The following is a 57671-nucleotide window of genomic DNA, read 5'->3' on the forward strand; positions in this document are numbered from 1 at the left end:
GCCGCGCAGGACGAGTTCGGCGTCGAGATTCCCGACGACCAGCTCAAGAACCTGAAGACGGTCAAGGACGTCCTCAACTTCATCCAGGCCTGAAAGTCCCTTCTGATCAGCAAGGAGCGTAACCACGTGAGTGCAAACCGGGCACGAGTCGTCGTCACCGGGTTCGGCGCGACGACGCCCCTCGGTGGAGACGTCACCTCGACCTGGTCGGCGCTCCTCGCCGGTCAGTCGGGTGTGCGAAGCATCACCGAGGACTGGGTCGACAGCGTCCCCGTGAAGTTCGCGGGCGTCGCGGCCGTCGACCCGTCCGAGGTGCTTCCGCGGCCCGAGGCGCGCCGCCTCGACCGCAGCGAGCAGTTCGCCCTCGTCGCCGCGCGGGAGGCCTGGCAGCACGCCGGCGCTCCGCAGGTGGCGCCCGAGCGGCTCGGCGTGGTCGTCTCCAGCGGCATCGGCGGCATCACCACGACGCTGTCGGCCTACGACACGTTCAAGGAGAAGGGCTGGAACAGGCTCTCGCCGTTCACCGTGCCCATGCTCATGCCCAACGGCCCCGCCGCCTGGATCGGTCTCGACCTGGGCGCCCAGGCGGGAGTCCACGCGACCGTCTCCGCCTGTGCCTCGGGCGCCGAGGCGATCGGCTACGCGATGGAGATGATCAGGTCGGGTCGCGCCGACGTGGTCGTCGCCGGTGGCACCGAGGCCGCCATCCACCCGCTCAACATCGCCGCCTTCGCGGCCGCGCGGGCCATGTCGACCCGCAACGACGACCCGCAGGGCGCCTCCCGTCCGTGGGACCGCGACCGCGACGGGTTCGTGCTCGGCGAGGGCGCGGGCATCGTCGTGCTGGAGTCCGAGGAGCACGCCAAGGCGCGTGGCGCGCGGGTCTACGCCTACGCCGCGGGTGTCGGCTACTCCGCCGACTCCCACCACATCACCCAGCCCGAGCCCGAGGGCCGGGGCATCATCATGGCGATGACCCAGGCGCTCACCGACGCCGGTGTCACAGGCCAGGACGTCAAGCACATCAACGCGCACGGCACCTCCACGCCGGCGGGCGACGTCATCGAGGTGCAGGCCGTGGCCAAGGCCATCGGCACCCACCCGCTGGTCACCTCGACCAAGTCGATGACGGGCCACCTGCTCGGCGGCGCCGGCGGCATCGAGTCCGTCTTCACGATCAAGGCTCTCGAGGACCGCGTCGTGCCCGCCACCATCAACCTGGCCAACCCTGACGACGGCATCGAGGTCGACCTGGTCCACGGTGGGTCCCGCAAGCTCCCCGATGGTGACATCGCCGCGGTCAACAACTCGTTCGGATTCGGCGGCCACAACGTCACCGTCGTCTTCACCACGCACTGAGGGAGCCACAGATGACCGTGCTCGACAACGGGGTGGTGACCGGCGCCTCCGACGAGTCGCCCGTCGATCCCCGCGATCCGATCGTCCGCCTGGCCGCGCTGCTCGACGAGGGCTCGCTGCGGTTGCTCACTCCCCAGGACAAGAGCGGCGTGCTCGCCGCCATGGGCCGCGTCGAGGGTGTTCCCGTCGTCGCGTTCTGCAGTGACGCCCGCTTCCAGGGCGGTGCGATGGGCAGCGAGGGCTGCGAGCACATCGTCCACGCCTACGACGTGGCCGTCCGTGAACGGGTGCCGGTCATCGGTGTCTGGCACTCCGGTGGTGCGCGACTCGCCGAAGGCGTCGAGTCGCTGCACGCCGTCGGGCGGGTCTTCTCCGCCATGACCAAGGCGTCGGGCATCGTGCCGCAGCTGTCGGTCGTCGTCGGCCCCGCCGCCGGTGGCGCCGCCTACGGTCCCGCGCTCACCGACATCGTCATCCTCGCCGACCAGGGCCGCATCTTCGTCACAGGGCCCGACGTCGTGCGCAGCGTCACGGGCGAGGACGTCACCAGCGCCGCGCTCGGCGGCCCCGAGCCGCACAGCAAGCGCAGCGGCGTGGTGCACATCGTCACCAAGACCGAGAGCGACGCGCTGCTCAGGGCGCGCCAGCTGGCCGTGCTGCTCGGCCACCAGGGCCGCGTGCGCAGCTCGTCGGTCGACGAGGTCGACTTCTCGGCCTTCCTGCCCGAGTCGGCCCGGCGCGCCTACGACGTCAAGCCGCTCGTCAACGGCCTGCTCGACGAGCCCGGCATCGAGCTGCACCCGAAGTGGGCGCCCAACATCGTCACGACGCTCGGCCGCCTCGGCGGCAGGACCGTCGGCGTCATCGCCAACAACCCGATGCGCCTCGGCGGCTGCCTCGACGCCACGTCCGCCGAGAAAGCCGCCCGCTTCGTTCGTATGTGTGACGCCTTCGGGGTGCCGTTGGTTGTCCTCGTGGACGTTCCCGGCTATCTCCCCGGCGTCGGACAGGAGCACGACGGCGTGGTCCGCCGCGGCGCCAAGCTGCTGCACGCCTTCGCCGAGGCCTCCGTGCCGCGCGTCACGCTGGTCACCAGGAAGGCGTACGGCGGCGCGTACATCGCGATGAACTCCCGCGCCCTCGGCGCCACGCGCGTCTTCGCCTGGCCGACGACCCAGGTCGCCGTCATGGGCGCGGTCGCGGCGGTGCGCATCCTCAAGCGCCGCGAGCTGGCGGCCGCCCCCGAGGAGGAGCGCGCGGAGCTGGAGCACCGCCTGGCCGAGGAGCACGAGAAGCTCGCCGGCGGGCTGGCGCGGGCGCAGGAGCTGGGCGTGATCGACGAGGTCATCGACCCGTCCCAGACCCGCGGCGCGATCGCCAGGGTCCTCGCCACGGCCACCCCCGCCCGCGGCGCCCACGGCAACATCCCGCTGTAGTGCCCGACCGCGTGTGCCCCCTCCACCTGCTGGAGGGGGCACACGCGCATGCCGTCTCGCTGACGACCGAGCCGGTGCGGCAGGCCATGGAGGCGCTCGGCCGCGCGCCGACCAGTCGGCGTGCCCAGCCGGTGACGGCCCGCCGGTCCGGTCAGCCGGCCCTCTACCGCGCCAAGGTTTGAAACACCGTCGCGTCCTCGCCCCCGCTCACCGCCAGGACACGATCGCCGATCACGGCCGTGTCCAGGGCGACGACGGCATCCTCGTGACCGGTGAGCGGGTCACAGATGAGATCGCCTCCGTGCTCGTCGGAGAGGCCCCACACATGGATCTCGTCCGCGTACTGCGTGGCGGTCACGAACAGTGGCGGTCCCTCTCCCCGCACTTCGGTGATCGCCGCGAGGTAGGGATCGTCGAAACCTGCTCCCCGGACCAGCTCGCCGCTCTCCAGATCCCAGAAGGCGAAGCCCTGTTCGTCGCCTCCCGCAGCCAGGATCACACGTCCGCCGGCCACGACTGCGGCCACCGAATCGACACCGTTCTCAGCATCGGGATACCGGGCGGCCAGCGGGTCCCCGGCTCGAAGGTCAGCGGCCGCTCCTGCTGCCACACGTCCCGCAGGGGATCCCAGGTCCACACTCCTCCATACCTGGAGTCGGCACAGACCACGAGCGGCCCTGCAGGGGCCCCGACCAACGTGAAGTCCATGATCCGGGACGAGGAGGGCACTTCACTGCTCAACATCGCCGGTCGCGCAAGCATGTCGCGAAGGTACAGCCAAAGATCCACACCCGCGAACGTTTCATTCGCCGGGCAGCCGTTTCGGCTTCGACCGCGTTGCCTCTGCGCGCACGGGTCGACGCCGGCACGGCAGCGTGCCGGCACGCAGCGGGCCCGCGCGGCGGTGTCCGGCCCGCCTGCGAGCCGGTCGGGGACCCGCGGCCGGTCACACCGCCGCGTGGAGCCAGCGGACCGGCGCGCCGTCGCCCGCGTAGCGGAACGGTTCGAGCTCTTCGTCCCAGGGCTTGCCGAGCATCTTGTCCAGCTCGTCCTCCAGCACGCACCGCCCCTGCGAGGCCATGAGCATCACCGCCCTCAGCCGGTCCTCGGGGATCATGATGTCCCCCGCGGCCCCGATGACCGCGTTGAAGGCGCCGAGCGTCGGCGTGTAGGCGTGCCTGGAGCCGTCCACCCCTTGCGAGGCGTCCTCGGTGATCTCGAATCGGATGCGCTGCCAGCCCATGAGCGAGGAGGTGATGGCCGCGGCGATGCCGGGGCGTCCTTCCCACTCGGCCTGCGCGCGCACCACGTTCGGCGCGGCAGGTTGGGGTGTCCACGTCAGGTCTACGGGCACGCCAAGGACACCCGCCACTGCCCATTCGATATGAGGGCATAGCGCGGGCTGAGCCGAGTGGACGTACAGCACGCCACGAGCAGACACCGGACCTCCCGTTTCGGTACGAGGTGCGCCTTCCCCAACGGCCTCGTCCTGGGATGATCACAAGTGACTAGGGAGAGACTACCGTCGGTCGCCGCCCGGTGCTAGTGGGGGGCTATACCAAGATGTTGCGGCTGGGGCATGTGACGTCTGCCCGGGGCAGGAAAGATACGGGTCCATGGACATCCAAGCTGTCGGCGCGGCGCTCATCCGCCCCGGCCAACTTCTCACCGACCGCGGGGCGCTGTCGGCGGCGGCGCGATGGACGCAGGCGGTGTCCGAGGCCGACGGAGTGTTCCGCATCAGGCTCACGCCCGGTGTGGACCCGTGCGAGATCGCCATGAGGTTGCGCGAGGAGGGCCACAGGGCGGGACCCAACCACGTGCTGACGGGTCAGCCGCTGTGGTTCGGCGGCCCGGCCTCCAGGCCGTTCCCCGCGGCCCCTCTGGCGGCCCCCTCCGGGCGCGACGGCCCGCAGGTGCGGGTGGCGGTGGTCGACACCGGCATCGCGGCGCATCCGTGGTGGGCCAAGAGCGACTGGTACGGCCGGCTGGGGCCCGAGGCGGCCGACCGTCCCGACGGCGACGGCGACGGCGCGCTCGAAGCGCAGGCGGGCCATGGCACCTTCATCGCGGGTCTGATCCAGCGGCGCGCGCCCTCGGCCGCCTTCCAGGTCGCCAGGGTGCTGGGCGCCGACGGCGTCGGCGACGAGGCGGGGCCTGCTGCGCGCGTTGCACCGGCTGCGCGCCGACCCGCCTCACGTGCTCAACCTCTCCCTGGGCTGCCATACCTTCGACGACCAGCCGTCCAGGCTGGTGGCCGACGCGGTGGGCTCGCTGGAGAGCACGGTGACGGTGGCGTGCGCGGGCAACACCGCCTCCGACCGCCCGTTCTGGCCCGCCGCGCTGCCCTCCGTGGTCGGGGTGGGCGCGCTGGACGCGGCGCAGGAGCACAGGGCGCCGTTCTCCGCCCATGGGCCATGGGTGGACGCCTGGGCCAGGGGCGAGTGGCTCACCAGCACCTTCCTGGAGTTCGGCGAGTTCGAGGGGTTCGCCAGCTGGAGCGGCACCTCTTTCGCCGCCGCCCTGGTCTCCGGAGCCTTCGCCGCCTCGCCCGCCGTGCGCGATGTCGCCGATCTGCCTGATTCACGGCAGATTCCGGGTCTGGGAGTTGTCGTTCACTCAACTTGAAAGCCCTTGGTCGCGATAAGGTTTACTCTCAGTCCTCGTCTCATTACGAGGAGGCAACGTGAGTGACCACCGTCTCCCGGAGGAGCTGCTGAAGGCGGCTGCCGACGGCGACCACTCCGCATGGACCGGCCTGGTCGGCCGGTTCGGGCAGCGGATGTGGTCGGTCGCTCACGCGTGCGGGCTGAACGAGGCCGACACCGCGGACGCCGTCCAGGGTGCGTGGTTGCGGCTTCTGGAGAATCTGCACTCGATCAGGGACCCAGCGAGCGTGGGCGCCTGGCTCGCCACGGCGGCCAGGCGTGAGGCTCTGCTGATTTCCCGGAGAGGCGCGGGGCTGCGCCCGCACCTCTGCCTTCCTGAAGGCGGTCCCTTCGATCCCGACCCTGCCTCGCTCATTCTCGAGGCCGACGAGGGACGTCTGCTCTGGCAGGCGGTGTCCGCACTACACGAACCATGCCGAACCCTGCTCCGCCTGGTGGCGACGGTTCCCGAGGCGGGAACGCACCAACTGGCGGTTCGGCTGGGCGTGCCGACCGGCAGCGTCGGGCCTACTCGACTTCGCTGTCTGAACAAGCTGCGCACCCTGATCTCTCAAGAGGAAACGGTGCCATGATCGACGACGAGTACCTTCTGGCCGCGCTCCGCATCGCCGCGGGACACGACCCCGTTCCCGCCCATGTCTCGGCCGCCGCGCGCGACACCTTCGCGCTGCGTCTCGCCCAGGCCGACACCGCCGCCCCGGCGGAGAGCGTCGCCACCCGCGACACTCGCGACGCGGACGGGCCACGCCTGGTCAGGTTCGCCACCCAGGACTTCTCCTTCGATCTGGAGGTGACCATCGGCGACGGCCTGATCGACCTGGCGGGGCGGGTCACACCGCATCCCGGCGACGGGGCCACGATAGACATCCGCACGCCGCATCTCACGGTGTCGCGCGACCTGCCGTCCACCGGCCAGTTCGCCGCCACCGGCCTGCCGCCCGGCTGGTTCAGCGTGGTGTGCCACCGGCCGGGGTTCACGCCCGTCGCCACCCGATGGGTGCGGATCCGTCCGTGACAGAAGGGCTGGTCGCGCGGGCGGAGGAGGCGATCCTCCAGTCCGGGATGGATCCCGCGCGGGCGCTGGACAGCGCCCGCGCGGTTTTCGCCGCCGCGCAGGAGGCAGGGGCCGTCGAAGCGGCGGTGATCGCCCTGCGCGCCATGGCGCTGGCCTGCAGGGAGCTGGGCGATCTCGAGACCGCCGAGAGCCATCTGCGCCGCGCGATCGCCACGAGCGGCGCCCCTGCCGAGCGGCTGGCCCAGGCGCGGTTGTCGCTGGTGAGCGTGCGCACCCAGCGCGGCCACCCGCTGCAGGCGCTGCGCGTGGCCGCCATGGCGTGGGCCTACCTGTCGCCGCTCGACCGCGCCAAGCTCGACACCCAGCGGGCCGTCGCGCTGGCGCACCTCGGCCGCCACCAGGAGGCCGTCGCCTCGTGCGACAGGGCGCTCGCGGTCCTGGCCGAGGCGCCGGGCACCATCGACGACCAGCGCTTTCGCGCGGGCGGGCTGCTCAACAGGGGGCTGGTGCACGCCTACCAGGGCCGCTGGACACAGGCCACCCGCGACATCGCCTCCTGTCTCGAACTGTCGCAGCGCGCGGGGCTGGCGCACCTGGCCAGGCTGGCCGCGGCCAACCTGCCCTTTCTCGCCGTACGGCAGGGCGACATCCCCGCGGCCTTCGCCCACTACCGGGCGTGCGAGGACACCCTGTTCGGCTACCCCGAGCGCCTGGCCACGATGCGGGCCGACTTCGCGGGCGCGCTGCTGGCGGCCCACCTACCTGGCGAGGCGAGGGCGATGCTCAGCCTGGCCGTACCTGAGCTGGAGGCCGCGGGCGCGCAGGTGGCGCTGGCCGAGGCGAGGCTGCGCCTGGCGCAGGTCGAGCTGGTCACCGGCGACGCGCGCCAGGCGCTCGCCGTGGCCCGCAGGGCCGAGGCGGAGCTGACCGCCCAGGGCTGCGACTCCTGGCGGCTGGCGGCCGAGGTGGTCCTGCGTGCCAGGCTCGCCCTGGAGCCGCCCTCTCGCGAGCTGCTCGAGCGGCTGCTGGCGTGCGCGCACGACCTCGCCTCCTCCTCCTTCGCCGCCGAGGCCGCCGCCGTACGGCTGGCGGCCGCCGAGCTGGCGCTCACGCTGGGCGACACCGAGACGGCCACGGCACAGCTGTCACTGCTCGACCCCGAGGCGGCGGCGCGGCGTCCCGCGCGCGAGGCGCGCCATCTGGCCCCGCTGCTCGACGCGCCCGCGCTGAGCCTGCGCCACCTCATCCCGCTGGCCTCGGCGCAGCAGGCCGCCTACCTGGGCGGCGAGCCCGACCCCTGCGACGGTGTGCCGTCCCCCGTGCGATGGCACGCGGCGGCGCTGCTGGCGGGGCTGCGCGGCGACAGCGCCGCGGCGTTCGCCGCGGTGCATCGAGGGCTGCGCGAGGTCGGCTCCGACGCGGGGCGCTTCGACGATCCCTCGCTCAGGGCGCACATGGCGCGCGCGGGGCATCGGCTGGCCTCCTTCGGCCTGGGGCTGGCGATCGACACGCGCGAGCCCGAGTCGGTGTTCGCCTGGGCCGAGCGGTGGCGGGCGGTGGCGGGCGGGCGCCCCGACGCGCCCGGCATGACCGCGGTCAGGTCCGCGCTGGCGGGGGCGGCCCTGGTGGAGTTCGTCTGCCACGACGACGCGCTGCTGGTCCTGGTCATCACCGCCACGGGCATCACCCTGCGCAGGGTCGCCGACACGACGACCGTGTCCGAGGCCGTCGTCAGGCTCAGGTACGGCCTGCGCCGCGCCAGCCTGGGCGACGCCGCCCCCGGAGCCAGGCACGGCGGCCCCGACCCCGTGCTCGCCGAGGCCACGATCCTCCAGCGGCTGCTGCTGGAGGAGGTGGCCGAGGAGATCGACGGCCGCGCTCTGGTGATCGTCCCCGCCGGCCCCCTGCACACGCTGCCCTGGTCGGTGCTGCCGTGCCTGCACGCCAGGCCGGTGAGCGTCGTGCCCAGCGCCGCGGCGTGGCTGGCGGCCCGTGAGCGGGCTCGCCGCGCGCAACCGCTGGTGATCGCCGCCGCGGGCCCCGGGCTGCGGCATGCGGCCACCGAGGTCGAGCGGGTGCTGGCCGCCCACCGGCGCACCGAGCTGGTGCGCGGACGCCTCGCCGACGTCGCCGACGCGCTCGGCAGGGCCGACGTGCTGCACCTGGCCGCGCACGGCACCTTCCACTCCCGCAGCCCGCTGCTGTCGAGCATCGAACTGGAGGACGGGCCGCTGATGGCCTACGACCTGCTCACCCACGACTGCCCGCCGCGCCTGGTCGTGCTGTCGGCGTGCGACTCGGGGATGGCCAGGGTGCCCGCGGAGGGCGCGCCGCTCGGGCTGGCGGGAACGTTCCTGGCCAGGGGCGCCGCCTGCGTGGTGGCGGGGCTCATCCCGGTGCCCGACGACGAGGCGCTGGCGCTGATGACGCTCTTCCACAACCTCATCGCCGCAGGCGAGCCGCCCGCCGCCGCACTGGCCACGGCCTCCAGCAAGACGAGGGTGCCCGGCTTCGCCTGTTTCGGCGCGGGCGAGCACCCCGTGGTCGTCAGCCGGTCGCGACGGGACGCGAGGGGTCGGTGATCCAGTGCGACCACGAGCCCACGTACAGCGCCGCTCGGACCCCCGCCACCTCCAGCGCCAGCACCTCGTGCGCGGCCGTCACGCCTGACCCGCAGTAGGCGCCCACCCGCACGTCCTCGACCGCGCCGAGCGCGGCGAAGCGGGAGCGCAGCGCGGCCGGATCGAGGAAGCGGCCGTCGGGGCCGACGTTCTCCGTGGTGGGGGCGCTGACGGCGCCCGGCACGTGCCCGGCCACCGGATCGATGGGCTCGACCTCGCCCCTGTACCGCTCACCCGCGCGGGCGTCCAGCAGCACGCCGGTGCTCGCCAGCGCGCCCGCCTCCTGCGCGGACAGCACCGGCATGCCGCCCGGCCTGGCGGTGAAGTCGCCCGTGACCTCCGGGACGTCCTTCGTAACCGGCAGGCCCGCCTCCTGCCACGCGCGAAAGCCGCCGTCGAGGACCCTGACGTCCTCGTGGCCGAAGTAGCGCAGGGCCCACCAGGCCCTGGCCGCGGCGGTGGCGTCGGCGTCGTCGTAGACGACGACGGGGCGCGAGCCGTCCACGCCGAGCCTGCGCATGGAGGCGGTGAACGCCTCCGCGGACGGCAGCGGGTGACGGCCGCCCTCGCCCGCGGGCGCGGCCAGGTCGGCGTTGAGGTCGCAGAAGGCGGCGCCCGGAATGTGGCCCTCGGCGTAGGCCTCACGCTGCGGCGGGCCGCCCAGACGCCAGCGCACGTCGAGCAGGGCGGCCCCTTCGAGCGCGGCGAGCTCGGATGGACCGATCAGAGGGCTGGTCATCGGGTGGACACCTCCAGAAGTGGGACAAGCTGCTCGGCGGCCGTCATCGAGCCGTGGTAGCCGACGAAGGCCGCCTCGATCGGGTGGGTCGCAGAGGCGAGGATGACACAGTCGGTGTACGGCACGGCGACGAGGTCGCCGATCCTGCCCATCCACTCCCTGCGCACGTCGGGGCCGAACCACCCCGAATCCACCGCCTCCTGTCTGGACACCACCCAGGCCTTGCCCGCCAGCACCTCACGCCATGCCTCGAGCACCGCGGGAGCGGCGCCCTGCTCGGTGTAGACGTGCCTGGCCCTGGCCTCTCCTCCGAACATCGCCACGCCCTCGCTCAAGGCGGGGGTGGCCTGCGCGTCGATCTTCTCCACGGCGTTGACCATGCCGTGGTCGGCCGTGACGTAGAGCGCCGAGCCGGGAGGGAGCGTCTCGGCCAGCCGCGCGGCCATGTCGTCGACCAACTCGAGCTGGTCGAGCCACTGGGGGCTGCCCCAGCCCACGAGGTGCCCTGTCGCGTCGAGGTCGCCGTGGTAGACGGTCACGTGGGCGCGCGGCCCTGCCAGCATCGCCTTCACCCCCGCCACGCGCTCCTCCACGGTGTCGGCGGGCACGTAGCGCACGCCCCTGTAGACGGCCTCGGTCAGGCCCGTGCCCTCGAAGGCGGCGGGCCCGACGTAGCTGGGCGTGATGCCCGCCCTGGCCGCGCGCTGGTAGACGGTCTCGGCGGGCTGCCACTCGGAGGGGTCCATCGGCGGCATGCCCTTGGGCAGGCTCCAGCGCAGGCAGTTGAACAGGTGCCGCTCCCCCGGCACGGCCAGCGTCATGCCCAGCATGCCGTGCTCACCGGGAGGCAGGCCGGTGCCGAGCGAGCACAGGCTGGTCACGGTGGTCGAGGGGAAGCCCGCGGTGAGACGCCTCGCGGTGGCCGAGGACAGGAAGGGGGCGCGGTCGGCGTGGGCCCGCAGGAGCTCGGCGCCCAGCCCGTCGACCAGGAAGAGGCAGACCCGGTCGGCGGGGGCGAGATCCAGGAGGTTGTCCGAATCCGCGGACCGGGCGCCCTGGTCGCGGCTCGGGACGCCGAGGGCGGCGAGGAGTGAGCTCGGCAGGTCGGCCAGGGAGTTGCCGCCGTAGGCGGGGACCATGGGCTGGGGGGGCTTGCCGTCCATCACGCTCCTGAGGTGTCGAACTCGGATGGGTGCGCGCTCGTACGGGCCTCCGCTCGAGCTCGCCGGGGCCCGGGCGGCCGGACGCGTCCGCCACCGCCGCTCAGGGGACGTGCGTCGGCGCGCCCTCGCGAGTCAGGTGCGCGGCGGGGCACGGGGAAGCGGGCCCCTGACCTCGCCCCGCGCACAGGGGGCGCACGCAGAGGCTCCGCTTCGGCCCGCGCGCGATGGGGGCGGTACGAGCAGGCGCGGGGCGATGGCGTGGGGCGCGGAGGCGGGGGCACGGGGTGGCGGGAGGTCAGGTGGCGGCGCGAGCGGTGGCCTCGGACAGGGCCTTGGCGAAGGCGAGCACGTGCCCCACCGCCTCGGGACCGTCGGCGGCCTCGCTGACCCGCAGCGACAGGTCGTCGGCGGTGATCGCGCCGGTGTAGCCGTGGTCGGCCTCGCAGTTCTCGTCGCCGCAGGTGGCGGGTTCGAGGTCGACGTGGGAGATGGCGCCCCACCCGATGGTGAGCGTCGCCTCGGTGGGCGGCACCCCGGGAACGTAGGAGGCGGGATCGGGCACGACCCTGGTGACCGCGACCGACTGGACGCGGCTGAGCCGTACGGCCTCGGTGGTGGTGGAGGCGTGGGAGGCCGAGACGCCCTCGGCGGGCGGGTGCTCGTCGGTGTGGCAGACCAGCAGCCGGGAGCCCGTCAGGACCAGCACCGTGACGTGCCTGCGCACCTCCATGGCCGGGTCGAACGTGGCCTCGTGGTGCACCACGTAGGCGGTCACCGCCTCCTTGCCCAGCGCGGATTCGACCGCATCGGTGACGAGGTCGGGATAGTAGCCGCTGCGCTCGATCGCTTCACGCAGGCCCGCGGCTGAGACTCGGGTTTCCCTCATGGCATCCATCCTGCCAGCCCTCGGACACCGCTCACACTCACAGGCACATATCCGGACATTTCCTAATACGTTATGCATATCGCTTTACCGGATACTTTTATAGAGCGCTATGGCGGACAATTGCCTGACATAACATTTCGCCAACTCGTATCCCGTTCCGCGGCATACCCTGCCGGAACAGCGGGCACCCCGGCCGCCCTTGGCCGTGCCCCGACCGCCTCAGCGCCGCGGTCGGCTCCCCTGCGGGCGCTCGGACGAGCCGGCGGTCCCTCTCCCGGCACCGAGAAGAGGCGGCGGACGTCCCGGTGTCCGATCGGGGCGATCCTCCGGTACTCGCTGACCTGAGGCGGGAGCACGCCTCCCATTCCCAGGGCGGGGCGATCCTCCGGTACTCCCTGACCTGAGGCGGGAGCACGCCTCCCACGCCCAGGGCGGGGCGATCCTCCGGTACTCCCTGACCTGAGGCGGGAGCACGCCTCCCACGCCCAGGGCGGGGCGATCCTCCGGTACTCGCTGGCCGGGGCGAGTCTCACTCCCCGTGCCCCGACCGGGGCGGGGCTTCCGCTCCCCGTGCCCGGACCGGGGGCGGGGCTCTCGTTGTCTGGGCCAGGGGCTTCGTCTCAGGGGCGACCGAGGCGGTTGGACTCCCCGGGGGCGGGTGAGGTGACGCGTTGTCGTCTGAGGGGCTCAGGCGAGGCGGCGGGGGCCTCCGTCGCGGCGGGGGCCCTCGGGGCTTCTCAGGACGGCGCGCGCGCCCAGCACGAACACCTCCGACTCCCCCACCAGGACGGGGTCGAGGTCGAGTCTGGCGACCTCCGGCAGGTCGTTGGCCAGGCGGCCGACCCTCACCAGGAGCTCCTGCAGCGCGCCGACGGCGACGGGTGGGTAGCCGTACTCGCCGAAGAGCAGCGGCGCGGCCTCCACCGAGCGCACCAGGCCCGCGGCGTCCTCCGCGGTGAGAGGGGCGAGCCGGTAGCCGCGGTCGCGCAGGAGGCGGGCTGTCACGTCGCCGAGGCCGAAGGAGACGACAGGGCCGAAGGCGGGATCCTCCAGGACGTTCACGACTGTGGGGACGGCGGGTTGGGGTGCCATCTTCTGGACGGCGAGGACCACGTCCGCGCCGAGCTGTCCTGCGAGGTCGGCGTGGGCCTGTCGGACGGCCGCGGGTGAGGTCAGGCCCAGGCGTACGGTGCCGGCCCGCTTGGCGGCCTCGGGGTCGGCGGCCTTCAGCACCACCGGCCAGCCCAGGCGCTCGGCGGCGGCGACGGCGTCGTCCGGGGTCTGGACGATCTCGGCGGGCCAGACGGTGAGGCCGTAGCATGCGAGCAGCTCGGTGGGGTCGATCTCGACAGGACCGGCGTCGGCCCGCGGCGACTCCTCCGGCAGGACCTCGGCCGGAGTGCCTACGTGGTCGGCCGCCGAGCCCTCCTGACCCATGGATCCCGGGACCTCGGCCGAGGTGCCTACCGGGCCGACCGCTGAGGTCTCCTGACCCGCGAGCTCCGGGACTTCGGCTGCGGTCCCCTCGGGGGATGCGAGGGGGTCGGCTGGAGGATGGGTCAGGGCTCGGGCGACGAGGGTGCGGGCGGATGCGGTGTCGATGTGGTCGAGCTCGGGCGGCGCCCCCGCCGGCTGCTTGCGCCACAGCGCGTACCGCACGACGTCGGCCAGCGCCCGCACCGCCTCCTCGGGCGCCGCGTACGAGGGCACCGAGCCGCGTTCGGGCAGGGCGGCCGGGTCGGTTCGCAGTTCCGCGGGCATCCCGAGCTGTCCTTCGAACGTGGCGAGCACCGGCTTGCCCGCCTCACGCGAGACCCTCACCAGCTCGGCCGCCACCGAAGCGGAGTCGCCGGGGATCGGGGGCATGTAGATGACGACCGCCGCGTCCACGTCCGGGTCGGCGAGAACGCCCGCGAGAGCCGTACCGAACTCCTGGGCACCTGCCGCCGCGCCGAGGTTGACCGGCGGGCGGGGCTCGAGCCCCGCGCTGACGCACGCGTCGACGGCCAGCAGACCCAGGGCGTCGGAGTTGGTGACCAGGCCGACGCGCGGCCCCGCGGGCAGCGGCTGGCAGGCCAGCAGCTGCCCGACGTCGAACAGCTGGATGAGGTCGTCGACCCTGATGACGCCCGCCTGATCGAACAGCGAGCTGAGCGCGCTGTCGGGCAGGCGCAGGGCGGAGGCGGAGTGGCCGATGGGCACGCCCTGGGTGGTGCCGCCGCTCTTCACCACGACGATCGGCTTGCGGCGCGAGATGCGCCTGGCCAGGCGGGCGAACTTGCGCGGGTTACCCAGCGACTCCAGGTAGAGCAGGATGACCTCGGTGGCCTCGTCCTCCTCCCAGTACTGCAGGAGGTCGTTGCCCGACACGTCGGCCCTGTTGCCCGCCGAGACGAAGCTGGAGATGCCGATGCCGCGCTGGGCGACGCGCTGCAGCAGCGCGGTGCCGAGGGCGCCCGACTGGCTGAAGAAGCCGACCCTGCCCCTGCCGGGGACGGTCGCCGCGAGCGTGGCGTTCAGCCGTACGGCCGGGTCGGTGTTGGCGATGCCGAGGCAGTTGGGGCCGACCACGCGCAGGCCGTACGCGCGGGCGATGCGGGCGAGCTCGTCCTGGCGCGCCCGCCCCTTCGGCCCCGTCTCGCCGAAGCCCGAGGAGACCACGACCAGGCCGCGCACGCCCTTCTCCGCGCACTCCTTGACCACGTCGATCACGCTGTCAGCCGGTACGGCGAGCACCGCGAGGTCGACCTCGCCGTCGATGTCCTTGACGCTCGGGTAGGCCCGTACGCCCGCCACGGCTCGCACCTCGCGGTGGACGGGGTAGACGGGCCCGGTGAAGTCGGCGGCCAGCAGGTTGCGCAGCACGGTCTGGCCGACGCCCCCCGGCTCGCGTGAGGCGCCGATGACGGCGACGGAGCCGGGCGTGAGCAGCCTGGCGATGGAGCGGGCCTCGGCGCGGTGCTCGCGTGAGGCCGTCACCTCGTCCGAGGTCTCGGTCGGGGTGAGGTCGAGCGTCATGCGGACCACGCCGTCGGCGAAGCGGCTCTGGGCGGTGTAGCCGACCTGGCGCAGGACGCCCATCATCTTCATGTTCGCGGGCAGCACGTCGGCGATGAAGGTCTCGATGCCGCGCTCGCGGGCGGTGGCGGCCAGGTGCTCCAGCATGACCGAGGCCACGCCCCTGCCCTGGTGGGCGTCCTCGACGAGGAAGGCGACCTCGGCCTCGCCCGGAGCCGTGCGGTCGTAGCGGACGACGGCCACCATCTCGGTGCCGATCGTGGCGATCAGGGCGACCCTGTCGACGTAGTCGACGTTGGTGAAGAAGGCCACTTCGCGGTCCGACAGCTTGGGCCTGGGCCCGAAGTAGCGGAAATAGATGGATTCGGCCGACAGTCGTGAGTAGAACGCCCTGAGCCGGTCAGCGTCGGCAGGCCTGATCGGCCGCACGTGCGCCGTGCCACCGTCGGCCAGGACGACGTCCGCCTCCCAGTGGGCGGGATAGTGAGCCTCCACAGTCCCGAGCGTAGACCCGTGCCTCACATGCGGCGCCCGTTGGGCAACGCTTGTGCATCGACTAGGACCGGGTGTCCGGTGTATGCCCCACGAGCAGGCCCGAAGCTGTTAAGTTTTTCGGCGTCAGGCGCGAAGGATTGCAGCAAGGCGGTGACATCATGACGCGGGTCGTGGTGGTGGGCGATCTCATGACCGATGCGGTCGCGCGCGCCCGCTACGCCCTCGCCAGGGCGAGTGACACCCCGGCGATCGTCACCATGCACGGTGGCGGGTCGGGGGCGAACATCGCCTCCTGGCTGGCGGTCGAGGGCGCCGAGGTCGCCTTCATCGGCCGCCGTGGCGCCGATATCACAGGGCGCAACCGCGACATGGAGCTCATGGGCTACGGCGTCGACGCCAGGCTCGTGATGGATCCCGAGCGGCCGACCGGCACCTGCGTGGTGCTCGTCACGCACAAGGGCGAGCGCACCATGCTCTCCGATCCTGGCGCCAACGCCGCGCTGTCGCCGGAGGACCTGCCGCGCGACCTGTTCAACTCGGGCGGCCACCTGCACCTGTCCGGCTACACGCTGATCAACGAGGGCTCCCGCGAGGCGGGCCTGGCGGCGCTGGAGATGGCGCGCAGGTCCGGCATGTCGATCTCGGTCGACTGTTCGTCCTCGGCGCCGCTCGAGCGCACCGGCGCCGAGCCGTTCCTCGAGTGGACCAACGGCGTCAAGCTGCTGTTCGCCAACTCCGACCAGGCCAAGGTGCTGACCGGCCGCGACGACCCCGAGGCCGCGGCCAAGGTGCTCACCGCCTGGTTCCCGCAGGTCGTCATCAAGATGAACGTCGACGGCGCGCTGTGGTACACCAACGGCCGCCCCGAGCCCGTCAGGGTGGCGGCCGAGCCCGTGGAGCGGGTGGTCGACGGCACGGGCGCGGGTGACGCGTTCTGCGCGGGCTTCCTTCCCGCGTGGCTGGCGGGCAAGCCGCCGGCCGAGGCGCTGTCGGCCGGCTGCGGCCTCGCCTCCAAGGCGATCTCCCACCTCGGGGCTCGCCCGCGCCTCTGAGGCAGAGGCTTGCAGCCGCCGCCGCTGCCTGGCAGAGGTGAACTGCCCGACCTGAGCCCGGCCGTCTCGAGGGCCGGGCCGCCGGAGTCCTGCGGGAGGCGTCGCTGGTGCCGCTGCTGTGGAACAGGCCGGCGCTGATCCGCGGCAGGAACGCCACGAACATCCACATCAGCCCGACGGGATGCGGATGGGAGTGGCGTCCTGACGCGCCTCGTGACCCGTCAGGACGTCGTGGCCAGCGCCAGGGGAAGGACGGCGGGCGCGCCCGCGTGGCGGATCAGCGCCGCGCCGAGCGTCATCGTCCAGCCCGTGTCGACCCTGTCGTCGATCAGCAGGACCGGGCCTCCGCACTGGGCGATCGCCGCGCCCAGCTCCTTGGGCATCGCGAGCGTCTCCCTGATCGCCTGGACCCGCTTGGCGCTGTTGAACTGCTGGCCGGGTGAGCCCGCCCGGTAGCCGAGCTCGCCGAGGTAGGTCAGCCGCCCCACGCTCGCCAGCCGTTCGGCGAAGCCGCGCACGAGCTGCGGCCTGGACGCCGAGGGCACGTTGACGACCGCGACGGGCCGCTCCTTCCAGTCCCACGCGGCCAGCACCTGGATGACGGCCTTGAACATGTCGTCGGGCAGCTGCGTGTCGGGGCCGTTGAACAGCTCTCTCAGCCGGTTGCCCCAGCCGATGTCGGTGAGCCTGCCCAGCGCCCTGCCCGGCTCGGCGCCCAGCTCCGGCTTGATGCGCCCGGAGAGGTCCTGCAGCCCGGTGGGCCACTGCCTGCGGGCCTCGACCTCGACGCCGGGCCTGGACAGGGTCTGGCGGGCGCTCTCGACCGCCACCGCCGCGATCTCGGGCGAGCGGTGCCGGCCGGTGCAGTTGTCGCAGCGCCCGCAGGGGGTCGCCGCGTCGTCGTCGAGCCGCCTGCGCAGGTACTCCTCCCTGCACTCGGTGGTGGTGAGGTAGCCGAGCATGGCCTCCTGCTCGGCTCTGCGCTCCGCGGCGATGCGGGCGTAGCGCTCGGCGTCGTAGGCCCACTCCTCGCCCGTGGCCGTCCAGCCGCCCTTGACCCTGCGGACGGCGCCGTCGACGTCGAGCACCTTGAGCATCATCTCCAGGCGGCTGCGGCTGAGGTCGACGACCGTCTCGAGCGCCTGGGTGGACATCACCCCGCCTGCCTCCAGCGCGCCGAGGGTGGCGCGGACCACCTGCTCAGGGGGGAAGGCGAGGGAGGTGAAGTAGGCCCAGATGTCGCGGTCCTCGGTGCCGGGCAGCAGGATGACCTCGGCCCGTTCGACGCCACGGCCTGCCCTGCCGACCTGCTGGTAGTAGGCGACGGGCGACTGCGGTGCGCCGACGTGGATGACGAACCCGAGGTCGGGCTTGTCGAAGCCCATGCCGAGGGCGCTGGTGGCGACCAGTGCCTTGATCTTGTTGTTGAGCAGGGCCTCCTCGGCCGCGAGCCGTTCGGCGGGCTCGGTCTGGCCGGAGTAGGCGGCCACCTCGTGCCCCTGTTCGCGCAGGTAGGAGGCGATCTCGTGGGCGGCGGCCACGGTGAGGGTGTAGACGATGCCCGAGCCCGGCAGCTCGTTGAGTGTCTGGGCCAGCCAGGCCAGGCGCTGCTCGGCGGTAGGCAGCCTGACCACCGACAGGTGGAGGCTGTCGCGCTCCAGCGGCCCGCGCAGCACCAGCGTGCCCTCGTCGTCGCCCATGGGCGAGCGCAGCTGCTCGGCCACGTCGCGGGTGACGCGGGCGTTGGCCGTGGCGGTGGTGGCCAGCACGGGGATGCCTGGCGGCAGCTCCTCGAACAGCGTGGCGAGCCTGCGGTAGTCGGGCCTGAAGTCGTGGCCCCAGTCGGAGATGCAGTGGGCCTCGTCGACCACGACCAGGCCCGCGCTCTCGGCGAGCTCGGGCAGGACGTTGTCGCGGAAGTCGGGGTTGTTGAGCCGCTCGGGGCTGACCAGGAGCACGTCGACCAGGCCCTCGGCCACGCGCCCGTAGACCTCCTCCCACTCCTCGGGGTTGGCGGAGTTGATGGTCACGGCGCGGATGCCGGCCCGCTCCGCGGCGGCGATCTGGTTGCGCATCAGCGCCAGCAGCGGGGAGACGATGACCGTGGGGCCCTCGCCGAGCTCCCTGAGCAGCGCGGTGGCGACGAAGTAGACGGCCGACTTGCCCCACCCCGTGCGCTGGACGACCAGGACCCTGCGCCGCTCGACCACCAGGGCCTCGATCGCCGTCCACTGGTCGTCGCGCAGCCGCGCGTGCTCCCCGGCCAGCGCGCGCAGGTGGGTCTCGGCTTCTTCCCGCATCATCGCGACTGCTTCAGTCATGTGCTCCTTGTTACCAGGTCTCGCCGACGAATTCGCCCGCGAGCGCCCGAAGGAGGGGTCAGGAGGCGTCCGCGTGCTCGGGGAAGGCGTTGACGGTGACCCTGTGCATGCGGCGGCGTTCGGTGTAGTCGGCGACGGCGTAGTGCTGGGTGGAGCGGTTGTCCCAGAAGGCCAGCGTGCCCGGCCGCCAGTTCAGCCGCACCTGGTACTCGGGCGAGCGGATGTGGTCGATGAGCAGCGGCAGCAGCGCCTCGTTCTCCCTGTCGGACAGGCCGACCAGGCGGGTGGTGGAGGCGCGGTTGACGAACAGCGCCTTGCGGCCCGTCTCGGCGTGGGTGCGGACGACGGGGCGCACCAGCGGCGGCCACTTGGCCTGCACCTCGGCCAGGTCGAAGGGGTGGCCCTTGGAGATGGCCTTCTTCATGGAGGCCGTGATGTCGTGCACGGCCGTCAGCTCGTCGCACAGGCGCTGCAGCGGCGGCGAGAGCGTCTCGTAGGCGAGGTAGGTGTTGGCCCAGAGGGTGTCGCCGCCCACGCTGGGCAGCTGGACGCAGCGCAGCAGGGAGCCCATCGGCGGGGTCGGCTCGAAGGTGTTGTCGCTGTGCCACTCGTCGCCGCCCTCCCCCTTGGGGTCGGTCTGGTCGAGCACGTGGATGGGGCTGGCGCCGTCCTTCTTGAAGGCGGGGTGGTTGAGCGTGCCGAAGTTGAGCGCGAACTGCAGGTGCTGGTCATCGTCGATGTGCTGATCGCGGAAGAAGAGCACGAGGTGCGTGAGCCAGCCCTGCCTGAGGGTGGCGACCTCTTCGGACGAGAGCGGTTTGCGCAGGTCGACGCCGGTCACCTCGGCGCCGATGTGCTTGGTCACCGGATGGAACTCGATCATGACGCCTCCAGGGGTCTCCTCTGCACGGAACGTACTTGCCAAGCAATTGCTTGGTCAAGTCGTGGATCAGACCGTGGTCTGATGCGCGGGTGCCGGGAGGCCGGGAGCCTGGTCGGCATGATCACACACCTCGCGATGACGCTCGCGCTGCTGAACCCGGCGCCCTCCCCCTCGCCGGCCCCCACCGAGAAGATGGAGATCTCGGAGGTGAGCGTGCCCGTCGACTGGGACAGACCCGAAGGGCGCGCGATCACCCTCAAGGTCGGACGGCTGCCCGCCACCGGCAAGGCCGAGGGCTCGGTGCTGATCGCCTACGGCGGACCGGGCGCGCCCGGCATCCTGCTGACGGAGACCATGCCCCAGATGTGGGCCGAGCTGCGGAAAAGGATGAACATCGTCACCTGGGACACCCGCGGCTACGGCAAGCAGGTCCAGGGCACCAGCACCGCCCTGCCGTGCACGTGGACGCGCGTGCCGATCCCCGCCTTCCCCGAGGACGACGCCGACTTCGCCAGGCTCTCCGACCTCAACCGCGGCCTGGCCGAGCCCTGCAGGAGCAGCGACCCCGAGCTGTTCGCCAACATGAGCTCGGCCGACCACGCCAGGGACATGGAGGCGATCAGGAAGGCCATCGGCGAGCCCAAGCTCACCTTCTACGGCGCCTCCTACGCCGGGTTCTACGGCCAGGCCTACGCCAGGCTCTTCCCCGGCAAGGTGCGCGCCATCGTGCTGGACGGCACCTGGAACCACAGCGCCGCCGACTGGAACAGGGAGCTGGAGCTGACCGCCCTGCAGAACGAGCAGGCCATGGGCCGCTACTTCGCCTCCTGCGAGCGCGAGGCCTGCCGTCCCGCCTTCTGGCAGAAGCTGGTCGCCAAGGCCGACCGCAGCCCGATCCCCGCGGGGGCGGGCCTGGCCTACGACGGCCGCGACCTGCAGGGACTGGCCCAGTCCTTCGTCCGGCAGGGGCCGAAGGGGTGGAGCGCGCTGGCCGAGGCGATCACCAAGGCCGCCCGCGGCGACGCCTCCGGCTTCGTTCCCGCCCGCGGCCTGCGCTTCCCCGACGCGGCCAACGGCGTCACCGAGTGCACGGACTGGCCGCGCTTCGCCGGCAGGAAGGACATGGCCGCGACCGTCGCCCGTCTGAACAGGATCGCGCCGAACATGGGGACGGCGGGCACGATGGCCACGGCGACGCTGAACTGCGTGGGCTGGCCCGCCGGGGTGACCAACCCGCCCGCGCCGCTGCCGAAGGGCCTGCCGCCGCTGGTCGGCGCGGGTGCGTGGGGCGAGTCCGACGCCGTGGCCAGGGTGCTGGCGCAGGTGCCTGGCAGCGGCCTGGTCAGGCACGACGGGCCGGGGCACACCCTGTACCCCTCCAACGAGTGCGCCCGCGGGCACCTCAACCGCTACCTGACCGGCCTGGTGGTCCCAGCGCCAGGGACGACGTGCTGAAATAGCGCGCGTGGATGTCATCACCTGGTACCTGGAGCAGCGCTCGCCCGACGCCCTGATCCCCGCGAGGCAGCCTCGGCTGCCCGTCGACGTGATCAGGGCCGAGGTGCCCTCGCCCGAGTTCGGCCGCTTCCTCTACACCGCGGTCGGCGGCGACTGGCAGTGGACCGAACGGCTCGCCTGGACCTACGACCAGTGGATGACCCACCTGACCAGGCCGGGCGTCGAGACGTGGGTCGCCTGGCACAGGGGAACCCCCGCGGGTTACGTGGAACTGGAGCCGCAGGAGGGGGCGCAGGTGGAGATCGCCTACTTCGGGCTGCTGCCGTACGCGATCGGCGGTGGCGTGGGCGGCCACCTGCTCTCGATCGGCACCGCCCGCGCCTGGGACCTGGCCACCCGCTGGCCCTCCCTGCCCGAGACCCGGCGGGTCTGGCTGCACACCTGCTCGCTCGACGGCCCCGCCGCCCTGGCCAACTACAGGGCGAGGGGCTTCGAGGTCTACGACGAGAAGCTCAACGAGCCCGGCGACGTGGACGAGGGGACGACTCCGGGACCGTGGCCGGGCGCCAGGCCCTGACCGCGAGCCGATCATGACGGGGCCGCAAGCCGTACAAAGGGTCAGCGGTGTCGCGGGCACCCGAGATTCTTCGGCACAATGTTCGACATGGCCCGACGGACGACCACACCCCCTCCTGACGAGGACTTCGAGGAGCGGATCGTCGACATCGACGTTTCCGCCGAGATGCGCACGAGTTTTCTGGAATACGCCTACTCGGTGATCTACCAGCGCGCGCTGCCCGACGCGCGCGACGGGCTCAAGCCCGTCCAGCGCCGCATCCTCTACTCCATGAGCGAGATGGGCCTGCGCCCAGACCGCGGACACGTGAAGTCCTCGCGCGTCGTGGGCGATGTGATGGGCAAGCTGCACCCCCACGGCGACACCGCCATCTACGACGCCCTGGTGCGCTGCGCCCAGCCGTTCTCGATGCGCATCCCCCTGGTCGACGGCCACGGCAACTTCGGCTCGCCCGACGACCTGCCCGCGGCGATGCGGTACACCGAGGCGAGGCTCGCGCCCGCGGCGATGCTCATGGTGCAGTCGATCGACGAGGACACCGTCGACTTCAAGCCCAACTACGACGGCCAGGAGACCGAGCCCACCGTCCTGCCGTCGGCCTTTCCCAACCTGCTGGTCAACGGCACGACCGGCATCGCGGTCGGCATGGCGACCAACATGGCGCCGCACAACCTCGTCGAGGTCATCGCGGCGGCCCGCCACCTGATCAAGAAGCCCGACGCCACGCTCGACGAGCTGATGAAGTACGTGCCCGGCCCCGACCTGCCGACCGGCGGTTCGATCATCGGGCTGCAGGGCATCCGCGACGCCTACGAGAGCGGGCGCGGCACCTTCAGGATGCGCGCCAAGTGCGCGGTCGAGCAGATCACGCCGCGCCGCAGGGGCATCGTCGTCACCGAGCTGCCCTTCAACGTCGGCCCCGAGCGCGTGATCGCCAAGATCAAGGAGCTGGTCAACGCCAAGAAGCTCCTGGGCATCGCCGACCTGAAGGACCTCACCGACCGGCACAAGGGCCTGCGCCTGGTCATCGAGATCAAGAACGGCTTCATCCCCGAGGCCGTGCTGGAGGAGCTCTACCGGCTCACGCCGATGGAGGAGACCTTCGGCATCAACAACGTCGCGCTGGTCGACGGCGAGCCCCGCACGCTCGGCCTGCGCGAGCTGCTGTCGGTCTACGTCGACCACCGCATCGAGGTCGTGCGACGCAGGTCCGAGTACCGAAGGCGCAAGCGCGAGGAGCGCCTGCACCTGGTCGACGGCCTCATCGTCGCGCTGCTCAACATCGACGAGGTCATCCAGGTCATCCGCTCCAGCGACGACTCCGCGCAGGCGCGCACCCGCCTGATGGAGGTCTTCGAGCTGTCGGAGATCCAGGCCGCCTACATCCTCGACACGCCACTTCGCCGCCTGACCCGCTTCGACAAGCTCGAGCTCGACCGCGAGAAGGAGACCCTCTCCAGGGAGATCGCCGAGCTGACCGAGATCCTCTCCTCCGACACCCGCCTGCGTCAGGTGGTCTCGGGCGAGCTGGCCGACGTCGCCAAGCAGTACGGCACGCCGCGCCGTACGGTGCTGCTGGAGGCCTCGGGCGTCACGCGCAGCGCCGCGGTGACGCTCGAGGTGCCCGACGACCCCTGCCTGGTGCTGCTGTCGTCCACGGGGCTGCTGGCCCGCACGACCGACGACTCGCCGCTGGCAGGAGGGGCCGAGCGCGCCGCGCACGACGTGCTGATATCAGCGGTGCGCAGCTCGGTCAGGGGCGACGTGGGAGTGGTGACCTCGCAGGGCCGCATGATCCGCGTCAACGTGGTCGACCTGCCGACGCTGCCGCCCTCGGCCAACCCGCCGTCGCTGTCGGGCGGCCATCCGATCGCCGAGTACGTATCACTGGAGCCTGGCGAGGTCGTGGTGGGCCTGGGCTCGTGCGACCCCTCGGGCCCTGGCCTGGCGCTGGGCACCGCCCAGGGCGTGGTGAAGCGGGTGGTGCCCGACTACCCTGCCAACAGGGACGACTTCGAAGTCATCGGGCTGAAGGAGGGCGACACCGTGGTGGGAGCGGTGGAGCTGGAGTCCGAGGAGCACGACCTGGTCTTCATCACCTCCGACGCGCAGCTGCTGCGCTTCCCCGCCTCCGCGGTGCGCCCGCAGGGACGGCCCGCCGGCGGCATGGCGGGCATCAGGCTCGACGACGGCGCCGGTGTCATCTGGTTCGGCGCGGTGGACCCCTCGCGTCCCTCGCAGGTCGTGACCATCGCCGGCTCGTCCACCGCGCTGCCGGGCACCCAGGTGGGCGGCGGCAAGGTCTCCGACTACGCCGAGTTCCCCCCCAAGGGCAGGGCCACCGGCGGGGTGCGCGCGCAGCGCTTCCTCAAGGGCGAAGACGTGCTGCTGCTGGCGTGGGCGGGGCCCGGCCCTGCCAAGGCGGTCTCCGCGGTCGGCAAGCCGGTGCCGCTGCCCGACGAGGTCAGCAGGCGCGACGGGTCGGGGCTGCGCCTGACGCACACGATCGCCGCGGTGGGCGGGTCGCTGCGGGCCGGCTCCGAGGAGGCGCCGGCCGAGGGGTCGCCCGCCTCTGAGGCGCCCCAGCCCTCCTGACGCGCCGGGGCCCCGCGTGGTCGCGGGGCCCTGCGGGGTCTCACACCCGGAACAGGTCCGCGGGCTCGTCCGTCTCGCTGCGCCTGCCGCCGAGGCTGACGGCTGCTCGGACGGCCGAACCCAGGAAGGCGTTGCGGCCCTTGACCAGGTGGTCGTCCAGCTTCCCTTCGACCAGCCTGATCAGGGCGGCTCCGCCCCTGCAGGTGACCACCTCGAGCGTGGCGTCCCCGAGCTCCACCTCGATCGGCTCGTCGTTGTCGCTGTGGGCCAGGACCGTCACGTAGCCGATTTCCCTCGACGGGTGGACCCGCAGGTAGGCGTCGGCTCTCCCGCGCACCACCCTGATCGCGGGCTCGGGGAGCGGCTCCTGCGCGCCGCCTTCCACGACCAGCCTGCCGCCGCCCGCGACGTATCCCGACAGCAGCTCCTGGACCCGCTGCTCCATGGCCGGGCCCGCGGGCACGGTGAGCGTCGCGTGCGCGGCCAGCCGCTCGGCCGTGACGTGCTGCAGGTCGAGCAGCGCGTAGTCCAGGCCGGCCGCGAGCATCCTGTCGTGGTAGGAGCGCAGCGCGGCACCGCACCCGCCGGTCCCCGCGTACGGCGGGTACAGGCCGAAGGCGCCGCCCGTCACAGGCGCGCACTCCAGGAACTCCGCCCCGTGCCTGGCGAAGAAGGCGGCCAGCGCCTTCACCACCGGCGCCTTCTCCGTGGCCGTCCCGTCCGCGGCGATGGGCGCGCAGTCCGGGTACGGCGGAGCGTGCGCGGCGTCGAGTGCGTCGGACCACGACGAGGTCGAGACCCCTGTGTAGACGTTGAACCCGGTGGCTCCCGCGGCCATCGCGAGCAGCGTCTGGTGGAAGCTGGTCGTGGCGTCGGCGTAGGCGCGGTCGTAGAGCTCGGAGAAGCCCCAGTTCTCCTCCAGGTTCGGGCCGGGCGCGAGCTTGGCGGCGATCACGTAGCGGGCGTGCGCGTCGGGGTCGGCGGAGACGACGCCCATCCAGTTGGTGAACCCGTAGTGGATGCCGTCCCACGTGGCGGGGCGCACCCTGGCCAGCCAGTCGTCCAGGTGGGCGACGGTCGGCGGGTTGAGGTTGACGATCACGGGCACCCTGCAGCCGACCGCCTGGCTCCAGCGCCGGTACACCTCGGCCAGGTACTCCGCGTGGAAGCGTCCCCAGTCGGCGCCTTCGGGCGCGACCTCGTCCAGGGTGGTGAACGCGGTGCCGTGCGCGCGGTTGTAGGTCTCGGGCGTGCCGTACCACTCGCGCAGTCTGGCTCTGAAGAAGGCCAGGCCGGAGGGGCTGTAGTCGTAGGAGGTCAGGGGCAGCGCGCCGTTGGTGTACAGACCCTCGTTGGCGATCTGCATCATGATCACCGGGCCGTCGGGGTAGGTGGCGGCCTCGAGGACCTCCTTGCCGACCGCCCCCAGCCACTGCGCGGCCCGGTCGGAGAAGGCGGCTCCCAGCGGCGCGGGCAGCGGCCGCCCTCCCCAGCACAACGGCTCGCCCGCCGAGTCGAGGACGGGCTCGAAGGAGGAGACCCAGTCGGGCAGCCCGCCGTAGTCGGTCTCGGCGTGGATGAAGGGTCCAGGCTTGGCGATCACCTTGAGCCCCAGCTCGTGGCACAGGGCGAGAAAGCGGATCACGTCGGTGAAGTCGGGCGGCACGTCGGGGTCCGGCTGGTGGTGCCGCCAGGGGAGATAGCTGGTGATCACCTCGATGCCCAGGTCGTCGCGGACGGCGCGAAGGCGGTCGGCCCAGACCTCCGGCCGGTCGCGGTAGTAGGGATAGTCCGCGGTGACGAGCACGCGGGGCACGCCGTCGACGGCGGTGACGCCGTCTCGAACCTCAATCGTCATGCCGCTACTTATTTCACATCTTATAAATAGTGACTACACCCTCCGCTGACTTAATTCGCGCCGTGATCTAAGATGACCGCAGTGATCGGGGAGGATGACGGCCATGATGTCGGGACCAGAGCGCAGGACCGTCAGAGACCTGAGGCGCGGCAACCGGGCGATCGTGCTGCGCGCGCTCTACTTCGGCGGGCCCGCCTCCCGGCAGGAGCTCACGGGCGCGACCGGCCTGAGCGCGGCCACCGTCAGCAACGTCACGGCCGGCCTGCTGGCCGAGGGCGCGATCGTCGAGGCCGGCCTGGTCGAGTCCGACGGCGGCAGGCCCAGGGTGCTGCTGCGCGTCGACCCCGAGCACGGCTACGCGATCGGCGTGGACGTCGGCGAGACCCACGTGCGCGTGGAGCTGTTCGACCTGGCGATGACCGAGCGGGCCAAGGCCGACTACGCGCTGCGACCCGCCAGGCACGAGGCCCAGCTCGTGGCCAGGCACATCCTCGCCGGCATCGACGTCGTGCTGGCGGAGGCGGGGGTCGGCCGCGAGCGGATGCTCGGCGTCGGCATCGGCGTGCCCGGCATCGTCGAGCACGGCCCCGCCGCCGTCATCCACGCCCAGACCTTCGGCTGGGAGTCGGTCCCGCTGGGAACGCTGCTGCGCGCCGGCACCTCGCTGCCGCTGTTCGTCGACAACGGGGCGAAGACCATGGGCCAGGCCGAGCTGTGGTTCGGCGCGGGCAGGGGGGCCAGGCACGCGATCGTGGCCCTGGTCGGCTCGGGCGTCGGCGCCAACATCGTCACCGACGGCGTCACCTACAGGGGCGTCACGGGAAGCGCCGGCGAATGGGGCCACACCACCGTCGTGGTGAACGGGCGCAGGTGCAGGTGCGGGGCGCTCGGCTGCCTGGAGGCCTACGTCGGGGCCGAGGGCGTCCTCGGCCGCTACGCGGAGGCGGGCGGGGTGATCACCACCGACGACGAGCAGGTGGCGCTGGCCGCGCTGCTCGAGGACGGCTCGGCCGCGGCCCGCCAGGTGGTCGAGGAGACCGTCTCCTACCTCGGGGCGGGGCTGGGCAACCTGGTCAACCTGTTCAACCCCGAGCGCATCGTGGTCGGCGGCTGGGCGGGGCTGCTGCTGGGGCGCAGGCATCTGCCGGCGCTGCGCGAGGCCGCCGGACGGCACGCGCTGGCCCAGCCGTACCGGCAGACGACGATCGAGCTCGGCGAGCTGGGACCCGACGCGGTGGCGCTCGGCGCGGCCACACTGGTGATCGAGAGCTTCCTGCAGTGATCAGACCGCTGTTACAGCAGCGTTACCACTTTTTTTACGCCTTATATTGATGTGAAATCTAAGCCGCCGTATGGTCTGGGCAACTTTCGCCCCGACTTCGGAGGTGCTTCGCGATGCGCGGACTGATCGCTCCAGCCGTCACCGCCTTACTTCTCACCAGCCTGGCCGCCTGTGGCGGGCAGAGCGGACCGACGGCGAGCAAGGGCCCCGCCGAGAAGACCAAGATCGTGATCGCGACGTTCAACGACTTCGGCTACCAGAGCCTCTACCAGGAGTACGAACGACTCCACCCCGACATCGACGTGGTGGAACGCGTGGCCGCGGCCGAGGAGCACCACCGCAGGATCGCCACCAGCCTGGCCACCGGCAAGGGCGCCGCCGACATCGAGGCGATCGAGGAGGGCTGGATCGGCCAGTTCAAGGCCCAGCCCGACAAGTTCGCCAACCTGCTCGACCTCGGCGCTGGCCAGATCAAGGACCGGTGGCCCGCCTGGAAGTGGCAGACCTCGATCTCCAAGGACGGCAAGCAGCTCGGGCTCGGCACCGACGTCGGCGGCCTGGCCATGTGCTACCGCACCGACCTGTTCGAGAAGGCCGGGCTGCCCACCGACCGCGAGGAGGTCTCGGCGCTCTGGTCGACCTGGGACGGCTACATCGAGACCGGCAGGAAGTTCGCCGCGGCCAAGCTCCCGAAGACGGCCTTCTTCGACGGCCCCGTCGTGATGTACCGCGCCGTGCTCGGCCAGGCCGACGTCGGGCTCTACAACACCGACGACACCGTGGTCGTGGAGACCAACCCGGCCGTGCGCGCCGCCTTCGACAAGACCATCCAGGCCATCGACGCCGGGCTGTCCGCCAAGATCACCGCCTGGTCCGCCGACTGGAACGCCGGCTTCCAGCGCGGGTCGTTCGCCACCATCGCCTGCCCGTCGTGGATGATGGCCTACATCCAGGAGCAGGCCAAGAACGCCGCGGGTAAGTGGGACATCGCCAAGATCCCCGGCGGCACCGGCAACTGGGGCGGCTCATTCCTGACCGTGCCCAAGCAAGGCAGGAACCAGCAGAAGGCCTTCGAGCTGGCGAGCTGGCTGACCGCGCCCGAGCAGCAGGCCAAGGTCTTCAGGTCCAAGGGCAACTTCCCCTCCACGACCAAGCTCTACACCGACCCGGTGATCACGCAGTTCAAGAACCCGTTCTTCAACGACGCCCCCGTCGGCAAGATCTTCTCCGAGTCGGTGGCGACGATGAAGGCGCAGTACCTGGGGCCCAAGGCAGGCGACATCAACACTGCGATCAACAACGCGCTGGGGCGGGTGGAGCAGGGCAAGCAGTCGCCCACCGACGCCTGGAACCAGGCGCTGGTCGAGATCAAGAAGATCCTTTAGCGCGCCCGACCCCGCCGGGGCCAGGACCCGTCGAGACACGCGGCCGACGGGTCCATGGCCGCTCGACCGGAGCACGTCCCCTCGGAGGGACGTCGCGTTCCGAGAGGAGACCTCGTGATCCGTTCGTGGTTGTACCGCGCGGACGTCAAGGCGTCGCCCTACGCCTACGTCCTGCCCTTCTTCCTGCTCTTCGCCGCGCTCGGCGCCTTCCCCATCCTCTACACCGGCTGGGTGTCGCTGCACGACTGGAGCCTGCTGGAGGACCAGCACACCTTCCTCGGCCTCGGCAACTACGCCGAGCTCCTAGGCGACTCCTACTTCTGGAACGCCCTGTTCAACACCGTCTCCATCCTCATCCTGTCCACCGTCCCCCAGCTGCTGCTGGCCCTCCTGCTCGCCCACGTGCTGAACGGCAGGCTGCGCGGCCAGACGTTCTGGCGGGTGAGCATGCTGCTGCCCAACATCACCAGCGTCGTGGCCGTCGCGATCATCTTCGGCCAGCTCTTCGGCCGTGACTACGGCGTCGTCAACTGGTTCCTCGGCCTGTTCGGCGTGGGCCAGATCGACTGGGCGGCGGGCACCGCGACCTCGCACATCGCGATCGCGACCATGGTCATCTGGAGGTGGACGGGCTACAACGCGCTGATCTACCTGGCCGCGATGCAGGCCGTGCCGCAGTCGCTGCACGAGGCGGCGATCATCGACGGGGCCACCTCGCTGCAGCGCCTCATGAAGATCACCATCCCGGCGATCAGGCCGACGATCATCTTCACCGTCATCGTCTCGACCATCGGCGGCATGCAGATGCTGGCCGAGCCGCTGCTGTTCGGCGGCGGGCAGCCGACGGGCGGCAACGACCACCAGTTCCAGACGCTGACCCTCTACCTGTTCGAGGCCGGGTTCGGCAGGTTCGACTTCGGTTACGCCTCAGCGACCGCGTGGCTGATGTTCGTCGTGATCGTCATGGCGGCCGGGATCAACTACCTGTTCGTCCGCAGAATCCGGAGCAGTTGATGGCCACCCTCACCCAGACCCTCGTTCAGGTCAGACGCAAGGGGCTGCCGAGGCCCGGCCGCCTGACCTACCTCACCCTGACCGCCATCGCCTTCTTCTCCGCCTTCCCCCTCTACTACAGCGCCGTCGTCGGCTCGCTGGACAACTCGGCGCTCGGCCAGGTGCCGCCGCCCTTCCTGCCCGGCGGCAACCTGATCGGCAACATCGAGCGGGTGTTCACCACCGTCCCGTTCGCCACCGCGCTGATCAACTCGGCGATCGTGGCCACCTCGATCACCGTGAGCGTCATGCTGCTGTCGACGCTGGCCGGGTTCGCCTTCGCCAAGCTGCGCTTCCGCGGCAGGAACGGCCTCTACCTGGCGGTCGTGGCGACCATGATGGTGCCCACGCAGCTCGGTATCATCCCGCTGTACATGCTCATGGCCGACATCGGCTGGATCGACACCCTGTACGCGGTCATCGCGCCGAACCTGGTCAGCGCGTTCGGCGTGTTCTTCATGACCCAGTACCTGTCGGCCGCCCTCCCGACGGAGCTGCTCGAGGCCGGCAGGGTGGACGGGTGCACGACGTTCGGCCTGTTCTGGCGGGTCGTGCTGCCGCTGGCCAGGCCGGCCGCCGCCGTCCTCGGCATGCTGACCTTCATGAACGCCTGGAACGACTTCTTCTGGCCGCTGGTCGTCCTGACCCCGGAGAACCCCACGGTCCAGGTGGGCCTGTCAGCCATCTCCAGCGGCTACTCCGTCGACTACTCCTTCACGCTGGCGGCCACGACCGTCGCCACGATCCCGCTGCTCGTCGTGGCGATGCTGTTCGGCAAGCAGATCATCCAAGGAATCATGCAGGGAGCCCTCAAGGGATGACCACCGGGCCTACGGCTACGAGCCCAGGTTCGGCATCGCGCACGTCGACCACGCGACGCGGCGCCGTACCCCGAGGAGAGCGCGCTCCGGCTGCGCGACGTGATCAGAAGGAACGCCTTGACGTGAATGGACCGCACGCCTTGAATTCGGGATGGTGCGCTCAAGAGAGCGCTCTCTTCCCTCAGGAGGCGCAGTGACCCCCCGCCGCATCGGCGCCCTCAGCGCGATCACCCTGCTCTTATCGGCCTGCCTGGCCACCGCCGCGCAGGCGGCCGCCCCGCTGACCGTCACCGACTTCGAGAGCGACACGCTACCGCCCGGCGTCGTGGCCTGGGGCAACGACGGCGCTTCCACCCCCACGCTCAGCATCGAGACCGACACCAGCCGCGTGCTCAAGACCGTCTACAACGTCAGCCAGTGGGGCGGCTGGTCCCACGACCTGCCCGCCGGCCAGGACTGGACACCGTACGAGGGCTTCGCCTTCTCCGTGAAGGGCACGGGCTCCGGCCAGAAGATCTTCTTCGAGATCAAGGACGGCGGCGGGGGGCCGGGCAGCTCGGAGCTGTTCGAGTCGTCGTTCACCGACACCGAGGCCGGGTGGCGCCGCGTCGAGGTGAAGTTCGCCGACTTCGTCAGGCGCGGCGACTACCAGCCAGGTGGCGCGCCCACCGACGGGCAGCTCGACCTGGAGACGATGTGGGGCTACTCGATGCGCCTGCCGTCCGCCTCCTCGGGCACGCTGCTGTGGGACGACGTCCAGGTGTACGGCACCGCCCCGCCCCGCCCCGTGCGCCTGACCACCACCGCGCCCGTCTACCCGGTCAAGGAGAAGGGCTCGGCGCAGGTCGGCGTGGCCGTCTCGGCCGTCCCGCCCGCCGACCTGACCGTCCACTACAAGACCGGTTCCGGTACGGCGACCGCCGGCTCGGACTACACCCCCGCCGAGGGCACGCTGACCTTCCCCGCGGGCACGCCGGCGGGAACGGTGAAGACGTTCACGGTCACCACCAAGGGCGACTCCGACGCCGAGGTCGCCGAGACCATCCCGATCGAGCTGTCGGGTGAGGGCGTCGCGCCACCCGCCGACGACGCCGTCGTGGTGATCGACGCGCACGGTCTGCCGTACCTCGACGCCCGCAAACCGGTGAAGCAGCGGGTGGCCGACCTGATGGCGCGCATGACCCCGGCGGAGAAGATCGGCCAGATGACGCAGGCCGAGCGGGGCGCGCTGGCCAAGCAGGACGACATCGCGACCTACCTGCTCGGCTCGCTGCTGTCGGGCGGGGGCTCGGCGCCGGCCGCCAACACGCCCAAGGGCTGGGCGGACATGGTCGACGGCTACCAGCTGCGCGCCCAGCAGACCAGGCTGCAGATCCCGCTGATCTACGGCGTCGACGCCGTCCACGGCCACAACAACGTGATCGGCGCGACGATCTTCCCGCACAACGTCGGCCTGGGCGCCACCCGCGACCCCTCGCTCGTGGAGCGGACCGGCAAGATCACCGCCAGGGAGGTCAAGGCCACCGGCATCCCGTGGAACTTCGCGCCGTGCCTGTGCGTGTCGCGCGACGACCGCTGGGGCAGGGCCTACGAGTCCTTCAGCGAGGACCCCGCGCTCGTCTCGCGGATGGTCTCGATCGTGGACGGGCTGCAGAACAACGGCGTGCTGGCCACGGCCAAGCACTACGTGGCCGACGGCGGCACCGCCTTCGGCTCCTCGACCACCGGTGACTACACCATCGACCAGGGCGTCTTCACCGGCAGCAGGGCCGAACTGGAGGCCATCCACCTCGCGCCGTTCGTCGAGGCGGTCAGGCGCGGCGTGGGCACCGTCATGCCGTCCTTCTCCAGCGTCGGCGACACCAAGATGCACGCCCACAGGGAGCTGATCACCGACGTCCTCAAGGGCAGGCTCGGCTTCAAGGGCTTCGTGATCAGCGACTGGCAGGCCATCGACCAGATCCCCGGCGACTACCCGAGCGACGTCCGCACGTCGATCAACGCGGGACTCGACATGATCATGGTCCCGTACGCCTATGTGAGCTTCGTCGACACCCTGACCGCCGAGGTCGCCGCCGGGCGGGTCGCACAGTCCAGGATCGACGACGCGGTCTCGCGCATCCTCACCCAGAAGTTCGAGCTCGGCCTCTTCGAACGCCCTTACGCCGACAGGTCGGGCCTGCCCGACGTCGGCTCGGCCGAGCACCGGCAGGTGGCCCGCGCGGCGGCCGCCAAGTCGCAGGTGCTGCTGAAGAACGACGGCGGGCTGCTGCCGCTGCCCTCCTCCGCGAAGGTGTACCTCGCCGGCTCCAACGCCGACGACCTCGGCAACCAGGCCGGCGGCTGGACGATCAGCTGGCAGGGCTCCTCGGGACCGATCACCGAGGGCACCACCATCCTGCAGGGCATCAGGGGACGCGCCGCCTCCGTCACCCACTCGGCCGACGCGTCGGCGCCGCTGGCCGGTCATGACGTCGGCGTGGTGGTCGTGGGCGAGACGCCCTACGCTGAGGGCTTCGGAGACATCGGCCGCCAGGGTCGCACGCTCGACCTGTCGGCCGCCGACCGCGCGGCCGTGGACAAAGTGTGCGGCGCGCTCAGGTGCGTCGTGCTCGTCGTGTCGGGACGGCCGCTCGCGCTGGGCGACCTCTCGGGCGTCGAGGCCGTCGTCGCGTCATGGCTGCCGGGCACCGAGGGCGCGGGCGTGAGCGACCCGCTGTTCGGGGCCGTGCCGTACACCGGCAGGCTGCCCTTCTCCTGGTTCCGTACGGCCGGGCAGCTGCCGCTCAACGTGGGCGACGCCGCCTACGACCCGCTCTTCCCCTACGGTTGGGGCCTGCGCACCGACCCTGCGAGGCCACGCCTCAAGGCGGTGCGCGACCAGCTGGCCAAGGGCGACGGGACGTCCAGGGCGGCCGCGGCGGCGCTGAGCGTCGCTCTGGCCTCGCGCAACTGGACGACGGACGGGTCGGTGCGGGACACCAGAGTGGTGCTGGCCTCGCTGGGCGTGGCGGCGGCGCTGCTGGAGCGCTCGCGTAGCGACACCTTCGCCCAGGACGACGCCGTGGTGTCGGTGGCGAGGGACGTCGCGCAGGCGGCAGGGCGCAGGCCCGACCTGCAGGCGGCGGCCGATCACGAGATGGCGGCGGGCAACCTCAGGAAGGCCGTGGACCTCCTGACCCAGTCGGCCCGCTGACCGGTTCGAAGGGGCGGGCCGCGCGCTGCGCGCCCGCCCCGTTTGTCTACGGCGTCGAAGATCGTCTAGCGTGGATCCTTCCGTCCGCACCCCCCGAGCGGAGAGGACCTCCGTGCCAGGCTCGAGCACCACGCCCTGGACGGCCGCCTACACCCGCCTGGTGGCCGACAACGTCCGGCATCACCGCACCCGTCAGGGCCTCAGCGTGCAGAAACTCGCCGACCGCTGCACGGCCATGGGCCTGCCCATGGAGCGCTCGAACCTGGCCAAGCTGGAGAGCGGCCACCGAGCGTCGATCACCGTCCCCGAGCTGCTCGTGCTCGCCCACGCGCTCAACACGCCGCCGTTGCTGCTGCTCGCGCCACTGGGCCGCGCCGACAGCGTGGAGATCCTGCCCGGGGTCGAGGCCGCCCCGCAAGAGGCGGTCTTCTGGCTGGACGGCACCGCGCCCCTCGTCCACGGCGACGATGAGGGCGCCGACGCTCGCGCCGAGCTCCAGTCGCTGCGCGACCACCAGCGGCTCGTGGACGAGTGGTCGGCTCACACCCGCGCGGCCGGGGCGGCCCGTGCCCGTGCCGAGGACGAGAAGGATCCGCACAGGGCCGCGTGGGCCGAGGCGGCACGGACCCAGGCCGAGCAGGCAGGCCACGCCGCCGACAAGATCGGCCACCTGCGCGGGACCATCCGGCTACGAGGGCTGACCCTTCCTGACGTACCGCCCGGCCTCACCCACCTCGACGGCGCTCCCTTCTCGACGTGAAGGGGAGCTCCATCGAACACACCTGACCACCGTCGCGACCCCGCGACCCTGACCACCGTCGCCACCTCGCGACCCTCACCACCGTCGCCACCTCGCGACCCTCACCGGGTCGCGGTCTCGCGGCCCGGCCGGAGGGCGCGGGCGGCAGGGGGCGGTCAGCCGTCCTCGGCGATGCACAGGCAGAACGGGTGCCCCTCAGGGTCGAGGAAGACACGGAAGTCGCCCTCCTCGCTCGGCTGGAACTCGTGCTTGGTGGCGCCGATGGCCAGCACCTGCGCCTCCGCCTTCTCGAGATCGTCGACGGTGACGTCGAGGTGGAACTGCTGCGGCATCTCGGCGCCGGGCCAGGCCGGCGGGCGGTAGTCGTCGACCTTCTGGAAGGCCAGGCGGGGGAAACGGCCACCGTCGCTGACGACCACCCAGTCGTCCTCGTCTCCTGTGACCTCCCAGCCGACCAGTTCGGCGTAGAAGCGGCCCAACCGCTGTGGGTCGGCGCAGTCAAGGACGGTCGAGCGCATCCGCGCGATTCCCGACATCGAGCTCTCCTCTCCTCCGTGCCCGCTGTTGATACACGGGCCTACCGACATTCCCAGGAAGGGCGGCCCTATCCCCGGACGTGGCGGCGTCCTGCGATGATCGCGATCGCGGAGGACGCCCATGGTGAAGCCCGGAGCTGGGGGCACGGCACGACGAGATGAGACGGCGTGGGCGTACAGGAGGGGTTCCCGCGCCATCTCACGCGGCGGTGGCCAGAACCCCCAGCTCCGGTGTCAGGCGGACGCGGTGACGGCGGGAAGAGCGAGCAGGAGCTCGTGCGGCTCACTGCCCGACCAGTCGCGGATGAAGCGAGCCCCCTCCTCGCCAGGAGCGAACTCGTCGAACCCGAGAGGTCCGAAACACCCCGCCTTCTCCAGCATCTCGATGAGCGGGTCGTCCTCGGGGAGGCTCTCGGCGTAGGCGGCCGCGTCGAGCAGCGCCAGGGCGCAGCGGGCGTTGTGCCCGTCGTCGGCCGCCTCGACCCGGTCCAGGCGGCGACGCCCCTGCGCGCGCAGGTACGCGGCGAGCGATTCGGTCCTACTCACGTTCATCCTCTGAGGTCACACACGGTGGGCAACGTCATCATCACGCAAAGTGAGCGGTGATCGTGGGTTCTTCCACAACTTGCCGCCAATCAGCCCCCGGAAACCATCACGAAACGGGCATGCGCAATCATCAAAGGCATGACTGCGTTCGACGACCTCCTCGCCGCCAACGAGACGTATGCACGGGCGTTCGCCAACTCGGGCCTCACGGGCAGGGCAGCGCGCGGCCTTGCCGTCGTGACCTGCATGGACTCCCGCATCGACCCCCTCGGCCTGCTGGGCCTGCGGGCCGGTGACGCCAAGATCCTGCGCAACGCGGGAGCCAGGGTCACCGACGACGTCCTGCGTACCCTCGTCCTGGCGGTGTATCTGCTCGGAGTCCAGCGGGTGCTGGTGATGCCGCACACCGACTGCGGGATGGCGAAGGTCACCGACGCCGACGTGCACGCCCTCACCCAGGAGAACGGCGTGGACACCCGCAGCCTGGAGTTCCACACCGTGCCCGACCAGGACGCCGCCCTCCGCCACGACCTCACCCGCATCAGGACCAGCCCCTTCCTGCCCGCCGGACTGCCACTGGCGGGGGCGATCTACGACGTCCACACGGGCAAGCTGATGCCGGTCGAAATGCCCTAGCGCCTTTCGCCGCGCTCGGTGTTGAGCGCGGAGTGACGGCGACTGTAGAGGAAGTAGATGATCAGGCCGATCAGGAACCAGACGGCGAACCGCAGCCACGTCGAGGGCGCCAGGAACGTGATCAGCCAGATCGAGAAGATCACCCCGATGGCCGGCACGACCGGCATGCCGGGCACGCGGAAGGAGCGGGGCAGGTCCGGCTGCCGGTAGCGCAGGACGATCACCGCGACACACACCACGACGAACGCCAGCAGGATCCCGATATTGGTCAGCTCCGCGGCCTCCCTGATCGGGAGGAAGCCCGCGATGATCGCGGAGGCGACGCCGACGATCCAGGTCACCCTGGTCGGCACCCTGCGTACGGGATCCAGCTTGGCGAACCACTGCGGCAGCAGGCCGTCCCTGCTCATGGAGAACCACACCCGGGTGACGCCGAGCATGAAGGTGAACATGACGGTCAGAATGCCGATAATGGCGCCGACCGCGATGACGCCCGCCAGCCCTGACAGGCCCACCGAGGCGAACGCCGTGGAGAAGCCGCTCTCGGGGTCGATCTCCGTGTAGTTCTGCATGCCGGTGAGCACCAGGCAGGCCAGCACGTACAGCACCATGGAGATGACCAGCGAGTAGATGATCGCTCTTGGCATGTGCTTCTGGGCGTCCCTCGACTCCTCCGCCGCCGTGCTCATCGCGTCGTAGCCGAAGACGGCGAAGAACACGGTGGCCGCGCCAGTGATCGCCCCCGCGACCCCGAAGGGGAAGAACGGCGTGTAGTTGGCGGTGCTGATGTGGAAGTAGCCGACCACGATCACGAGCAGCACCACGGCCACCTTGATGATGACCACGATCGTCTCGAACCTGGCCGCCGTCTTGATGCCGAGCGTGAGCAGGAACGCGATCAGCAGGCACAGCACCACCGCGAACAGGTCGACGACGCGCCCCTCACCTGTGCCCGGCGCGCCGAGCATCCAGGCGGGCAGATTGATCCCGAGCTGACCGACCAGGAAGCCGAAGTAACCGGAGATGCCGATCGCGACGACCGCGACGATGGCGGTGTACTCCAGCAGCAGGTCCCAGCCGATGAACCAGCCGACGATCTCGCCGAGTACGGCGTAGCTGTAGGTGTAGGCCGACCCCGCCTTCGGGATCATGCCCGCGAACTCGGCGTACGAGAAGGCCGCCGCGGCGCTGGCGATGCCGGCGATCAGAAAGGAGATGAGGACCGCGGGCCCGGCCGTCTGGTTGGCGACCGCTCCGGCCAGCGCGAAGATCCCGGCTCCGATGATGCCGCCGATGCCGATGGCGGTGAGCTGCCAGAGGCCCAGCGTACGAGAGAGCTCACCCTCGTGTTCCGTGGCGATCTGGCTGACCGGTTTGCGGCGAAGAATCCCCGATCCACCGCCAAATGAGTCCTGCGTTGACATCATGGCGACCGCCTCCCCCCTTTCACGGTAGCCACAGGCATGGCACGAGGAGAAGGGGCAGGTCAACGGGGCGATCGGCGCGATGCCGGCTCGAATGGCAGCTCAAGGATCGCGCGAAGTCCCGGCGACACCGGCGGCACCGGGCTCGCGCCTCCGTCCGCCGCCCCGGGTGCGGGATCCGGGACATTACGAAGGCTTGGCCGTCCGGTGGCCCTCGTCCTACCCGCCCGCCCGCGCGGCCCGGCTCCCGGCTCCCGGCTCCCGGCTCCCGGCTCCCGGCTCCCGGCTCCCGGCTCCCGGCTCCCGATGATGCTGCCATCGGTGCGAGGTTGGCGTGTCCGTGTCAGAGGCTGAGTTCGTAGACGTTGTTGAAGGGGTCGTCCACCGGCAGCCGTCTGACCTCGGCGAAGCCCGCCTCGAGCGCCATAGCCCGCAGCCGGCCCTCCGGCAGCCCGCAGGTGCCGAGCCCCGCGCCGCCGCGAGCGAGCGAGACGGGCAGGCAGTAGGCCAGACTCAGTCCGTAGAGCACCGTGCCCATCGGGCCGACGTTGTCCTGGCTGCGGTCGGCGCAGTTGATGTCGACGCACACGTAGCGACCGCTCGGCTTGAGCCCGTCGTGGATGGCCCTCAGCAGCCCTGCCGGATCCGCCGAGTCGTGCAGCACGTCGAACGTGGTGATCACGTCGAACGGGCCAGGCAGCCCTGCGACGCCGTCGTGCATCTCGAACCGCACCCTGTCGCCCACCCCTGCCTGACGGGCGTTCTCGGTCGCGGCCTGGATCGCGGGCTCGTAGCGGTCGAGGCCCACCAGCTCACAGTGAGGGAACGCCTGCGCGAGCTTGATAAGCGCACGTCCCTGCCCGCAGCCGACGTCACAGACCCTCGCTCCCACCTCCAGCGTGGTGCGCACCTCGGGCATGAGCGGCAGCCAGACCGGGACGAGTTGGTGCTCGAACCAGGGCGCGGTGAAGCGCTCGATCGCCTCGGCCGCCTCCTGGCCGTACAGCTCCTGCCGGACGCCCTCCCCCGAGTGGAACGCCTCCAGGAGCGCGTGGAAACTCTCTCCGAATGTGGTGGAGTAGTCGAAGAAGGCGGCGCCCATGAACATGGTCCCCGACTCCTCCGCGAGCACGGGCACGTGATCGGCGGGCATGGCGTACCTGGCGCCGTTCGCGTCGAAGGTCAGGTACCCGGCGGCGGCCATGCCGTGCAGCCACTCGCGCACGTAGCGCTCCGCCAGCCCGGTGCGTTCGGCCAGCTCCACGCTGGTGGCCGGTCCTGCGGCGGCGAGGTCCTTGAACAGGCCCAGCCGATCGCCGATGGCGGCCATGAAGATGGCGTTCGCGCCCACGTAGTCGCCGAACACCTTGTCCATGAACTCCTCGGTCGACGCTGTGCCGTCCGTCTGGCTTGTCATCTCGCTCTCCCCCGATCGTGAGCGGCCCACACGGCATCCGCCTGCGGGACCCTCCGTACCTCCCCAGGTCATGGCCCCCGCATGTCTCTCGCGTACGGGAGGCAGCCATGCACGGGCATCGCCGGTCAGCCGCGCCGGCGCTGCGGCGAAGGCATGGATGACCGGCGCGGGAGGCCGGGGTCGGCGCTGAACGCGGCCATGCCCGGCTGCACCGATGCCGCCGTCAAGCACCTACGCGAGCAGGGCCGGCCGGTGACCGACCTGCGCGAGATCACTACGTGGCGGTGGACACCTCGGCGGAGACCATCGCCTACCGCCTCGCCCTTCGGGGGAGCGCCCAGACGGCCAGGCCGCGTACTGGCGAACGGCCAGGTCGCCTACGTCCGCTGCGACACCCTCGCCTGGTGGAGCTGATCGTGCAGGCGGGGCGGGTGGCGCCGGCTGACAGGCCGCTCGACCGGTCGTGTCCGTGAATTCGCAATGGCGGTTCGGTGTCGGGCCGATAAGAAACTGTCCGCGTGGGTCAGCGGTCGAGTGCGCCGCCTCAAGGGATCGTCACCCCACAGATTGGAGCAGGTACCTGGGTTTGAGGTCCCATCAGCCGCCAATTTCGTGCGGATGTTCCATACAGAAATGCGATAGGTTCCCCGGCATGGGAAAGGCGGGTCGTCGGGGAAAGCGTGCGCCTGCGGATCGTCATGTCGAATTCGCGCTGCAATCGATCGCGAAGCGGATGGGATCGTTCGGCGAGCGCTGGCGCGTCAGGGACGGACTGGTCTGGGGGCCGGGCAACAGCGCGGTCGTGATCCGCAGTCTTGACTTCGACGACGGTCCGGCTCACCTCGACCTTGGAATCACGCTCGACGCCAAGGACGACAGCGCGCCGATCCTGTGGGACTGCACCTCCGGGATGGGCGGCACGAACGAGGCTGCGATCAAGCAGGCCGTCGAGATGTGGGCGATGACAGCGGGCGCGACGTTCATGGAGTTGACCTCGCCAAGCGGGGAGCTCGCCGATCACATCCAGAGCGCCGATCCTGAGGGCTTGACGGGCCACCATGTCATCCATGGACCGGTCGCGGCCTTCGCGATGGGCGGCGATGTCGAACCGCTCAATGAATGGTTCATGGACAATCCGATGCTGCCACGGCTTGGTCAGGCGCTGGTCGGCTCCTTTGACGACCCCAGGATCAACGGAGTCAAGATTCTCTGTGGCGGCGACCAGGAAACTGAGATCGCTGAAGTCCGTGTCAACGGGGAGGTCCACGAGGAGGCTTCGGCGATTCTGCTGCGGTTGGGCTGGCCTCGTCTGCCGGAATTCGCTTATGCGCGAACGTACCTCCTGGTGCTGCCCGAAGATTAGGGCGGTCATGGTTGCGACCGGTCCGTGGTCCTATACGCCGTCCTCCTTGCCGAATGCCCCCAGCGGCCGATGACGGACTTCGAAGGCATGCTGATGGCGCGCGCACCACAGTGGAACCCATCCACTCCCTACCGTCGGCCTCGTCGCACCACCCCCGCAGACATCCACGACCCGCTCCCACACCACCCATCGACCAGCGGCGATGCCAGGGGTAGATGCTCTCCCGGTTGCCATAGCAGGGCTGCAGGTGGTGTTGGTTCGGACTCGGAAGAAGACTCGCTTGCTCAGCATCCGGTGATCGGCGCATCGGCCACCCTGCCTTAGATTGACCGGCAGCAGCGGTGCCGGCCGTTGCCATTGGGCCTCGGTCAGATCATTTCAGGAGCTTCACAACCACCCAACCGATCCATGTCCGACCACCATTGAAGATCGACACGCCTTGGAATGGGTACCGGCAAGAAGCGTGTCATGACCCCGGGAACGGCATTATGGGCATGCGCGCAACGGCCGAAGCGTCCACCCGAAACCGAAGATCACCGATCCAGAGAGCGAGTCGTCCCCATGAGCGACTTCCCCCCGACGGACGAAGGACCCCTCAGCTTCACCTTCCCCGGCGACCACACGGACACGGTCCCTCCGCTTCACCTGCTCGCCCTGGCGGGCACCCCCGACTCCTCCTACGAGCGGATCCGCCCGCAGCTGCGCGACGCTGACACGCTGGCCTTCTGGCCGATGGTCGTGAACGGTGTCGACGTGGTCGCGGTAGGGATGAACGAGAAGGCGTTCCCGCTCGACCGTGAGAACGCCACCCGGCTCACCCACCTGCTGGGCCTCTCGGACGACGCCCCGCACCAGTTCGTGGTGTCCGTCGACTGCGACCCCGCCAACCCGGACTTCCTGAGCGTCGAGGTCGGGCTCGGCTGGGTCGAACTCCGGCTGTACCAGGATCGGGTGTACACCGGCGTCCGCGTGATCATCCCCGCCGACCGCTGCGACGAGGTGCGCGCGGCGCTGACCACGCTGACCGAGCTGCTCCCGCAGGCCCAGCACGTCGCCTGACGGAAGCGCGATCTGGACGGCCCGGGCAACGTCCTGATCAACGGGCCCAGCATCGGGTGCGACGACTTCCTGGCGATCGGAGCGGATCGCCGCTCACCCCTCGCCTACCTCACGCTGGTCAAGGGCCATCAGCACGGTGATCACTCGTTCGCCGCGTGCGCGGTCGCGGCCGGCTTGTGGGCCCGTCCGACCTCCTGCGGCGGGTGGTCTCCCCGACGACAGGCAGGGTGGCCGCTCGGTCGACGTACTCGGACGTCGCGGTGAGGCCGGCTTGCCGGGAGCGTGCCGTCAGACACCCGCAACCGCGGCCCTGACGTGACGATCGACCGCATGGCGTACGCCATCCCGCTCCTTGCGGTGGTCATCATCTGGCCACCGTGGCGCAGCGGCCGGACGACAGCGCCTGGTCCTCATCACAGCCTGGGTCGCAGGCCACTTCACGGCAGGTGTCCCCCGTAGCAGCCCTGAGCGCGTTACTCCCCGACAGGTCCACCAAGGGGCCTCCGCCTGCCCCGGCGCCAGCGCGACCGAGGGCACCGCGACCGCCAGGGCACTACCCCAGCGGCCCACGCCAGCGCACCACTCCAGAACACCACCCCAACAAGACCGCCCCAGCAGGACCGCCCCAGGGACACCGCTCCAGCGGAGCCTTCACCGCGGCACCGTCACAGGCGCCCAGGCAGAAGACACAGGCACGAGGACGCGGACACAAGGACGCCGGCAGGCACGCGGACACAGGCACGCAGACAGGCAGGAAGGGAGGCACGCGGACGCAGGCACACGGACGCAGGGGGAGCTGGGGGCTCCCCCTGGGTGGCCAGCGCGAGACGCCTGTGGCGAGGTCCGTGTCCCAGCCCGTGGGGCTTGAGGACCGTATCGCCAGACGTAGCCGACGGTGGCGAGGTGCGGGGCCTAGGCGTCGATGTGGTCGCGGTCCACTTCGGCGGCGCTGTTCACGATGAACTCTCTGCGCGGGGCCACGTCGCTGCCCATCAGGAGGGCGAAGATGCGCTCCCCCGCCTCCGCGTCCTCGATGCGGACCCGGCGCAGGATGCGGTGGCGCGGGTCCATCGTGGTCTCGGCCAGCTGGTCGGCGTCCATCTCACCCAGACCCTTGTAACGCTGTACGGGGTCCTTCCAGCGCTTGCCGCGCCGCTCGAGATCGCGCAGCACCTTGTGGAGCTCGGCGTCGGAGTAGCAGTAGATGTACTTGTCCTTGCCCCGCCCAGGGTTGGTCAGCTCGATGCGGTGCAGCGGCGGCACGGCGGCGAAGACGCGACCGGCCTCGACCATGGGCCGCATGTAGCGGTGGAAGAGCGTCAGCAGCAGGCAGCGGATGTGCGCGCCGTCGACGTCGGCGTCGGCCATCAGGATGATCTTGCCGTAGCGGGCGGCGTCGATGTCGAAGCTGCGACCCGAGCCGGCGCCGACCACCTGGATGATCGCGGCGCACTCGGCGTTCTTGAGCATGTCGGCCACGGAGGCCTTCTGCACGTTGAGGATCTTGCCGCGGATCGGCAGCAGCGCCTGGAACTCCGAGTCGCGGGCCAGCTTGGCTGTGCCCAGCGCGGAGTCTCCCTCCACGATGAACAGCTCGCTGCGGTCGACGTCGTCACTGCGGCAGTCGACCAGCTTGGCGGGCAGCGCGGAGTTCTCCAGCGCGCTCTTGCGGCGCTGGTTGTCGCGGTGCTCGCGGGCGGCGATGCGCGCCTTGGCGGCGGCGACGATCTTCTCGAGCGCGGCGCGCAGCTGCTGCTTGAGCCCGCGCGGCGGGTTGGCGAACACCTCTTTGAGCTCGCGGGAGACCACGTGCGAGACGATGCGCGTGGCCGCCGAGGTGCCGAGGACCTCCTTGGTCTGGCCCTCGAACTGCGGCTCGGGCACCCGGACGGTCACCACGCCCGTCAGGCCCTCGAGGATGTCCTCCTTGGTGACAGGGTCGTCGCCGTTCTTCAGCAGTCTGGTCTCGCGCAGCACCTCGTTGATCGTGCGGACGAGGCCGCGCTCGAAGCCCGTGATGTGGGTGCCGCCCTTGGGGGTGGCGATCACGTTGACGAACGAGCGGACGGTGCTGTCGTAGCCCTTGCCCCAGCGGATGGCCACGTCGACGGTGAGCTCACGCTGCACCTCGGTGGGCGTCATGTGGCCTTGGTCGTCGAGGACGGGCACGGTCTCGTGGAAGTGCCCGACGCCCTGAAGGCGCAGCACCTCGCAGACCGCCTCGTCGCGGGCGAGGAACTCGGTGAACTCGGAGATGCCGCCGTCGAAGCGGAACTCCTCGGTCTTGCCCTCGTGAATGAGGGCGAGCGTGAGGCCGGGGACGAGGAAGGCGGTCTGGCGCAGCCGTACGTGGATCTCGTCGATGGAGACCTCGGCGTCGGGCAGGAAGATCTGCTTGTCGGCCCAGAAGCGGACGCGGGTGCCCGTGACGCGCTTGCGCAGCTTGCCGCCGTCGCGCAGGCCGGACTTCTTCTTGAACTTGGCCGCGGGGCCGTCGCCGTCGAAGACGCCGGGCACGCCGCGCCTGAAGCTGATGAGGTGGACCTGGCCGTCGCGGTCGACCTCGACGTCGAGGCGGGACGACAGCGCGTTGACCACCGAGGCGCCGACGCCGTGCAGGCCGCCGGAGGCCGCGTAGGAGCCGCCGCCGAACTTTCCTCCCGCGTGGAGCTTGGTGTAGACGAGCTCGACACCCGGCAGACCGGACTTGGGCTCGAGGTCGACGGGGATGCCCCTGCCGTCGTCGCGGACCTCGATCGAGCCGTCGGCGTAGAGCTCGACCTCGATGCGGGTGCAGTGGCCCGCGAGCGCCTCGTCGACGCCGTTGTCCACGATCTCCCAGAGGCAGTGCATCAGCCCGCGGCTGTCGGTGGACCCGATGTACATGCCTGGACGCTTGCGGACCGCCTCGAGGCCCTCAAGCACCGACAGGTGACGAGCTGTGTAACCCGCCTCCACTACCGTCACTCCAGCTCCTCTGGTCTAGCCATCGAACACGTGTGCGTAGCCTACCGTTCTTCCCGTCTGCGCGCGTACAAGCTTGCCATCGGGTCACGTTTGCCGTTACCAACGGGGCCTTGGACGTTACCTTCCGCCACATTCTGCTCTGGGCGTAGAGAGGCCGTGATTGGGAACGTCCAGGTCCGGTTAGATGTTGTCTCAAGTGACTGACGCCAGATCCTCGCTTCGGCGGGGGTGACCCGAAAGGCGATACGTGACTGGAGCTCTCGCCCCCGTTAAGCCGCTGACGGCCCTCGACCGTTGCGACCGTTGCGGCGCCCAGGCCTACATTCGCGCGACCCTGCCAGTGGGCGGGGAGCTGCTGTTCTGCGCCCACCATGGGCGTCAGCACGTAGCCGTGTTGCGTGAGAAGGGCGCCGAAATCCTGGACGAGTCGGCTCGGCTCAGCGAACCCAAGGTAACCGCACCCAGCGACGATCGCTGATCTCTCAGCGTTCGACGCGATGACATAACCCCATATGGCATGACGCTCAGGCGGTGGTCCGGCAACCCGGGTCACCGCCTGCGTGCGTTCGAACGACCCTCCAAAGCCGCATGAAGGACCGTCAGGGCGCGGCCCAGGCGGTAATCCGGCAACCCGGACCACCCGCCCGCGCGCGTTCGAACGACCTCCAAAGCCGCACGAAGGACGCCAAAGCGCGGCCCAGGCGAAAGACCCGCCAACGGCAACGAAACCTGAGCGCCGCCCGAAGGCAGGCCCGAAGGCGCGGCCCGAAGGCGCGGCCTGGGAGGCGCGACCCCGAAGGCGCGGCCCGGGAGGCGCCGCCCGAACCGGGCGTCCGAAGTCACCGGAAAGGCTCGGGCCCCGCCCGGAGAGGAATCTCCGGATCAGGCGGGGCGGTCTCAGGACACGCGGTAGTGGTAGGCGCCGCGCGGTTCGAAGCCCTCGCCGCGATACAGGTTCCGCGCGCCCACGTTGCCCTCCGTCACCACCAGGTATGCCGAGGCGAGCCCCGCATGCCGTATCAGAGCGCGCAGGACGCTGCGGGCCAGGCCCCTGCGGCGCGCCCCTGGACGCGTCGCCATGCAGTAGATCCCCAGCGTGTCGCCCTGGGGGACGCCCCTGCCCACGGCCACCGGCGCGCCGGCCTCCTCCACCGCGGCGTACCACGCGGGCACTCCCGCGCAGATCCGCCCGCCCACCTCGGGGTCACGTCCCTCCACCCCTGCCCAGGTGTCGAGCCACGCGGGCCACGGGTGGTCCTCGATCCTGACCTCGTGCGCGGGGTGACCGCCTGGCGCCGGCGAGGCCACCATGACGAGCGTCGGGTCGGCCAGCCGGTACCCCCTGGCCTCCAGCAGGGAGTCGACCTCGGCGGGCGCGCTCGTCCCGAGCGAGAAGACGGTGGACCCGCCGCGCTCGGCATAGAACTTCTCCGCCTCGCCCACCGCCTCGGCGAGATCGGCGGGCAGCCCCGAGACCAGCACGGAGTTGGCCCGCTTGGTCACGCCGAGGGAGTGGCGCAGCGTCCACGGCTCCAGGGGCACGCGCTCGAGGGCCGGCCACGCCTCGTCAACCAGGCGGTCGAAATCCATCACGGCATCGTAGCGGAGGCCTTACCGGCGGCCGTCGCGAGGCCAACGTCGCACGTCAGCCGCCCAGGTGGTAAACCCGTACCCGTGCTGATTCTGCTCCCGCCCTCGGAGGGCAAGGCCGCGGAGGGGGACGGTCCCGCCCTCGCCGACCTGTCCTTCCCCTCTCTCGCCAGGCCACGCGCCCGCGTGGTGAACGCCCTCATCAAGGCCTCCAAGCGCCGCGACGCGCTCGACGTGCTCGGCCTGAGCAAGGGCCAGGCCGCCGAGCTCGACAGGAACCTGGCGCTCAAGACGGCGGCGACGATGCCCGCGGGCCAGCTCTACACCGGCGTCCTGTACGACAACCTGGGCCTGGCCACATTGGACGGCGAGGCCAGGGCGAGGGCGGAGGAGTCGCTGGTGATCTTCTCGGGCCTGTGGGGCGTGCTGAGGGTCGGCGACAGGGTCCCTCCGTACCGCCTGTCCATGGGGGTGAGTCTGCCGCCGATGGGCGCTCTGGCGGCCTTCTGGCGGCCTCTGGTGACCAAGGAGCTCGACCGGCTGCCGGGGCTGGCCGTGGACATGCGCTCGGCCACCTACGCGGGCGCGTGGAAGGCGGGCGCGCGCGGGGTGGCGGTGCGCGTGCTGAGGGACGGCAAGGTCGTCAGCCACATGGCCAAGGCCACGCGCGGCGAGATCGCCAGGAGCCTGCTGCTCAGCGGCGCCGACCCGGCCGGCCCCGACGAGCTGGCCAAGGTGCTCGACGATCTGGGCTACGCCGTACGGCAGGCTCCCGGCAGGATCGACGTGAGCGTCACCTGAGCCCGAACCGGCCACTGCCTCCACGCGCAGCGCGCGGCCTGCCTCACCACGCTGGACGCCCGGGTCACAGCCTCTCGTGAACGAGAACGGGGGTGCCGCTCCGAAGAGCGACACCCCCGTCCGTCACGACACCTAGTCGAGGTAGTCGCGCAACACCTGGGAGCGAGACGGGTGACGCAGCTTGGACATCGTCTTCGACTCGATCTGCCTGATGCGCTCGCGCGTCACCCCGTAGACCTTGCCGATCTCGTCGAGTGTCTTCGGCTGCCCGTCGGTGAGGCCGAACCGCATCGACACGACGCCCGCCTCGCGCTCCGACAAGGTGTCGAGAACGGAGTGCAGCTGCTCCTGCAGCAGCGTGAAGCTGACGGCGTCGGCCGGAACGATGGCCTCGGAGTCCTCGATGAGGTCGCCGAACTCGCTGTCGCCCTCCTCACCGAGGGGGGTATGCAGCGAGATGGGCTCGCGGCCGTACTTCTGGACCTCGACCACCTTCTCGGGGGTCATGTCCAGCTCGCGGGCCAGCTCCTCGGGCGTGGGCTCGCGGCCGAGGTCCTGCAGCATCTGCCGCTGGACCCTGGCCAGCTTGTTGATCACTTCGACCATGTGGACCGGGATGCGGATGGTCCGCGCCTGGTCGGCCATGGCGCGGGTGATCGCCTGGCGGATCCACCACGTGGCGTAGGTGGAGAACTTGTAACCCTTGGTGTAGTCGAACTTCTCGACCGCGCGGATCAGGCCGAGGTTGCCCTCCTGGATCAGGTCCAGGAACAGCATGCCGCGACCGGTGTAGCGCTTGGCCAGCGAGACGACCAGCCGGAGGTTGGCCTCCAGCAGGTGGTTCTTGGCCCTGCGGCCGTCTTCGGCGATCCATTCGAGCTCGGCCCTGACGTCGACGGGCAGCTTGTCGACCTCGCCGCCGCCGAGCTGCTCCTCGGCGAACAGGCCCGCCTCGATGCGCTTGGCCAGCTCGACCTCCTGCTCGGCGTTGAGCAGGGGGACCTTGCCGATCTGCTTGAGGTAGTCCTTGACCGGGTCGGCGGTGGCGCCCGCGGCGGCGACCTGCGCCACGGGGGCGTCATCGTCGTCGTCGGAGAGGATCAGGACCTCGTCGTCGCTGGTGACGACGACCTCGGCCTTGGGCTCCTCCTCGGTCTCCGCCTCAGGTTCGACCTCGACTTCGACCTCGACCTCTTCGACCACGTCGACCTCCAGGTCGTCGAGGTCTTCGAGCTCGACATCTGCCTCGAGATCGATGTCGTCTTCGTCGACACCCTCCGGGGACTTCGGCTTGGTCTCGGCGGGACCTGCTCCCGAGACCTCGGGCTTGGCGACCTTCTTGGCAGGCGCTGCCGCCTTCTTGGCCGCGGGAGCGGCCTTCCTGGCGGGCTCGGCCTTCTTCGCGGCGGGCCCCTCGGCGGGGGCGGCCTCAGCGGCGACGACCGCGGTCACGGTGTCGGGCTGCTGCTCCTTGGCAGCCGCTGCGGTTCTCGTCTTGACGGGGGCAGCAGTGCGGCGCTTTGCTGGACCACGAGACTTCTTCGGAGCCGCCGAGTCAGCGGCGGTCAGCCGGACGACGACGCCCTCTTTGCTGAGCGTCCGCAGGACCCCCGCGGCTTGCGACATGGGGATGTCCGCCTCCTCAAAGGCCTGACGGACATCCTCGGACTCGAGGAACCCCTGCGAGCGCCCACGCTCGAGCAGTCGCTGAATGACGGGCTCGTTCAGCTCTGATGGCTTCGAGCGAGTCGAACTTGCAGGCGACACGAACACCTCTCGAACGAACGCGTGGCGACAATGGACCCAGATGCCCGCTGGGGGGCTATGCCTCTCTCGGAGATCTAAGCGGCCGTGCGGAGCGCAAACGGACCATCCAGCATTCTGGCACGACCCGGCACTCCATACGGCCACCTCCCGGCGGTTGACCTCCACCCTAGGCCGACCGGAACAGTAGTGCGTACGGAAGCGGTGCACTGATACCCGAAAGCAACCCTTATGACTGTTTCATTCAGTCACTCTTCGTGGCGGCGGGAACGTGAATCGCCAGCGCCGTAACATCGTCATCCTGCTCATATCCGGCCAACATGCGGTCGACTAGGAAATCAAGCAGCATGTGCGGACTCGTCACGACCTCAGGCGGCGCTTCGGTCACAACCGAGCAAATTTCCGATAGCCCCGCGTCGAGACCGCGCTTGCGGTTCTCGACCAGGCCGTCGGAATAGAGCACGGCGGTGTGTCCTGGAGGCACCACGAACCTGAACTGCTTGCGCGTGGTGGGCCAGCCCAGCGGCGTGCCGGGCTCGGCGTCGCAGAGCACCGCCGTGCCCTGCGGCGAGACCAGCACGGGTGGCGGGTGGCCGGCGAGCGCGAGCGTGCCCTCGCCCGTGCCGGGCTCCACGACCATGTAGGCCAGCGTGGTGACCTGCTCCTCCTCCTCGGTGGCGTCGAAGACCCTGTCGAGCCCGCCCAGCACCGCGGCGGGCGGCGGGTTGGTCAGCGCCAGGGCGCGCATGGCGTTGCGGATGCGGCCCATGCCGGCCGCGGCCTTGACGCCCTTGCCCATGACGTCGCCCACGACCGCCGCGACCCTGCCGTCCTGCAGCACGAACGCGTCGTACCAGTCGCCGCCGACCTGCACGTGGCGGCTGCCCGAGCGGAAGCGCTGGGCCAGCTCGAGCCCCTTGACCACGGGCAGCCTGTCGGGAAGCAGGCTGCGCTGCAGCGTCTCGGCGGTCTTGTGCTCGCGCTCGAAGAGCGTGGCCCGCTCGACGGCCAGCGCGCACTGGCCCGCCAGTGCCTCCAGGAAGACGCCGTCCTCCTGGGAGATCTTCTGCGGCCTGGTGAAGGAGAAGCGCAGCGCGCCCAGAGCCCGCCCAGCGGCCAGCAGGGGCAGCCCGACCCACGCCCGCTCGTCGCTGGTGGCCAGGAAGCCGTTCAGGACCTCCTCGTCGCCTCCGGCGTCGAGCAGCTGCGCCTTGAGGCTCTCGGGCGACTCGGCGAAGACGGGCCTGCGGCTGTTGACGGCCATGGTGAGGACGCTGGAGTGCGACAGCGGGACCTCCTCGCCCGTCGCCCCGGGCACCTCGGGCACGCCGCCGCCGTTGACCAGCTTCAGCACCGCCCTGTCGAGGTCGAGCAGGGCGACGGCCGAGCGGTCGGCGGCCAGCGCGGTGCGCCCGACGTCGATGATGACCTGCACCACCTGCTCGACCGTGAGCGCCTCGGCCAGCATGGCGGTGGCGCCCTGCAGCCGGGCGGTGCGCAGGGCGGCGGCGCCGAGCTGGTCGGTCAGCCTGCCGCGCATCTCCTCGGCCTCGCGCTGAGGGGTGACGTCGGTGTTGGCGCCGACCCACTCGACCACGCGCCCGTGCCTGATGATCGGCACGGCCCGCACCTCGAAGTGGCGGAAGCCGCTGGCCCTGGTGCGGACGCGGTAGTTCCACTCGAACATGGTGCGACCGCGCAGCGCCTCCTTCCACACCTCCTCGGTGTGGCGGCGCTCGTCGGGGTGCACGGCCTCGAGCCAGCCGTGGGCGAGGTACTCCTCCAGGCCCTGGCCGGTGATGGCGCGCCACTGCGGGGCGTCCTCGACGACCGCGCCGGTGGGCGAGGTGATCCAGACCAGCTGGGACTGCGCCTCGACCAGCGAGCGGTAGCGCTCCTCGCTGCGGCGCAGGTCCTCCTCGGTCTGGCGGCTCTCGGTCATGTCGGCGCCGACCAGCGCCACGGCCTGCAGCTGGCCCTGCTCGTCGTGGACGGGCGAGAACGACAGCGCCCAGTGCCTGGTGTCGCCCTCGGTCGAGCGCACCCTGGCGCGCTCGGTCACCGGACAGTCGCTCTCGGTCACATCCTGGACGGCGTGCGTGACCAGCTGGCTGAGGTCGGCGGTGAGCGTCTCGGCAGGCGTGCGGCCCAGCAGCCGCTCCTCGGGCACGCCGACGACATCGCTGAACACCTCATTGGCCCGCACGAAGCGGCCCTCGGGGTCGAAGAAGGCGAAGGCGAACTCCGCCTCCGACATCAGGCCCTTGAACAGGCCGGAGTCTGAGATGTCCACACCCGACTCCCGGGGACGGGGCACGGAGGTCTCGGCGCTCATGGTCGGCACCTCCGTCGCGTGCCAGGGTCTCCCACGCGGCACATCTCCATAACTGTGTATCGGCGTAGCGCAGCTCCGGGCGACCGGATTCTGCTGTACATCATCGGCGATGGGCATGTGCGGACGGAAGCCCCGGCCGCCATACGGTCAACGCATCCTGTCAAAATCGCTCCACTGTGCGCAGCAAGATCAGGCTACTTGGCCTTGGCCGCCTTCTTGGCCTCCTGCTTGGTGGCTCGCACCTTCTCCAGGCTCTCGGCGTCGACGACGTCGGCCACGGAGCGGAAGGACCCCTCCTCACCATAGGGACCCGCCGCCTCGCGCCAGCCCTCGGGCCTGACGCCGAGCTGCTTGCCCAGCAGGGCGAGGAAGATCTGCGCCTTCTGCTTGCCGTACCCCGGAAGGTCCTGCAGCCGCCTGGCCAGCTCCTTGCCGTCGGTGACGCCGGCCCAGACCTGCTCGGGCCTGCCGTCGTAGTGCTCGACGAGATAGGCGGCCAGCCGTTGCACCCGCTCGGCCATGGACTTGGGGTAGCGGTGGACGGCGGGCTTCTCGGCGAGCAACGCCGCGAACGCCTCCGGATCATAGGCCGCTATCTCCCCGGCCGTCAGGTCATGGCCCAATCTCTCGGAGATCGTGTAGGGGCCAGCGAAGGCCCACTCCATCGGGATCTGCTGGTCGAGCAGCATGCCGATGAGCAGGGCGAGCGGGCTGCGGCCGAGCAGCTCGTCGGCCTCCGTCCGCTGGGCGAGCTGGATGCGCATGGAACCAGCTTCGCACGAAAGGCCCTTGCGAGAAGCGAACACAGGCCGCAGAGAGGGTTGACAGCCGCCCGAGAACCGATGAAATGAGAACGCACAACCCAGCTTGACCGTTCCTAGGGTTTTGCCCTGCGGCTCTAGAGGAATCTCACTCCTATGCTCGCACTGGCCACTCGCCTCATTCGGGAACCGGTGAGCCTACGCCTGGCCTCCGACTTCCTCACCGTGCCCATCGAGACTGTCGACCGCTGTGTGGCCGACGCGCTCGCCTGCGCCGAGCACCTCGGCATCGAGGCGACGCCCGACATCGTCGAACGCATCGCCCGCGAGCATCTGCTCGCACTCGTGAACTCCGCGCCGCCCCCGCGGACACCCCGATAACATCGACATCATCGACCCGACCCGCTGGACCGAGGCACGATCTCTTTCGTAAACGCACCGTTTGCGCCTGGAATGCGAGAGAGTGGAGGCGTGCGCCGACACCGACGAGACCCACGGGAGAGCACTCCGCCGGACGACGTGTTCGCTGAGATGGTGCAGGCCGCCCGCGAGCTGCTGGCCGTACGCAGTCCCCTCGACGCGGAGCTGATGGTCTCCGACATGGTCGGTGCCTGGTGGGGCCGCCGAGTGCGCGGCGGCGACGTCGAGCAGGTACTGGGCGAGGGCCTGGTCGACTACGCGGCCAAGGCCGGCACTCCAGCCTCCCTGACCCTGCTGATCTGCCTCGCCTATCTCGGCACCGCCAGACAGGGCGCCAAGGCCGAGGGCGCGGCGCTGGCGATGATGGAGTCGGGCGTGGCCAGGCCAGGCTGGGCCGACAGGGTCGGCGCGGTCAAGCCGACGGGGTGCTACGTCTCCCGCGACGCCTACGGCGACCAGGACACCGTGATCTGCACCTTCGCCTACCGCTGGAACGGCGCGGCGGACAACGCCCAGGACCGGCATGCCCTCGTCATGGTCGTCGACTACAACATGTCGGGCATGGCCCGCGACGCGTGGGTCTCCTCCCAGGTCGACAAGCTGATCGAGCAGGCGCGCGCCGAGGCCGAGGCCAACCCGATGCTGCTGTTCGAGGAGATCGAGCCCCAGCAGGCCAGAGCGCTGCTGGAATCGGCGATGCGGGCCACCCGCGAGCCCAAGAGCCCTCCGCCCGTCAGCGACAGCTACAGCGCCTACCACGCCTTCGCCAGATCGAGGCTGAAGGCGCTGCCGCCGGGCCGCAAGCGGCCCGCGCCACGGCACAGCGAGGCGCCTTACAGCAGGGAGCGCAGGGCGATGCTGGCGGCGGAGTTCCTGTCCTCCGACGCGGCCGAGCACCTGTCTGACCCCTCGGCGGCCTCGCGCTGCGCCGACCACATCATCGACTACGGCTGCGAGCAGGACTTCGACAGGCCGCTGCGGGTCAGCCCCACCAAGTGCGAGACGTTCCTGCTCGACTGGCTGCCCCGCAAGGTGATGCTGAGCGCCGCCGAGCAGGAGGCGATGCCGCACGCGCTGGCGGCGTGGGTACGCTTCGCCGCCCGCCGTACGGGCCTGCCCGACCAGGGCGTCACCGCGACGCTCGACGCGGTGTGGGAGGCCACGGCGCGCTTCCCCGAGGCCTACCGCGACCCTGCCTCCTATGGCCTGGACATGGCGCTGCTGTCGAGGCTGCTGCCGGACGGCGACCTGTCGGCGCTGGCCAGGCGGGTCTTCGCCTTCCCGATCCTGCAGGGCACCCACGGCGACGTCGACCTCGACACGCTCAACCCCGCGGACGAGGCCGACCGGCGCATCCTGCTGGAGCTCGACCACGTGGGCGAGATCGACGAGCAGCACCTGGCCTGGCACGAGGAGATCGCCACCAGGCTGTGGGAGGGCGATCCGCCTCAGCTGTGGGAGGCCGCGCAGCGGCTGCTCGACCTGGGCCACGACCGGCACGAGGTCCTCCACGTGCTGATCGAGATCGTCGAGCGCATAGGGGCCGACCCCGACGAACTCGCCGCCGCGCTGGATGACATCGCGGACATCCCCGACGAGCTGTAGCGTCGTGACTTATGGTGATCGACCTCAACGCCGACCTCGGGGAGGGGTTCGGCATCTGGCGGCTCGGCGACGACCTCGCCCTGCTCGACATCGTCTCCTCGGCCAACGTGGCGTGCGGTTTCCACGCCGGCGACCCTGTGACGATCAGGCGCACGTGCGCCGCGGCCGTCGACAGGGGGGTGGCGATCGGGGCGCAGGTGTCCTATCGCGACCTGGCCGGCTTCGGCCGCAGGGAGATGGACGTCGATCCCGAGGAGCTGTGCGCGGAGGTGCTCTACCAGCTGGCCGCCGTCGACGGCATCGCCAGGGCCATGGGAGGGCGGGTCTCCTATCTCAAGCCGCACGGCGCCCTCTACAACAGGGTCGTCCGTGATCCGGTGCAGGCGGCGGCGGTGGTCGACGCGGTGCTCGACTACGACGCCTCGCTGCCGATCCTGACGCTGCCCGGCTCGGCGGTCCACGCGGCGGCGGCCGAGGCGGAGGTGCCCACGGTCACCGAGGCGTTCGCCGACCGCGCGTACACGCCGTCGGGCACGCTGGTCTCGCGGCGCGAGCCAGGCGCCGTGATCGACGATCCCGCGCTGGTCGCCGAGCGCGCGGTGCGCATGGTCGTGGAGGGCGTGGTCACCGCCGTCGACGGCTCGCAGGTGCGGGTGGACGCCCGCTCGATGTGCGTGCACGGCGACACCCCGGGCGCGGTACGGCTGGCGCGGGCCGTGCGGGACGGGCTCCTGGAGGCCGGGGTGGCCATCCAGTCCTTCGCATGAGCGTGATCAGGCGGGCGGGCGAGCACGGGCTGCTGGTGGAGACCGGCTCGCTGGCCGCCTCCCATCGGCTCGACGCGCTGCTCAGGGCCTCGAGGCCGGAAGGGGTCGTGGAGATCGTGCCGGGGCCGGAGACGGTGCTGGTCGTGGCGCCGGGCGCCGACCTGCCGAGGCTGCGCTCCGGCCTGGCCGGCCTGCGCGACCTGGCGCTGTCCTCCTCAGGAGCCGCCTCGCTGTCGGAGGAGGTCGTGACCGTTCCCGTCGTCTACGACGGGGAGGACCTCGCCTCCGTCGCCGAGGAGACGGGCATGCCGGTCGAGGAGGTGATCGGCAGGCACACCGGTAGGGAGCTGGTGGCCGGCTGGCTGGGGTTCGCTCCTGGGTTCGCCTACCTCACGGGGCTGGATCCGGCGCTGCGCGTGCCCCGCCTCGCCACCCCGCGCACCTCGGTGCCCGCGGGCTCGGTGGCCATCGCGGGCCCCTACGCGGCGATCTACCCCACGGCCTCGCCCGGCGGATGGCGGCTGCTCGGGCGCACGTCGCTGCGGGTGTGGGACGTCCACGCCCAGCCGCCCTCGCTGCTGCCGCCCGGCACCCGCGTGCGCTTCGAGGCCGCATGATCGACGTGCTCGCGCCCGGCCCCTACGCCACCGTTCAGGACCTCGGGCGGCCCGGCTACGCGCATCTGGGCGTGCCCCGCTCGGGCGCGGCCGACGCCGCCGGCCTGCGCCTGGCCAACCGCCTGGTCGGCAACCCCGAGGGCCACGCGGGGCTGGAGCTGACGTTCGGCATGGCCCGCTTCGGCTTCAGGTCGGGGGCGTGGCTGGCCGCCGCGGGCGCCCCCTGCCCGATGGAGATCTGGAACGAGCGCGGTGTGATGTCCTCCGCGCAGGGGATGGGCGCGCCGTTCTGGATCGCCCCCGGCCACGAGCTCAGGATCGGCTCTCCCGAGCGGGGACTGCGCACCTACCTGGCCGTGCGCGGGGGGATCGACGTGGAGCCTGTGCTCGGCAGCAGGTCGACCGACTCCCTGTCGGGCCTCGGTCCTGCTCCGCTTCGCGCGGGCACGCGGCTGCCCGTGGGCGAGGTGCGGTCGCTCGCCTCGATCTCGGTCGACCTGGCTCCTCCCGCCGCTCCCCCGCCGCCGGTGCTGCGCGTGCTGGCCGGCCCTCGTGACGACTGGTTCTCCCCCGACGCGCTGGCCGAGCTGTGCGCGCGGCCGTACGAGGTCAGCCAGGACAGCAACCGGGTCGGTGTACGGCTGCGCGGCCCCGCGCTGAGGCGCGTCAGGGAGGGCGAGCTGCCCAGCGAGGGGATGGTCACGGGAGCGGTGCAGGTGCCGCCGAGCGGTCAGCCGATCGTGTTCCTCACCGACCATCCGCCGACGGGCGGCTATCCGGTGATCGGCGTGGTGCTCGCCGCCGACCTGGCCGTGGCCGCGCAGGCCAGGCCGGGCGACCGGATCAGGTTCAGGGTCGCGGGGCGCTGAAGGCAGGCCCTCGGCCGGCCCCCTGGCCAGGGTCAGCCTTCGCCGGTCAACACCCGCCGCATCCTCTCGACGGCGCGCCGCAGCGGCTCCTCGGGGAGCTGCTCGAACAGCTCCAGCGCGATCTGGCCGTCCTTGCCCTCCCAGACGCCCGCCACCCTGCCCTCGTGGATCACCACGGGTGAGATCCATCCGGCCGCCCTGCTCACCTTGGCCTTGACCGGGGCGGGGATGAGGGCCTCGAGGGTGCGGGGGGCGCCGAGGATGTACTGGTCGAAGCCGGGCAGCAGGTGCACCTCGCGGGAGGGCGTCGTCGCGGCCAGCGCGTCGACGTGCTCGGTCAGCGCGAGCAGCTTCGCGCCCTCGACGTCGACCTCGGTGAGCTCGGGCGCCAGGTCGCGGAACCACGCTCTGAGCACGGCCTTCTTCGCCACGCCGCCGAACAGCCAGCTGTCGAGCATCTCGGGCGAGGCGGGGCCGTGCGCCGCCAGGAAGGAGCGGGCCACGCGCACCCCCGCCTCCTCCTGCGGCGGCAGGGCGTCGGGCCAGGACGGCAGCCACGCGCGCGGGGAGGTGAAGGCGACCTTGCCGTCGCTGGGCGGGGCGTAGCAGAGCTCGCCCAGGCGGGCCAGCGGCTTGAGCAGCGCGCCCCAGCCGGAGGTGAGAGCCTGCCGGAGGTGGGCGTCGCCGGTGAGGTCGACGACCGCCTCGACCAGCTCCTCACGGGTCAGGCTCGCGCCTTCGAGCGCCTTGGGGACGGCGTCGATGATCGCCTCGATCTCGGCGGCGGTGACGCCGTGGCCGCGCTGCCAGGAGCCTTTCTCCCACGAGCGCAGGGTGCCGAGCGCCGCGCAGTGGTCGGCCAGCTCGTCGGCGGGCACCAGGTGGAGGGTGCCGCGCATGACCCACGTCTTGGCGAGCGTGCGCTCCTGCCACAGCGCGCGCTCGATCTCATCGTGGTCGGGCGCGGCGGCGCGGACGGCGACGGCGTGCCTGGCCGAGGAGGAGACCTGGGCCTGGACGCCGCAGAGCCTGCGCGCGATCTCCACGGCGGAGGGGCCGTCGGCGGCGGAGACGAACTGCCGGGACAGTCGCCAGGCGAGCACTTGGGGCCAGGTCAGATTCACAGGACTACTTCTACACCCAGGCGCCGACAGAACGGCGCCCCCGTAGGGCCGGGGGCGCCGGGAGGCGGGTCAGCCGGTGAAGCCGATGTCCTGGTACTTCAGGTCGTAGAAGCCCCGGGCCCCGAGGTTGGCCAGGGTCTGCCTCACCGCCACGTTCTGCGGCCGCTGGTAGAGCGGGACGACGTTCACCGCCTCCCAGATGAGCTTGTCGGCCGCGTTGGTCGCCGCGCGGGCCTGGGCGAGGTCGAGCTCGGCCGTCGCCTTCTGCATCGCGGCGTCGATCTCGGGCGAGCCGATGCGTCCGAGGTTGGCGTTCCAGTTCCGCTCACCCTTGGAGTCGGTCGAGGCGTTGGCGAAGATCCCGTAACCACTCGAGACTGGAAATGGCGTGCCGATGTAGGAGAACGCCGTCATGTCGTAGTTGCCGG

48 protein-coding genes (2 of these 48 running past the window's edge) are annotated in these 57671 nt (G+C 71.1%); 28 read left to right on the forward strand and 20 right to left on the reverse strand.

Translation table 11 applies throughout. The features are described 5' to 3' along the window. The 3 genes in view from FHR33_RS13740 to FHR33_RS13750 are tightly spaced (at most 33 nt apart) and all read left to right on the forward strand, a layout consistent with a single transcriptional unit that may run on beyond the window. Positions 1 to 93 carry the end of an acyl carrier protein gene (locus tag FHR33_RS13740; RefSeq protein ID WP_183646883.1) on the forward strand. 147 nt of this gene lie to the left of the window's left edge, so only the last 93 of its 240 coding nucleotides appear in the window; its start codon lies off the left edge, out of view; it ends in the stop codon at positions 91 to 93. Between the two features lie 33 nt (positions 94 to 126). Next, complete coding sequence (gene fabF / locus FHR33_RS13745) at positions 127 to 1359, forward strand: beta-ketoacyl-ACP synthase II (RefSeq protein ID WP_183646885.1); 1233 nt, start codon at positions 127 to 129, stop codon at positions 1357 to 1359. 11 nt (positions 1360 to 1370) lie between these two features. Next, positions 1371 to 2795: a carboxyl transferase domain-containing protein gene (locus FHR33_RS13750; protein ID WP_183646887.1), complete on the forward strand. Its 1425-nt coding sequence runs from the start codon at positions 1371 to 1373 to the stop codon at positions 2793 to 2795. Between the two features lie 163 nt (positions 2796 to 2958). Here FHR33_RS13750 and FHR33_RS13755 read toward each other — a convergent pair whose 3' ends face one another. Both FHR33_RS13755 and FHR33_RS13760 read right to left on the reverse strand, forming a co-directional pair. Continuing rightward, positions 2959 to 3321, reverse strand: a complete 363-nt coding sequence (locus tag FHR33_RS13755) for a hypothetical protein (RefSeq protein ID WP_183646889.1) — start codon at positions 3319 to 3321, stop codon at positions 2959 to 2961. A gap of 420 nt (positions 3322 to 3741) precedes the next feature. Continuing rightward, positions 3742 to 4236, reverse strand: a complete 495-nt coding sequence (locus FHR33_RS13760; RefSeq protein ID WP_183646891.1) for a DUF3145 domain-containing protein — start codon at positions 4234 to 4236, stop codon at positions 3742 to 3744. Positions 4237 to 4964: 728 nt separating this feature from the next. Between FHR33_RS13760 and FHR33_RS50195 the strand changes: the two genes are divergently transcribed. From FHR33_RS50195 to FHR33_RS52575, 4 genes are read left to right on the forward strand one after another with little or no spacing between them, the layout of a single operon-like run. After that, complete coding sequence (locus FHR33_RS50195) at positions 4965 to 5423, forward strand: S8/S53 family peptidase (RefSeq protein WP_246451816.1); 459 nt, start codon at positions 4965 to 4967, stop codon at positions 5421 to 5423. 58 nt (positions 5424 to 5481) lie between these two features. Beyond that, positions 5482 to 6036 (forward strand): RNA polymerase sigma factor, encoded by a 555-nt coding sequence (locus FHR33_RS13770; RefSeq protein ID WP_312895521.1) that lies wholly within the window; start codon positions 5482 to 5484, stop codon positions 6034 to 6036. Continuing rightward, positions 6033 to 6479, forward strand: a complete 447-nt coding sequence (locus FHR33_RS13775; RefSeq protein ID WP_183646893.1) for a peptidase associated/transthyretin-like domain-containing protein — start codon at positions 6033 to 6035, stop codon at positions 6477 to 6479. Before FHR33_RS13770 ends, FHR33_RS13775 begins: the two co-directional genes overlap by 4 nt. After that, positions 6476 to 9061: a CHAT domain-containing protein gene (locus FHR33_RS52575; protein ID WP_183646895.1), complete on the forward strand. Its 2586-nt coding sequence runs from the start codon at positions 6476 to 6478 to the stop codon at positions 9059 to 9061. Before FHR33_RS13775 ends, FHR33_RS52575 begins: the two co-directional genes overlap by 4 nt. Here FHR33_RS52575 and FHR33_RS13785 read toward each other — a convergent pair. From FHR33_RS13785 to FHR33_RS13800, 4 genes are all read right to left on the reverse strand, one after another. Further along, the gene (locus FHR33_RS13785; RefSeq protein ID WP_183646897.1) at positions 9027 to 9839 is read right to left on the reverse strand and encodes a sulfurtransferase; all 813 of its coding nucleotides are present in this window, start codon (positions 9837 to 9839) and stop codon (positions 9027 to 9029) included. The two genes, FHR33_RS52575 and FHR33_RS13785, sit on opposite strands and share 35 nt — an antisense overlap. Continuing rightward, positions 9836 to 11002, reverse strand: coding sequence for an alkaline phosphatase family protein (locus FHR33_RS13790; RefSeq protein ID WP_183646899.1), 1167 nt, complete (start codon positions 11000 to 11002; stop codon positions 9836 to 9838). Before FHR33_RS13790 ends, FHR33_RS13785 begins: the two co-directional genes overlap by 4 nt. A gap of 295 nt (positions 11003 to 11297) precedes the next feature. Next, entirely contained in the window at positions 11298 to 11888 is a 591-nt protein-coding gene (locus FHR33_RS13795) for a DUF5998 family protein (RefSeq protein ID WP_183646900.1), read from the reverse strand. Positions 11889 to 12575: 687 nt separating this feature from the next. Continuing rightward, positions 12576 to 15401 carry a bifunctional acetate--CoA ligase family protein/GNAT family N-acetyltransferase gene (locus tag FHR33_RS13800; protein ID WP_183646902.1) on the reverse strand — a complete coding sequence of 942 codons (2826 nt, stop codon included), beginning with the start codon at positions 15399 to 15401 and terminating at the stop codon, positions 12576 to 12578. A 158-nt stretch (positions 15402 to 15559) separates the two neighbouring features. On the opposite strand from FHR33_RS13800, the gene FHR33_RS13805 reads away from it, so the two are divergent. Beyond that, complete coding sequence (locus FHR33_RS13805) at positions 15560 to 16453, forward strand: carbohydrate kinase family protein (protein ID WP_183646905.1); 894 nt, start codon at positions 15560 to 15562, stop codon at positions 16451 to 16453. A gap of 221 nt (positions 16454 to 16674) precedes the next feature. On the opposite strand, the gene FHR33_RS13810 is transcribed toward FHR33_RS13805, so the two are convergent. Next, entirely contained in the window at positions 16675 to 18774 is a 2100-nt protein-coding gene (locus FHR33_RS13810) for a RecQ family ATP-dependent DNA helicase (RefSeq protein WP_246451818.1), read from the reverse strand. Positions 18775 to 18832: 58 nt separating this feature from the next. Beyond that, the gene (locus FHR33_RS13815; RefSeq protein ID WP_183646907.1) at positions 18833 to 19657 is read right to left on the reverse strand and encodes a TauD/TfdA dioxygenase family protein; all 825 of its coding nucleotides are present in this window, start codon (positions 19655 to 19657) and stop codon (positions 18833 to 18835) included. Between the two features lie 117 nt (positions 19658 to 19774). Between FHR33_RS13815 and FHR33_RS13820 the strand changes: the two genes are divergently transcribed. The 3 genes from FHR33_RS13820 (at position 19775) to FHR33_RS13830 (ending at position 24287) form a co-directional block, all read left to right on the forward strand. Beyond that, on the forward strand, positions 19775 to 21112 hold the full coding sequence (locus tag FHR33_RS13820) for an alpha/beta fold hydrolase (RefSeq protein ID WP_183646909.1): 1338 nt from the start codon (positions 19775 to 19777) through the stop codon (positions 21110 to 21112). Between the two features lie 10 nt (positions 21113 to 21122). Continuing rightward, entirely contained in the window at positions 21123 to 21692 is a 570-nt protein-coding gene (locus FHR33_RS13825) for a GNAT family N-acetyltransferase (protein WP_312895522.1), read from the forward strand. 78 nt (positions 21693 to 21770) lie between these two features. Then, positions 21771 to 24287 (forward strand): DNA gyrase/topoisomerase IV subunit A, encoded by a 2517-nt coding sequence (locus FHR33_RS13830; protein ID WP_376773143.1) that lies wholly within the window; start codon positions 21771 to 21773, stop codon positions 24285 to 24287. A gap of 40 nt (positions 24288 to 24327) precedes the next feature. Here the strand turns inward: FHR33_RS13830 and FHR33_RS13835 are convergent, their stop codons facing one another. Beyond that, positions 24328 to 26145, reverse strand: coding sequence for a beta-galactosidase (locus tag FHR33_RS13835; RefSeq protein WP_183646913.1), 1818 nt, complete (start codon positions 26143 to 26145; stop codon positions 24328 to 24330). Between the two features lie 103 nt (positions 26146 to 26248). On the opposite strand from FHR33_RS13835, the gene FHR33_RS13840 reads away from it, so the two are divergent. The 6 genes from FHR33_RS13840 to FHR33_RS13865 all read left to right on the forward strand — a co-directional run bounded on the left by FHR33_RS13840 (position 26249) and on the right by FHR33_RS13865 (position 34642). Continuing rightward, positions 26249 to 27427 (forward strand): ROK family protein, encoded by a 1179-nt coding sequence (locus tag FHR33_RS13840; RefSeq protein WP_246451820.1) that lies wholly within the window; start codon positions 26249 to 26251, stop codon positions 27425 to 27427. Between the two features lie 113 nt (positions 27428 to 27540). After that, positions 27541 to 28812: an ABC transporter substrate-binding protein gene (locus tag FHR33_RS13845; protein WP_183646915.1), complete on the forward strand. Its 1272-nt coding sequence runs from the start codon at positions 27541 to 27543 to the stop codon at positions 28810 to 28812. A gap of 114 nt (positions 28813 to 28926) precedes the next feature. Next, complete coding sequence (locus FHR33_RS13850; protein ID WP_312895523.1) at positions 28927 to 29826, forward strand: carbohydrate ABC transporter permease; 900 nt, start codon at positions 28927 to 28929, stop codon at positions 29824 to 29826. Then, positions 29826 to 30686, forward strand: coding sequence for a carbohydrate ABC transporter permease (locus tag FHR33_RS13855; protein WP_183646921.1), 861 nt, complete (start codon positions 29826 to 29828; stop codon positions 30684 to 30686). The genes FHR33_RS13850 and FHR33_RS13855 overlap by 1 nt, the downstream gene beginning before the upstream one ends. A gap of 193 nt (positions 30687 to 30879) precedes the next feature. Next, positions 30880 to 33882 (forward strand): glycoside hydrolase family 3 N-terminal domain-containing protein, encoded by a 3003-nt coding sequence (locus tag FHR33_RS13860; protein WP_312895524.1) that lies wholly within the window; start codon positions 30880 to 30882, stop codon positions 33880 to 33882. 112 nt (positions 33883 to 33994) lie between these two features. Then, complete coding sequence (locus tag FHR33_RS13865) at positions 33995 to 34642, forward strand: helix-turn-helix domain-containing protein (RefSeq protein ID WP_183646926.1); 648 nt, start codon at positions 33995 to 33997, stop codon at positions 34640 to 34642. 155 nt (positions 34643 to 34797) lie between these two features. Here the strand turns inward: FHR33_RS13865 and FHR33_RS13870 are convergent, their stop codons facing one another. Further along, positions 34798 to 35178: a VOC family protein gene (locus FHR33_RS13870; protein ID WP_183646929.1), complete on the reverse strand. Its 381-nt coding sequence runs from the start codon at positions 35176 to 35178 to the stop codon at positions 34798 to 34800. 234 nt (positions 35179 to 35412) lie between these two features. Next, positions 35413 to 35724, reverse strand: a complete 312-nt coding sequence (locus FHR33_RS13875; protein WP_183646932.1) for a hypothetical protein — start codon at positions 35722 to 35724, stop codon at positions 35413 to 35415. A 138-nt stretch (positions 35725 to 35862) separates the two neighbouring features. Between FHR33_RS13875 and FHR33_RS13880 the strand changes: the two genes are divergently transcribed. Next, complete coding sequence (locus FHR33_RS13880) at positions 35863 to 36360, forward strand: beta-class carbonic anhydrase (RefSeq protein WP_183646935.1); 498 nt, start codon at positions 35863 to 35865, stop codon at positions 36358 to 36360. On the opposite strand, the gene FHR33_RS13885 is transcribed toward FHR33_RS13880, so the two are convergent. Then, a complete protein-coding gene (locus FHR33_RS13885) occupies positions 36357 to 37787 on the reverse strand; it encodes an amino acid permease (RefSeq protein ID WP_183646938.1) in 1431 nt (476 codons plus the stop codon). The genes FHR33_RS13880 and FHR33_RS13885 overlap by 4 nt on opposite strands. 340 nt (positions 37788 to 38127) lie before the next feature. After that, positions 38128 to 39201 (reverse strand): class I SAM-dependent methyltransferase, encoded by a 1074-nt coding sequence (locus tag FHR33_RS13890; RefSeq protein WP_183646941.1) that lies wholly within the window; start codon positions 39199 to 39201, stop codon positions 38128 to 38130. A gap of 153 nt (positions 39202 to 39354) precedes the next feature. On the opposite strand from FHR33_RS13890, the gene FHR33_RS13895 reads away from it, so the two are divergent. The 3 genes from FHR33_RS13895 (at position 39355) to FHR33_RS13905 (ending at position 41623) form a co-directional block, all read left to right on the forward strand. Further along, positions 39355 to 39615 (forward strand): hypothetical protein, encoded by a 261-nt coding sequence (locus FHR33_RS13895; protein WP_183646944.1) that lies wholly within the window; start codon positions 39355 to 39357, stop codon positions 39613 to 39615. A 238-nt stretch (positions 39616 to 39853) separates the two neighbouring features. Then, a complete protein-coding gene (locus FHR33_RS13900) occupies positions 39854 to 40564 on the forward strand; it encodes a DUF6348 family protein (RefSeq protein WP_183646947.1) in 711 nt (236 codons plus the stop codon). Positions 40565 to 41125: 561 nt separating this feature from the next. Beyond that, positions 41126 to 41623, forward strand: a complete 498-nt coding sequence (locus tag FHR33_RS13905; RefSeq protein WP_183646950.1) for a hypothetical protein — start codon at positions 41126 to 41128, stop codon at positions 41621 to 41623. A gap of 912 nt (positions 41624 to 42535) precedes the next feature. On the opposite strand, the gene FHR33_RS13910 is transcribed toward FHR33_RS13905, so the two are convergent. After that, positions 42536 to 44590, reverse strand: coding sequence for a DNA gyrase/topoisomerase IV subunit B (locus tag FHR33_RS13910; protein WP_183646953.1), 2055 nt, complete (start codon positions 44588 to 44590; stop codon positions 42536 to 42538). A gap of 247 nt (positions 44591 to 44837) precedes the next feature. Between FHR33_RS13910 and FHR33_RS50205 the strand changes: the two genes are divergently transcribed. Continuing rightward, positions 44838 to 45068 (forward strand): DUF7455 domain-containing protein, encoded by a 231-nt coding sequence (locus FHR33_RS50205; RefSeq protein ID WP_312895525.1) that lies wholly within the window; start codon positions 44838 to 44840, stop codon positions 45066 to 45068. 419 nt (positions 45069 to 45487) lie between these two features. On the opposite strand, the gene FHR33_RS13915 is transcribed toward FHR33_RS50205, so the two are convergent. Further along, a complete protein-coding gene (locus FHR33_RS13915) occupies positions 45488 to 46180 on the reverse strand; it encodes a GNAT family N-acetyltransferase (protein ID WP_183646956.1) in 693 nt (230 codons plus the stop codon). An 84-nt stretch (positions 46181 to 46264) separates the two neighbouring features. On the opposite strand from FHR33_RS13915, the gene FHR33_RS13920 reads away from it, so the two are divergent. Further along, positions 46265 to 46981: a YaaA family protein gene (locus FHR33_RS13920; RefSeq protein ID WP_183646958.1), complete on the forward strand. Its 717-nt coding sequence runs from the start codon at positions 46265 to 46267 to the stop codon at positions 46979 to 46981. A 132-nt stretch (positions 46982 to 47113) separates the two neighbouring features. Here the strand turns inward: FHR33_RS13920 and FHR33_RS13925 are convergent, their stop codons facing one another. From FHR33_RS13925 to FHR33_RS13935, 3 genes are all read right to left on the reverse strand, one after another. Next, positions 47114 to 48748, reverse strand: coding sequence for an RNA polymerase sigma factor (locus FHR33_RS13925; RefSeq protein WP_183646961.1), 1635 nt, complete (start codon positions 48746 to 48748; stop codon positions 47114 to 47116). A gap of 241 nt (positions 48749 to 48989) precedes the next feature. Further along, a complete protein-coding gene (locus tag FHR33_RS13930; RefSeq protein ID WP_183646964.1) occupies positions 48990 to 51080 on the reverse strand; it encodes a SpoIIE family protein phosphatase in 2091 nt (696 codons plus the stop codon). A 194-nt stretch (positions 51081 to 51274) separates the two neighbouring features. Continuing rightward, positions 51275 to 51844: an HhH-GPD-type base excision DNA repair protein gene (locus FHR33_RS13935; RefSeq protein ID WP_183646967.1), complete on the reverse strand. Its 570-nt coding sequence runs from the start codon at positions 51842 to 51844 to the stop codon at positions 51275 to 51277. 189 nt (positions 51845 to 52033) lie between these two features. Here FHR33_RS13935 and FHR33_RS13940 point away from each other — a divergent pair, with 189 nt between their 5' ends. From FHR33_RS13940 to FHR33_RS13960, 5 genes are all read left to right on the forward strand, one after another. Continuing rightward, positions 52034 to 52222: a hypothetical protein gene (locus FHR33_RS13940; RefSeq protein WP_376773144.1), complete on the forward strand. Its 189-nt coding sequence runs from the start codon at positions 52034 to 52036 to the stop codon at positions 52220 to 52222. A gap of 150 nt (positions 52223 to 52372) precedes the next feature. After that, positions 52373 to 53866 carry a hypothetical protein gene (locus FHR33_RS13945; protein ID WP_183660072.1) on the forward strand — a complete coding sequence of 498 codons (1494 nt, stop codon included), beginning with the start codon at positions 52373 to 52375 and terminating at the stop codon, positions 53864 to 53866. 11 nt (positions 53867 to 53877) lie between these two features. Then, on the forward strand, positions 53878 to 54633 hold the full coding sequence (locus FHR33_RS13950; RefSeq protein ID WP_183646974.1) for a LamB/YcsF family protein: 756 nt from the start codon (positions 53878 to 53880) through the stop codon (positions 54631 to 54633). Further along, positions 54630 to 55250 (forward strand): 5-oxoprolinase subunit B family protein, encoded by a 621-nt coding sequence (locus tag FHR33_RS13955; RefSeq protein ID WP_183646977.1) that lies wholly within the window; start codon positions 54630 to 54632, stop codon positions 55248 to 55250. Before FHR33_RS13950 ends, FHR33_RS13955 begins: the two co-directional genes overlap by 4 nt. After that, entirely contained in the window at positions 55247 to 56119 is an 873-nt protein-coding gene (locus FHR33_RS13960; RefSeq protein WP_183646980.1) for a 5-oxoprolinase subunit C family protein, read from the forward strand. The genes FHR33_RS13955 and FHR33_RS13960 overlap by 4 nt, the downstream gene beginning before the upstream one ends. 32 nt (positions 56120 to 56151) lie before the next feature. Here FHR33_RS13960 and FHR33_RS13965 read toward each other — a convergent pair whose 3' ends face one another. Both FHR33_RS13965 and FHR33_RS13970 read right to left on the reverse strand, forming a co-directional pair. Further along, entirely contained in the window at positions 56152 to 57243 is a 1092-nt protein-coding gene (locus FHR33_RS13965) for a DNA glycosylase AlkZ-like family protein (protein WP_312895526.1), read from the reverse strand. Between the two features lie 69 nt (positions 57244 to 57312). After that, on the reverse strand, positions 57313 to 57671 hold the final stretch of the coding sequence (locus tag FHR33_RS13970; RefSeq protein WP_312895527.1) for an ABC transporter family substrate-binding protein. It continues 1360 nt past the right edge of the window; 359 of the gene's 1719 nt are visible here — the last part of the coding sequence; its start codon lies beyond the right edge, outside the window; its stop codon occupies positions 57313 to 57315.

The organism is Nonomuraea dietziae (assembly GCF_014195505.1).
Classification (GTDB): Bacteria; Actinomycetota; Actinomycetes; order Streptosporangiales; family Streptosporangiaceae; genus Nonomuraea; species Nonomuraea roseola.

What these genes read in the sequence shown, in the direction of transcription:
- FHR33_RS13890 (WP_183646941.1), bottom strand. Translation starts at nt 39,201, where the DNA reads ATGACAAGCCAGACGGACGGCACAGCGTCGACCGAGGAGTTCATGGAC.
- FHR33_RS13845 (WP_183646915.1), top strand. Translation starts at nt 27,541, where the DNA reads ATGCGCGGACTGATCGCTCCAGCCGTCACCGCCTTACTTCTCACCAGC.
- FHR33_RS13830 (WP_376773143.1), top strand. Translation starts at nt 21,771, where the DNA reads ATGTTCGACATGGCCCGACGGACGACCACACCCCCTCCTGACGAGGAC.
- FHR33_RS13915 (WP_183646956.1), bottom strand. Translation starts at nt 46,180, where the DNA reads ATGGATTTCGACCGCCTGGTTGACGAGGCGTGGCCGGCCCTCGAGCGC.
- FHR33_RS13795 (WP_183646900.1), bottom strand. Translation starts at nt 11,888, where the DNA reads ATGAGGGAAACCCGAGTCTCAGCCGCGGGCCTGCGTGAAGCGATCGAG.
- FHR33_RS13885 (WP_183646938.1), bottom strand. Translation starts at nt 37,787, where the DNA reads ATGATGTCAACGCAGGACTCATTTGGCGGTGGATCGGGGATTCTTCGC.
- FHR33_RS13785 (WP_183646897.1), bottom strand. Translation starts at nt 9,839, where the DNA reads ATGACCAGCCCTCTGATCGGTCCATCCGAGCTCGCCGCGCTCGAAGGG.
- FHR33_RS13810 (WP_246451818.1), bottom strand. Translation starts at nt 18,774, where the DNA reads ATGACTGAAGCAGTCGCGATGATGCGGGAAGAAGCCGAGACCCACCTG.
- FHR33_RS13930 (WP_183646964.1), bottom strand. Translation starts at nt 51,080, where the DNA reads ATGAGCGCCGAGACCTCCGTGCCCCGTCCCCGGGAGTCGGGTGTGGAC.
- FHR33_RS13870 (WP_183646929.1), bottom strand. Translation starts at nt 35,178, where the DNA reads ATGTCGGGAATCGCGCGGATGCGCTCGACCGTCCTTGACTGCGCCGAC.
- FHR33_RS13960 (WP_183646980.1), top strand. Translation starts at nt 55,247, where the DNA reads ATGATCGACGTGCTCGCGCCCGGCCCCTACGCCACCGTTCAGGACCTC.
- FHR33_RS13815 (WP_183646907.1), bottom strand. Translation starts at nt 19,657, where the DNA reads ATGATCGAGTTCCATCCGGTGACCAAGCACATCGGCGCCGAGGTGACC.
- FHR33_RS13790 (WP_183646899.1), bottom strand. Translation starts at nt 11,002, where the DNA reads ATGGACGGCAAGCCCCCCCAGCCCATGGTCCCCGCCTACGGCGGCAAC.
- FHR33_RS13955 (WP_183646977.1), top strand. Translation starts at nt 54,630, where the DNA reads ATGAGCGTGATCAGGCGGGCGGGCGAGCACGGGCTGCTGGTGGAGACC.
- FHR33_RS13935 (WP_183646967.1), bottom strand. Translation starts at nt 51,844, where the DNA reads ATGCGCATCCAGCTCGCCCAGCGGACGGAGGCCGACGAGCTGCTCGGC.
- FHR33_RS13905 (WP_183646950.1), top strand. Translation starts at nt 41,126, where the DNA reads ATGAGCGACTTCCCCCCGACGGACGAAGGACCCCTCAGCTTCACCTTC.
- FHR33_RS13855 (WP_183646921.1), top strand. Translation starts at nt 29,826, where the DNA reads ATGGCCACCCTCACCCAGACCCTCGTTCAGGTCAGACGCAAGGGGCTG.
- FHR33_RS13805 (WP_183646905.1), top strand. Translation starts at nt 15,560, where the DNA reads ATGACGCGGGTCGTGGTGGTGGGCGATCTCATGACCGATGCGGTCGCG.
- FHR33_RS13880 (WP_183646935.1), top strand. Translation starts at nt 35,863, where the DNA reads ATGACTGCGTTCGACGACCTCCTCGCCGCCAACGAGACGTATGCACGG.
- FHR33_RS13945 (WP_183660072.1), top strand. Translation starts at nt 52,373, where the DNA reads ATGGTGCAGGCCGCCCGCGAGCTGCTGGCCGTACGCAGTCCCCTCGAC.
- FHR33_RS13835 (WP_183646913.1), bottom strand. Translation starts at nt 26,145, where the DNA reads ATGACGATTGAGGTTCGAGACGGCGTCACCGCCGTCGACGGCGTGCCC.
- FHR33_RS13775 (WP_183646893.1), top strand. Translation starts at nt 6,033, where the DNA reads ATGATCGACGACGAGTACCTTCTGGCCGCGCTCCGCATCGCCGCGGGA.
- FHR33_RS13750 (WP_183646887.1), top strand. Translation starts at nt 1,371, where the DNA reads ATGACCGTGCTCGACAACGGGGTGGTGACCGGCGCCTCCGACGAGTCG.
- FHR33_RS13900 (WP_183646947.1), top strand. Translation starts at nt 39,854, where the DNA reads ATGGGAAAGGCGGGTCGTCGGGGAAAGCGTGCGCCTGCGGATCGTCAT.
- FHR33_RS13950 (WP_183646974.1), top strand. Translation starts at nt 53,878, where the DNA reads ATGGTGATCGACCTCAACGCCGACCTCGGGGAGGGGTTCGGCATCTGG.
- FHR33_RS13840 (WP_246451820.1), top strand. Translation starts at nt 26,249, where the DNA reads ATGATGTCGGGACCAGAGCGCAGGACCGTCAGAGACCTGAGGCGCGGC.
- FHR33_RS13820 (WP_183646909.1), top strand. Translation starts at nt 19,775, where the DNA reads ATGATCACACACCTCGCGATGACGCTCGCGCTGCTGAACCCGGCGCCC.
- FHR33_RS13895 (WP_183646944.1), top strand. Translation starts at nt 39,355, where the DNA reads ATGGATGACCGGCGCGGGAGGCCGGGGTCGGCGCTGAACGCGGCCATG.